The following is a 54898-nucleotide window of genomic DNA, read 5'->3' on the forward strand; positions in this document are numbered from 1 at the left end:
AGTTGGTAGAGCATCTGGCTTTTAACCAGAGGGTCGCAGGTTCGATTCCTGCACGGCTCACCACCTGTTCCATAATCAGCTCCAACACGCGCCGAACGAGGCGCGCCTCTGAGCAGTCCGTTGGTGTTGGCAAGCCCGACAAGCAGCCCGTCGGCGTTGCTATGATTCACTGAGTTGTCTCGGTAAAGCTGTGCTATGTCTGATTTCAGTTGCAGTCAAGCAATCGGTGCACGTCGCCAGATGTTTTATGGTTGGTGGATTGTGGTGGTCGCCGCCATCGGCATGTTCCTTGGCTATGGCGCCGTGTTCAATTTCACGTTCAGCGTGTTTGCACGCGCCATCGGCCAAGAATTTCAGTGGAGTCGTTCAGCCTTGTCGGTGGCTTACTCGCTTTCGCTGATTACGTATGCCATCGCCATGCCACTGGTCGGGCGATGGGCCGATCGCTACGGTGCCCGCAAGGTGATCATTCCATCAGTCATTGGATTTGGGCTGTGTTTGATCTCATTGCATGAGCTTTCAGCGCGACTCTGGCATTTCTACGTTGTTTGCCTGCTCATGGGGGCTGTGGGCGCCGGTTCGACCGTGGTGACTTATTTCGGTGTGATTGCCCACTGGTTTAATCGGCGGCGCGGTCTGGCATTGGGATTGGCGATGATCGGCGTTGGCTTGAGCAACTTCACGATGCCTTCACTGGTGCAGGCTCTGATTGAGCACGTCGGATGGCGGCATACGTATTTGCTTGTTGGCCTGGCTGTGTTGCTGGTTCCGCTGCCGGTAGGACTTTTGTTGAAAGAAAAACCGGCGATGATGGGCACGTGGCCCGATGGCCAACCGCCGGTTGAGGGCAACACGAATACATCTGGTCTGGCGATTGGCGGCCTGAGCGGACGGGAGTCGCTCTCCACTGGCACCTTCTGGTTGATGTTCACAGCGGTTTTTCTCGTGGCCGTCAGTGTGATCGGTTGTTTGATTCATCTGGTGCCCATGCTGGTGGATCGTGGCATGACAGCCCAAGCGGCCGCATTTGCGACATCGTTGTTTGGCGGCGCGGTCATTCCCGGACGTGTCGGCAGTGGCTACTTGTTGGATCGTTATTTCGCTTCTCGTGTTGCGGTCGGTTTTTTCTCTGGCGCGGCGCTGGGTATTTTTCTGCTCTGGAGCGGCGCAAGCGGCGGGTTGGCTTATCTGGCGGCATTCCTGGTAGGCATGGGCATGGGCGCCGAAGGCGAGATCATGGCCTATCTGGTCAGCCGGTATTTTGGTCTACGCTCGTTCAGTGAGGTCTTCGGTTATATGATGATCAGTTTCACCGCCGGAGGCATCGTCGGTCCGCCGATCATGGGTCTGGGGTTTGACGTGACCGGCTCATATCGGTTGGTCTTAGGAATTTTCCTGATCGCCGTCGTGGTCGGCACATTCTTGATGACCCGGCTTGGACCATATCGCAATTGGGAATCGCCGAGCGAGGACGGATGATCAAACGAAGAGAATGCGTGATTGTGAGTGTAGCCTGTTACCGATCATCTATGAGTTCACGAGCATGTTGTCGTGAACGCGCTGGGATGAGAATATCACGGCGATGAGGACATCACGGGATGAGGACGTTGAATCACTTCAGCCGATCTGAAACGAACGCGCGTTTATGTTGACACTCTCATTTGACAGAGCGAATCGGTTTGGTCCATCCCGCTCGGCGGTGATGAGCACGCATGCTATGGTTGCCACCAGTCAACCATTGGCGACGCTGGTTGGCCTGGACATTTTGCGACAGGGTGGAAACGCCGTGGATGCCGCCATTGCCGCTGCTGCTATGCTGAGTGTGGTTGAACCCATGTCTACCGGCGTTGGCGGCGATGTGTTCGCGTTGATTTATCAAGCCAGCTCAGGCAAGGTTTTTGCTTTGAATGGAAGCGGACGTTCGCCTTCTGCGGCGACGCTCGACGAATATCAGCGGCGGCTAGGGACAGACGAGACAGGCCAGATTCCGCTCGATCATATTCTGGCCGTCACTGTGCCGGGCACAGTTGATGGATGGGCGAGCGCGTTGCAGCGATTTGGCCGTATGACGCTGGCCGATGTACTGAAGCCAGCGATTGAGGCGGCTGAAGATGGTTTCGCTGTCGCGCCACAGACGGCGCAGACGTGGGCGCTCATGCAAGAGGTGTTAGCCCGTCATCCTGATTCAGCCAGCACGTGGTTACGAGCCGATGGCCGCGCGCCGCGCGCCGGTGAGCGTTTCCGCAATCCGCGTTTGGCGCGCACGTTGCGCATGATCGCGGAAGGTGGCCCCGATGTGTTTTATCGAGGCGAGCTTGCTGATGCCATCGTTCGATTTTCTCAGGCGCATGGCGGATTGTTGACGTTAGCCGACTTCAAAGACCATCGCTCAACGTGGGTTGAGCCGTTGGCGATCACGTATCGTGGTTATGACATCCTGCAACTGCCGCCCAACACGCAAGGACTCGTTGTACTGGAAACGCTGTGCACGTTGCAGCAGGATGATTTGGCTGCGCTGGGACACAACACGCCGGATACGGTGCATCTTCAACTGGAAGCGCTGAAGCTGGCGTTTGCCGATCGCAATCGCTACATCACCGACCCTGAGTTTTACCATGCTCCCGTTGATAGCTTGCTGTCGCACGCGTATGCCCGGCAGCAACGCGCGCGGATTTCCATGACGCAGGCCGTCCGTCATCCAACGCCGGGCACGCCGGCTGGCGGTGATACTGTTTATCTATGCGTGGCCGATGCTGAGGGCAATGTTGTTTCGTTTATCAATAGCATCTTTCATCCGTTCGGTTCGGGGCTGACAGTAGGTGAGACGGGCATCGTGCTGCAAAATCGTGGAGCAAGTTTTTCGCTTGATCCGGCGCACGTCAACGTCATTGCGCCGCATAAGCGAACGCGCCACACGATCATTCCAGCCATGATCGTTTATCAAGGCCGCCCGCTCATCGCGTTTGGTGTGATGGGCGCGGATATGCAAGCGCAGGGGCAAGTCCAGTTTGTGTGCAACGTCATTGATTTCGGGATGAACGTGCAAGATGCGTTGGATGCGCCACGGTGGCAGTACCTGGGAGCGGGCGCGGACATCGCGTTAGAAGCTGGTATGCCGACGGCTGTCTGGCATGAGCTTGAGCGACGCGGCCACCAGCTCAAGGGCAGCGATGCGTTTTTTGGTGGTGGACAGGCTATCTTGATTCATCCCGAATATGGCACGCTCCAGGGTGGATCAGACCCGCGTCGCGATGGGTGCGCGATGGGGTATTGAGCAAATGCCCTGAGCTCAAATTGAAGGCAGGTTGCGTCAGATATACGCAGGTACTATGATGCACCGGCGTTGGTCGCAAGGTTCAAGTCGGTTGATGGTATGAAGCGCCTTTGGGAAAAATCAGATGAGGCCTCTCTCAGTTCGATCATGTGGGCGCAGGCAGGTGTGGAGCCGGTGGCTCACCTGCTGAGCGCTGTGGCGGGTCGGTGTGCGCCGGGCCTCACGTTGTCAAACTCGTGCCTATGAGATTTCCTGTGATCAAAGCTGTCTCCTACGCGTTGGCTCATACGCCGAATCTGGTGCGCTATGGCTCGAAGCCGGAGCGTGAATTGCGGAAAGAGCCGAGCATGATTGAACAGATAGATCGGCATCTTCGCACGTATGAAGAAGCGGTTGCCTATCCGCCCAATCAAGTCTTCATCGGCAATATGCCGCCAGAGGCCCTCTGGGATACGGCGCGACCATGGTGGAAGCAAACAGGCGCCGCTCTGCGATTCGGGCCTTATGGTGAGATCATGCCTGAAGACGAGCTCCTGGGTTTGCTTCGTCTGGCTGACGAGTTCGATCTGATTTGGCTGGAGCAGTCGTTTGTCGAGCAGGTTGCTGAAAAGTTGGCCGGCCACCCGTTGTTTCACCCGGATGAGGTCAAGCGGCTGGGAGCTGGTCATGCGCCGGAGGCGATTCAAGCTCGTGTGACGCAGGAAGGGGCTTTGCCGTTTTATCTGGATGGGCAGATTGTGGGTTGTATTGCGCCGGGCCATGATGAAGACCCGTTTTTAACACCGACGATTTTGCTGGAGAATCTCGCCTGCAAAGCAACAGGGGTGCTAGCCATGCGCTGGTTGCTGCAAGCGTATCACTGTGATCAGATCAACCCGCTCACCATCGAGTATGTGATCAATACAGGCGAGGAAGCAGTTGGCGACCGCTATCAACGCGGCGCCGGCAATCTGGCCAAAGCGATGGCTGAGTTAGCCGGTTGCCGCAACAGCACGGGCAGCGATCTCAAGGCGTTTTGCTGTGGCCCGATTCACGGCGTAATCGTGGCCGGCGGATTAGTTCAATCGGGGATTTTTCAGCAGGTGTTAGTTGTTGGCGGCGGTGCGTTGGGCAAACTTGGGATGAAGTTTCGCGGCCACCTTGCCCATGACATGCCGATTTTGGAAGACGTTCTGGGTAGTTTCGCGATTTTGATCGGGCCGGATGACGGTTTCAATCCCGTCATCCGCTTGGACGCAATTGGCAAGCATGATATTCGGTATGGGGGCTCGGCACAGGCTATTGCTCAGGCGCTGGTTGTCGAGCCGTTGAGCAAGCTGGGGCGAACGATCCCTGAGGTCGAGCGGTATGCTGTCGAGCTGCACAATCCCGAAGTGACGGAACCCGCCGGCAGCGGGAATGTGCCGCAACACAATTACCGCGTCATTGCCGGTTTGGCTGCGTTGCGCAAGGAGCTGCCGCGAGACGCTGTCAACAGTTTTGAGCGGACGCATGGGCTGCCGGGCTTTTCGCCGACGCAAGGACATGTGCCATCGGCTGTGCCTTATCTAGGGCATGCGCGCGATGCGATGCTCAGTGGCTCGTTGCGCTCGGCGATGTTTATCGGCAAAGGCAGTTTGTTTCTCGGCAAGATGACCAATCTGGCCGATGGCATGTCGTTCATTCTGGAGGCGCAGGCGCCAGATACATCACACAGGCGGAGTGATCACGATGATTGATGTGACCAGAGAGACATTTGAGCAAGAAGTCAAACAGGCATCCAAGCCGGTCTTGGTTGACTTTTGGGGTCCCCGATGTGGTCCCTGTTTAGCCTTGATGCCACTGGTTGAAGAGCTGTCTACTCGTTTCTCGGAGCAATTGAAAGTGGTGAAAGTGAACGCTCAAGAGAACCGCAAGCTGTGTGTCGAGTTGAAAGTGTTGTCGCTCCCCACATTTCTGTTTTTCAATCGTGGTCAGGAGCAAGCCCGGCTCAGCGGCGATATTCACGCTGATGCGCTGCAACCGTGGGTCGAGGCGCAACTGGGCAATCTCATGGAGTGAATAACAGGAGGTCAAGGCACTATGCAACTGGCTGGAAAGAAAGTGATCGTGCTCGGTGAACGCGACGGCGTGCAAGGCACGGCCTTGAGTGAATGCGTTAAGGCGGCTGGCGGCGAAGTCGTGCTGGCGATCAACCAGTGCTTCGTCTGAACGGCCGCCGGCGCTATGGACCTTGAGGATCAAGGTGCGATCAAAGCTAAAATTGAAGAGATTGGCAGCGAAGATGTGGTAGTCATTCTCGGCTCGCCCGATCCTGATGCCGCCGAGATGTATGCCGAGACGGTGACGGTGGGTGATCCGACGTATGCTGGTCCGTTGGCCGGCGTTGCGTTGAGACTGCCCGTTTATTGCATCTTCGAGCCGGAGATCAAACAGCAGATTCCGCCAGACGTCTACAGCGAGCAGGTGGAGTTGATGGAAATGGTCTTGCCCAGTGAAGCCATCTCGGCGCGGGTCAAGGCCGTGCGCGAGCGAGCGCAACTCTGATGGTTGGAGGTGAGCATGTCCAAGCAAATTCGCGTTGTGCATTACCTGAATCAATTTTTCGGCGGTATCGGCGGTGAAGAGAAAGCCGATACACCGTTACAAGTGCGCGATGGGCCGGTCGGTCCCGGACTTGGGTTGCAGAAAGCGCTGGGCGACCGCGGCCAGGTCGTTGCCACGTTCATTTGTGGCGATAATTTTTTCAGCAGTCACACGGATGCTGTGCTTGCAGAGCTTGAGCAAGTTGTCCCAGCTTATCAGCCGGATGTGCTGGTGGCCGGGCCAGCGTTCAATGCCGGGCGATACGGATTTGCCTGCGGGCAGGTCGGCAAAGCACTGAGCGAACGATTGAACATTCGCGCAGTGACGGCGATGTATCCGGAGAATCCGGCCGTTGAGAATCATCGCAGAGTGAGCGGCTTGTGGATTCTGCCGACGAGCGACCGCGCTGGCGACATGCCAAAGGTCTTACCCAAGCTCGCCGATTGGGCTGTTCGGCTAGGTCGCGGTGAACCGATTGGCCCGGCCAAGCTCGAAGGCTATATCCCCACAGGCCAGCGACGATTGCAGATGACCGATACGCCGGGCTACGAGCGAGCGTTTCGCATGCTCATGGCCAAGCTCAATGGAGAACCATTCGAGACGGAAATTCCTATCGAGCAATTTGAAATGGTGCCGCCGGCGCCGCCGCTGAAAAACGTGAAGACAGCGCGATTGGCTCTGATCACCACCTCCGGTCTGGTGCCCAGGGGCAATCCGGACAAATTCAGAATGTTCAACGCGACTCAGTGGCGCCAGTATCGCTTGCCCGATGCGCCGACGCTTCGCGGCCAGGATTGGGAGGTCATTCATGGAGGGTTCAATACAGCCTATGCTCAGCAGAACCCGCATCTGGTTCTTCCGCTGGATGTGTTACGCGAGAAAGCAGGAGAGGAGTTTGGTCGCTTGCATGATGAGTTCTATTCGATCACAGGCGTGGGAACTAGTTTGAAAGTGGCTCGGCAAGCTGGCCAACAGATAGCCGCCTCGCTCCGCGAAGCCGGTGTTGACGCGGCGTTGTTGGTAGCGACCTGAGGGACCTGCACGCGCTGCGGCGCAGCGCTCTCCAAAGAATTGGACAGAATTGGTATGCCAGTGGTCATCATCTCAGCGATGGATCAACTTGCCCAGCAAGTCGGGGCTGCTCGCGTGGTTGTGGGACGAAAGATTCCGCATCCGTGCGGCGATCCGAACCTGCCGCCTCCATTCGATATTCAAGTTCGACGCGAGATCATCCAGACGGCGCTTCGGGCGCTGGAGACGCCGGTCACCGCGCCAACGATTTTCCGGCCTGAGCATGCCATCTGAGCGTCAGCAACTCTGTTAATCAATGGCGCGCGCTACCTGTGAGCAGTGAGCAGCGCGCGGAGAAAAACAATGAGCAAGACACCAGTGTTTACCAACAGACGCATGTATCGGTTGTTTGGCGAGGACGGCCGCAGCTTGGTGGTCGCTATGGATCATGGCGGTGGATTGAATGTCTATCCATCGCTGTCTGACCCTGGCCAGGTCATCGCCGCCGTGGTGGCGGGCGGCGCTGATGCGGTGTTAACAACGCCGGGGATACTCAAGCATTTCTATCACCAGTTGAAATCGGTTGGCGTCATTCTGCGTGTGGATGGCGGCAGTTCTGAGCTCGAAGGCAGCAGTGGAGACTACCGGCTGCTCTACTCAGTCGAAGATGCGCTGCGGTTGGGCGCCGATGCGGTGGCCTGCATGGGATTTCCTGGAAGCCCATTGGAAGCGCAAACATTGGGAAATATCGCAACGCTGGCGGCGCAGTGCCAGAGATGGGGCATGCCGTTGATGCCGGAGATGATCCCCGGTGGTTTCACCAACTGGAGCTTACGCACGGTGGAAGCCACACGCTTGGCTGTCAGGATTGGGATTGAGCTGGGCGCTGATTTCATCAAGACGGAGTTTGTCGGCTCCGTTGATGAGTTTCGTTCGGTGGTTGCGCATAGTTATCGTCCTGTGTTGGTGCTGGGTGGCAGCCGCAAGGATGATGATCGCGCGTTGCTGAGCATGGTCAAGCAGGCGATGGACGCAGGCGCCAGCGGCGTGGTGATCGGGCGAAACGTGTGGGGTCATCCGCGACCGCAAGCGATGGTGACAGCTTTGCATCGAATTATTCACGGTCAGGCTTCCGTCCAGCAGGCGCTTGAAGTGTTGGAGTCAAACAGATGAACCATCGGCACCTGTTGTTGGCGATTGATCTGGGCACGTCGGGCGTGAAAGCGGGCGTATTCGCCAGCGATGGCTCACTGGTAGCGCAATCGGGCGTCGGGTACGAGACGCTGACGCCACATCCGGGCTGGGCTGAGCAGGAGCCGCAGGCATGGTGGGACGCCACGTGTCGCGCGGTCAGTCAATGCGTTGCTCAGTGCGATGCCACGCGGATCGAAGGCATTGGCCTGACGGGGTTGTCGCCTTCACTGGTCTGTGTGGATGAGCGGGGCGAGCCGGTGCGCCCGGCGCTTATATGGTCGGACCGACGAGTCGCACAGGAGATCAGCGAGCTGACGGAGGCGCTCGGCGCGCACTTATCATTCACACCGCTGCCGCGCCTGCTGTGGCTCAAGCGACACGAACCAAATTCCTATGAACGGACGCGCTGGGTCTTCGACTCATTCGATTATCTGAGTTTCAAAATGACCGGGCAGGCGGCTAGCTTTTGCCCCGTCGGGGATCAACTGGCCTGGTCGCCATCTGATGCGCTCAGCGCCGGTCTTGCGTTAGATAAATTTCCGTCTCGCGTCTGTAAGCTCGGAGAGCATGTCGGCGGCGTGCTGCCGGCAGTGGCCGCTCAGGTAGGGCTGCCCAGCGGATTGCCGGTGATCGCCGGAACGATTGATTCATTCGCCGCCTGGATTGGCACGGCCACGACCCGTCCGGGTGTCGTCTGCAACACGGTCGGCACATCTGATGGCGTGGCGCTCGTCTGGGACCAAGCGCTGGTTGATCCGCAAAACCGACTGCAATGCATGCCGCATCTGACCGGCCGCCATTGGATCGTCGGCGGCGCAATGTCAACCGGCGGAATTTTGTTGGAGTGGTTTGTTCGCCATTTCTACAATCACGAGCCGGACTCATTTGGCACGGCCATTCGTGAAGCCGAGGACGTATCGGTCGGCGCTGACGGCTTGCTCGCTTTGCCATATCTGGTGGGTGAACGCTCGCCTATCTTCGACCATCATGCTCGCGCGGTCTTCTTCGGCATCAGTGAGACACATGGGCGGGCGCATTTTGCTCGTGCTGTGTTGGAATCGGTCGCGTTGGCCGTGCGTGATGTGTGCCACGTGATTGAAGAAGTCGGCGGCGCTATTGACGAAATCCGCGTCGCCGGTGGCGGCGCCAAAAGCGACTTGTGGAGTCAAATCAAGGCCGACGTGGTTGGCGTTCCTGTGCTCGTGCCGCAGATTGGCGATTCCGGCTTGCTGGGCGCCGCGATCATCGCCGGCTGGGGCGTTGGCCGCTTTACCGATTTGTCTGAAGCGGCTGAGGCAATGGTGAAGTTTCGCGCCGTCATGGAGCCACGTGTGTCTCACCATGAGATGTATACCAAGCTGTTTGAACTGTACCGCAGGTTGTATCAGCACTTGAAAGACGACTTTGTCACCGTGAGTCAACTGCTCAGACCAGAGGAGCGTCATTGATGGATGTGAAACGATACGATCATTTCATCAACGGAGCTTGGGTTGCGCCATCTTCAGGCGATTACTTTGCCGACATTGATCCATCCACAGGACAGGTGTGCGCGCACGTGGCGCGCGGCAGCGCCGACGATGTTGATCGGGCCGTTGAAGCTGCGCGCCGCGCGTTCCATGTGTGGCGCAAGGTTGAGCCGAGTGACCGTGGCCGCCTCCTGCATCGCGTGGCCGCTCGCCTGCGCAGCGAAGCGGATGAGCTGGCGTATCTGGAATGTATTGACACGGGATTTCCGCTGCGCGATTGTCAGATGATCGTTCACCATGTCGCGGCGCGTCGGTTCGAGTATTACGGCGGCTTAGCGGACAAACTTGGCGGAGAGACCATCCCTGTGCCTGGCAATCATCTGGATTACACGTTACGCGAGCCGCTCGGCGTCGTTGGCATCATCATCCCGTGGAACAGCCCGTTGTGGGCAGGCAGCGCGTGTGTGGCGCCGGCCTTGGCCGCCGGCAACACGATTGTGTTGAAACCGGCGGAAGAAGCGCAATTGAGCATGCTGCGACTGGCCGAGATACTGAAGCAGGAGGGCGCCCCCGACGGCGTGTTCAACGTGGTGACCGGATTAGGACCTGAAGCTGGCGCGGCGTTGGCTGGTCATCCCGGGCTTGACGCGATCTCGTTTACTGGCTCGATTGAAACAGGCCGCGAGGTGATGAAACAGGCCGCGCAGCATGTCATCCCTGTCAGTTTGGAGCTGGGCGGTAAATCAGCCAACATTGTTTTTGCTGATGCCAACCTGGAGACGGCGCTGATGTATGCCCTCATAGCGATTTTCACAGCGTCAGGCCAAGTCTGCACGGCCGGCTCACGCTTGTTGTTGCAGCGAGCGATCCATGATCAGTTCATGTCAAGGCTGATCGAGCGCACCGGTCAGCTTCGTGTGGGACGTGGATTGGATAATCCCGATATGGGGCCGGTCATTTCTGAACGCCAACTCAATCGCGTGTTGGGGTATATTGAAGTTGGCGTGGCAGAAGGCGCGGCCGTGGCCATCGGCGGCCAACGATTGACCGATGAGGCGCTGGCCGATGGTTACTTCCTTGCGCCGACTATTTTCGACGGCGTTACCCATCAGATGCGCATCGCTCAGGAAGAAATTTTCGGACCTGTCCTCTCTGTGCTGGTGTTTGACGATGCCGATGAAGCCTTGGCCATCGCTAACGGCACATCGTATGGGCTGGCCGCCGCCGTGTGGACCCGCGACCTGAAAACCGCTCATTACATGGCCGCCCACCTGCAAGCCGGCAGCATCTACGTCAACCGGTATTTCACCAGCGGCATCGAGGCGCCCACAGGCGGATACAAACGCAGCGGGTTTGGTCGCATTGACGGCGTTGAAGTCATGCGGCACTACACGCAATTGAAAAACGTCATCGTCAATTTAGATTGAAGTCTGAGTGACCGATCTTGATCTGTATGTCGCGCTCGCCAGATGTGAAATTCGACAATGTATTGGTGACAGGCGCAACCGGTTTCGTCGGCGGACGACTGATTGAACGTTTGGCCATGAATTCAGGAGTGCGTCTGCGAGCCTTGGTCAGGCATCTGGAGAAAGCTCGGTCTTTGATCGCTGGCAATGTTGATCTCGTTCAGGGCGACATCACCGATCGCCGTTCGCTTGACGCCGCTCTGAGCGATTGCGATCTCGTTTTTCATTGCGCCGCATTGATGCACGATGCGACAACTGACGCTCAAGTATTTCACCGCGTCAATGTGGAAGGAACGCGAAACATGCTGGAAGCTGCTCTGCAAGCCGGCGTCCGCCGGTTTGTGCATGTCAGCAGCATTGCTGTGTATGGAACCAGTCCGCGCGAAGGGGCCGATGAGACCGATGAGTATCAGTTCGGTCGCGAGGGCTATGCTAACTCAAAGATCGAATCTGAACAGCTTGCCCTGGCGTATCATCGGCAACGAGGCTTGCCTGTCGTTGTCATTCGCCCAGCCAATGTCTACGGGCCGCGCTCTTCGTTCTGGACAGTCTGGATGATTGCGATGATCAAATCGGGGCAGTTGAGCTTGATTGACGATGGACAAGGCATGGCCAATCCGGTCTACATTGATAATCTCGTTGACGCCATGCAACTGGCTGCGCGCCATACAGCCGCCGTCGGCGAGGTGTTCGTTGTGAGTGACGGAACGAAGGTCACGTGGAAAGAATTTCTTGGCTATTATGCGCGCATGGTGGGACGCGATTCATTACCGAGCATGTCCAGAGCAGAGGCTTTATCCAAGCTCGATCCGGTCCAGGTGGAGTACTGGACGCAGACGGGTTGGTTCGATATTACCAAAGCAAGGCGGATGCTGGGATATGAGCCGCGCGTGTCGCTGGCCGAAGGCATGAAACAGACCGAGCAGTGGCTGCGCCGTTCAGGTTATATTTGAAGTGAAAGGAGAGCAGGCAAACGAACGGACGGCGAGGATGAAAAGATGAACTGCTGATCCGCCGCTCTGCCAGGCAGCGCAGATGAACGGACGGCGAGGATGAAAAAGATGAGCACAGTGAACCAGTCGGAAACGATTCGCGATTTGTTGGAGCGCGGCCAGCCGGCGAAGGTCGCCCTAGTCGTTGCCGGCGCTGGTGTCTCGATCACCTATGACCAGTTGCGCCGGCAGGTAGATGAGCTGAGCGCAATGTTCAATCGTCTGGGCCTTGGCCGTGATGATCGCATCGCCATGGCGCTGCCCAACGGATTGGAGGCGCTTATTGCTTTTCTGGCCGCAGCCCATGCAGCCACAGCCGCGCCGCTCAATCCTGCCTATAAGCGCGATGAGTTCGCGTTCTATCTTCAAGACACGCGGGCCAAGGCGCTGATTGTGCAGCCGCAGGGCGCTGATGAGGCGCTGGCCGCCGCCGATGAAGGCATCATCATTCTGCGTGCTCAGGTGGGCACTGAAGGGCGCCTCCAGGTCGTTTCATCGGGACGAATCGGAGTAGAACGAGAGCCGGCGCAACCGCATCCTGAAGAGACAGCGCTCGTGCTGCATACCAGCGGGACAACCAGCCGGCCCAAGTGCGTGCCGCTGTCGCATACGAACTTGATTGCGTCGGCGCGACAGATTGCACAGACTTACCAATTGTCGTCTGAGGATGTCTCCTTCTGTGTGATGCCGCTTTATCACGTGCACGGCCTGGTCGGTTCAACGCTCGCTGCGCTCTGGGCAGGGGGCACGGTGGTGATTGTGCCGCGATTTAATGCTTTGTCATTTTGGTCAACCGTTCGGCAGTATGGTGTGACGTGGTTCTCTGCTGTGCCGACCATTCATCAATTGCTACTATCGCGCGTCAAGCCAGGGACGCGGCCCGCCGGCGCCGAACAGTTGCGCTTCATTCGTTCATCCAGCGCGCCGTTACCGCCGGCGATGATGGCGCAGATGGAAGAGAGCTTCGGTGTGCCTGTGGTGGAGGCCTATGGGATGACCGAAGCGGCTCATCAGATGACCTCCAATCCGCTGCCGCCGGGCCGCCGCAAGCCTGGTTCCGTAGGGCCTGGAACAGGCGTCAGCATTGCTATTCTGGACGATCAAGGACATCATCTGCCGCTGGGGACCACAGGCGCTGTGGCCGTCAAAGGGCCAAATGTCTTCCGCGGCTATGAAAATAATCCAGAGGCAAATGCCGAATCATTCACCGACGGTTGGTTTCGCACAGGCGATGAAGGTTGGTTGGACAGCGACGGGTATCTGACGTTAGTTGGGCGCACCAAAGAAATGATCAACCGTGGCGGAGAAAAGATTTCGCCCCGCGAGATTGATGAAGTGCTCCTGATGCATCCGGCGGTCGCCGAGGCGGTGACGTTCGCCGTGCCGGATCAGGTCTACGGCGAGGAAGTGGCTGCCGCCGTCGTGCTCAAAGCGTCAGCGACGCCAGCCCAGTTGCTGGCGCATTGCCGGTCGGTGCTGGCCGATTTCAAATGTCCGAAAGTGATCCATCTGGTTGATGCCATTCCGCGCACAGCCGCTACCGGCAAGGTGCAGCGGCGCGTGGTTGCCGCCGAGATTGCTCGACGGATGCAACAACAAGGAGGCTCATGAAATTCGCTGTTGTCGGCGCTGGCGCCATTGGCGCATTTGTTGGCGCAATGTTGTCTCGGTCTGGTGAGGAAGTGACGCTGATTGCGCGTGGCGCGCATCTGCGCGCGATGCAGGCGCATGGTGTGCGTGTGCGCGGCTCGTTAGGCGAGTTTCAGGCCCATCCGCAGGCGACCGATGATCCGGCAGCCGTTGGTCCGGTGGACGTGGTCTTGTTGACGTTGAAAGCGCCCAGCTTGACTGAGGTGGCGCCTCGGCTGCACCCGCTGTTGCAGTCGCACACCAGCGTTGTGACCATGCAGAACGGGATTCCATGGTGGTACTTCTACCGTCATGGCGGGCCGCTAGACGGGCTGGTGCTGCAAAGCGTTGATCCGGGCGGCGTGATCAGCCAGCATCTAGATGTCGAACGCATCATTGGCGCTGTCGTCTATTGTTCGACGATCCTTGTTGAACCGGGCGTCATCGAGCACGTGGAAGGGACGCGCTTCTCCATCGGCGAGCTGGATGGCACACGCAGCGAGCGGTGTCAACGGATTGCCGAGGCGTTTCATCGCGCTGGATTGCGCTGCCCAATCCGCAGCGATATTCGCCGCGAAATTTGGGTCAAGCTGCTGGGCAACCTTGTCTTCAATCCGATAAGCGCGTTGACGCGGGCGACGTTGGTCGAGATTGCCCAATTTCCCGAAACGCGCTCATTGGCCATCCAGATGATGCGAGAAGTTGAACAAGTGACTGAGCGGCTGGGCCTAGATTTGGGCATCTCCATTGAACAGCGACTGGCGGGCGCTGAGAAAGTCGGGTTTCATAAAACCTCCATGCTTCAGGACGTGGAAGCCGGACGACCCCTGGAGCTGGAAGCGATCGTTGGCGCTGTGGTTGAATTGGCAGGCAAACTGGGCGTGACCATGCCAGCGACACAGGCTGTGTATGCTTGCGCCAAACTCCTTTCAGCGATGATAGAAAAAGGCAAAAAACTATGACGATCAATCCAACGCCACATCGGTTATTGCTTGGGCCGGGACCAAGCCCCGTTGAGCAGCGTGTGCTAGACGCGCTGGCTCAGCCATTGCTCGGACATTTGGACCCGGCCTTCCTGAGCATCATGGACGAGATTCAAGAGTTGTTGCGGTATGTCTTCGAAACGGGCAACCGATTGACGATCCCGATTTCGGGCACAGGCAGCGCCGGCATGGAGGCCGCGTTGGTCAACCTGCTGGAGCCCGGCGATACGGCCATTGTGTGTATCCACGGCGTATTTGGTGAACGCATGTTTGATATTGTCGGTCGCGCCGGCGCCCGACCTGTGGCGATTCGCGCCGAGTGGGGCGAACCGATTGATGTCAACCAAGTCGAAGAGGTCCTCAAGCAAACGTCAGCTCGATTGGTCGCGATTGTTCATGCTGAGACGTCCACCGGCGTGCGACAATGTTTGGACGGATTAGCTGAACTGGCTCACCGTCATGGCGCGTTGCTCGTGGTTGACGCAGTGACATCGCTTGGAGGCCTGCCCGTCGGTGTTGACGCGCAGCAAATTGATGTGTGTTATTCGGGCACGCAAAAGTGTTTGAGCTGCCCGCCCGGCTTGGCGCCGATTACATTTTCCGAGCGCGCGCGAGAACGCATTCGGTCGCGTCAACACAAGGTTCAGAGTTGGTATCTGGACATGACGATGGTGGAACGGTATTGGGGAGCTGAGCGAACCTATCATCACACAGCTCCGATTTCCATGAACTATGCGCTGCGGGAGGCGCTACGCGTGGTGCGCGAAGAGGGATTACAAGCGCGATGGCGACGTCACGAGTTAAACCATCGCGCGTTTGTCGCCGGCATTGAGGCGATGGGCTTGCAGATGCTCGTTGCTGAGCAACATCGCCTGTGGAGTTTGAATACTGTGCGCGTGCCTGATGGTGTCGAGGATGAGCTGGTGCGGTCGCGATTATTGCAGCACCACAACATTGAAATTGGCGGCGGACTAGGCCCGCTTAAGGGTCGTATCTGGCGGTTTGGGTTGATGGGCGCCGGCAGCACGCGGGCGAATGTATTGCGCGCGCTGGATGCGCTTCATGAGTCGCTTCAGGCCGTTGGGTATGATTGTCCCTCCGGCGTGGCGGCAGCCGAGCGCATTTATCAGGAATGATGGATACTCGCGCCAGCGGCTCAGGCTGTGTGAAATCATCAGTTATAGGAATTTGTGTAGCTAGCCGATTTCGGTTCTCAGAAAAACGTTGCCTTGCTCTTGTTTGTGTTTTCGCGCTCGGCAAATTTCTGCGCTCGGTCAATGAGCGCATCAGCACCTCAAAGGCATAGAAAACTTTGTCTTGCTCTGGCTTCTGTTTTTGTATTACTATAGTGGCCAGCAAATGGAGAAGTTAAGCGGGTATCAACAACAGCGATACCAGAACAGTTGCGCCGGTGGTTTGCCACGTTGCGCGTGGTTCAAGCCTATGTGGAGCCTGAACAATCCATCAACAGTTCATAAGGAGGAATAGAATGGAACAACCGGTGATGGCCTCACTCAGAGAACATCTGCTAGCGACCGATGATGAATATCGTGAGTTAGCTCGGCAGCACCATGAATTTGAAGTGCGGCTCAGTCAACTGACCCAATTAGCCTATCCGACTGAAGAGGAGATTCTCGAAGAAAGCCTGCTGAAAAAGAAGAAACTGCTGCTCAAAGATAAGATGGAAGCGATTTTGCATCGTTATAAGCGGCAGGCCGTCGGAGGGAAATAGTCACGTTTCATCAGTCGTGAACCGGTTCGGCGGGGACGCCGCTGGCGTGGTGTCCCCGCTTCTGTTTTGTTGGAGTGAAGATGGCGCGCGATGCGATTCCATACGTGGTGATTCCGCTCAGTGGAGCAGCGGTGTGCCTGGCGCTGGGATGGACGATCGCGGCGATTCTATTGCTATTGGTCGCCGGTTTCATGGCCTATTTCTTCCGTGATCCTGAGCGGCAGGTGCCATCCGGCGAGAACCTGATCATCTCGCCTGCTGATGGGAAGGTGGTCCGCGTCGCCAAGCTGGATGCGACGGACCCGACTTCGCCAACGCGTGTTTCAATCTTTCTCTCTGTCTTCGACGTGCACATCAACCGCGCGCCCATCACCGGACAGATCACGGATGTGGCATATCATCCGGGAACCTTCAAAGCTGCATTTGCTGACGACGCGTCGGTGGTCAACGAGCAGTCGGTCATCACCATTCAAGGCGCGAAAACACGGGTCGTGTTCAAGCAGATCGCCGGATTGCTGGCTCGGCGGATTGTCTTTCGCAAGCAGGTCGGTGATTGGGTGGCTGCTGGTGAGCGAGTTGGATTGATTAAATTCGGCTCGCGCGTGGATGTGCTGTTGCCGCCGGAGGTGGAAATCAGCGTTCAGGAAGGCGATCATGTGACTGGCGGCAATTCCATCTTGGGGAGAATTTGCCTATGACGCAAGCGCCGATCACACCACCGACCGAGCCCAGTCATCGCCGCAATTTGATTGTGCCGGCGATGTTCACCACAGCCAATCTGTTTGCCGGATTCTTTTCCATTGTCGCTTCGTTGAAGGGCTATCAGACGGTTCAGGAGAATTGGGTTGAGGCAGCTCGCTGGTTTGATAATGCGGCGCGCGCCATCGGCTGGGCCGTGTTGTTTGATATGCTGGATGGCCGCATCGCGCGCATGACGAAAGGCACAAGTGAGTTCGGCATCGAGCTGGACAGTTTGGCTGATTTGGTCTCGTTTGGCGTCGCGCCAGCGGTGTTGGCGTTTGCGTGGGGCTATGGCTCAGCCCCTCCGATGTATGATGGCCGCTTCGTCGAATTGGCATGGGCTGTCTCCTTTGTTTACCTGATGTGTGCCGCCTTTCGCTTAGCGCGATTCAATGTGCAGGCTCGCCGGCCAGTGCCAGACCCCAAGAAGGATCGCAAACAGTTTGTCGGCATGCCCAGCCCAGCAGCCGCCGGATTGATCGCAGCGATTGTCCATTTTGTGCGAACTCCTATCCTGGCGTCGGATCATCAAGCCGAGTTCGCTTGGTTCGGCCATGCCGTTACAATGGATCGTTCATTGGCCAGTCTTGGATTATTGGTATTGGTGTTGCTGCTGGGATTGCTCATGATCAGCACAGTCCGATATACCAGCTTCAAGACGCTGGGATTCGGTCGGCTCAGCCCGCGTTCCACCTTCCTGCTGTTGTCACTGCTCGTCTCAGCCATTTACTTTTACTCCCAATGGGTTCTGCTGGTGCTGGCCAGCGTGTATGCCGCGTCTGGCCCAGTCTCACGGCTGGCAACTCGCATCTTCAAGTCCCACCGCTCAGAAGAGTCATTGCACAGCGCGGCGACCAAACAGCCGCTATGACGCCGGTCGTTCATCCTGTTTCAAATTGTTTGACCGGTTCGGCGGAATCGTCCATAAGCGACAGCCCGCCACGACCGATGAAAAAGAAACTCTTTCGCGTGGTTCGTATGTTTCGCGGGCTTCTTTTTCGGGGGGAGACGTTACGCTCGCGTGTTCGCTGCGCTCGGACGTCGCCTTCCCGGTCAATCTCGATGCGGGTCGCTTCAGTTGCTGATCAAACGAGCGGCAATAATGCCTCGATCCGTTGTCATCACCAGGATCGTGTCAGTCATCACTGGCGCCGCCACTAGCTCAATGCCTTTACCTAATTCTAATGAGCCGATGAGTTGACCATCGCTCACGCGAAGCATCATGACGTTGCTGGCCCGCAAGGCCGCCACGAGCACGCTGTCGCCGTGCCGGATCGGCTCGGCTATCAATCGCCCGGAGAGTTTTGTTTTCCACTGGATTGCTCCAGATTTGCTATCCAACGCGTAGGCGAAATTATCGTAAGAACAAACAATCAGCCGATGCGCAATGAGCAACGGTTGAGCGGCGATGGCTGCGCCGGTTCGTGTGCGCCATCGTTGACGACCGCTGCCGCGCTCAAGGCAATAAAGCGAGCCATCAAAGGAGCCGACAAAAATTCTATCAGGGCTGATTTCCACACGGGCTCGCACAGGCCCGTGTGTGGAGAACCGCCATCGCTCAGCGCCGGTTCTAGCATCCAGTGCGTAGAGGCGACCGTCGTCACTGCCGGTATAAACAATGCCCTCGTGCTCTCGCGCCGAGGCCGAGACGGCTTGCTCGGTCTTCACCTGCCATATCACTTGTTGCGATGATGGATCAATAGCAGTAAAGAATCCGCCGGCATCGCCTAGATAGAGCCGAGAAGAGACTGAGTCGGCCGTTGCCGGCTGAACGCTCACTGCAGTGATTTGTTGAGGCCAAGACTTTTCCCAACGAATACGGCCCGTTTGCTTATCAACAGCGAGCAGGGAATAGTGCTGAGCAGAATCAGATGCCGATGAAGCTGAACCAAGATAAAGCGTCTGCTCGTCCATCGAGATGCCGGTTGTCCATTGGCGAGCATATTGGACCGCCCACGCTTGTTCACCGGCGCTCCGTTCAAAGGCCATCAATTGGCCGTCTCGAAGTGGAGCGAACACCTGTCGGCTATCGGCCACAGCGCCGTTGTACCGAAGCGTATCCGTCGTCAGATAGCTCCACGCCTTGACAAATGGAGTGGTGAGCAAACCACTCGGCGCTGGCGATTGATGGAATGCGAGCGCCAGCGTGATCCACACAGTCCAATGATCGAACCAGCTCATGAGTTTGTCTCTCCGGCAAACTGAAGAACAACCTCTGGCGCGTCACCCAGTGGTTCGATCTCGATTCGACGTGTGGAGTCGTCAATCCACTGAAAGCAGACTCGGTAGCCGGCTTCACAGGTGAACCCTGCGAGCCGCTCCGCCCATTCAATAACAATGACGGCCGTCTCCAGCATGGCTTCATCCAGACCAATGTGATCCAGCGCATGTTGAGGATCGTCGAGCCGGTACAGATCAACATGATAGAGCTTCATCCGGCCGTCATAATCCGACATCAAGGTAAACGTCGGACTGTTGACGTCGTTTGGGTCAATGCCTAGTCCGGCGGCAATGCCTTTGGCGAAAGTGGTTTTGCCAGTTCCTAGATCACCTTCCAGAAAAAAAACGGTTGCCGCCTCGATGGCCTCGCCCAGTTGTCGGCCCAGCTCAAATGTTTCTTCGGCGGAGTGGGTTGTGAACGTTTGCATCGTTCAGGCTTTGTTGGCTGTTTGAGAGATCGCCTGGCTCAAATAGCGGATCACATCAGAGGCCACCAGTGTGCGCATATCCAGGGCCTCAGCCGCCAGATCAGCCGCCAACCCATGTAGGTAGACCGCTGCCTGTGTGGCTTCCAGCGGCGCGTCCGGCGTTTGCGCCAGAAAGCCGGCGATGATGCCTGTCAACACATCGCCTGATCCGGCCGTGGCCAAGCCCGCATTGCCGGTAGGATTGACGTAGATTTGTCCATCCGGCGCGGCAATCAAACTGCGATTCCCTTTGAGCACCAGAATGAGCGAATGCTTAACAGCAAAATCGCGCGCCACGGCGACGCGGTTGTCCAACACATGCCGGGTTGACGCGTTCGCCAAACGAGCCATCTCGCCCGGATGCGGCGTGAGGATCAAGGGAATTTCTTTCCCCGATAGATTGCTGGGCCAGGGCGATAAACAATTAAGTCCGTCGGCGTCAATGACCGTTGGACGGTTTCTCTGTCGGACGACCGCCTCGGTGAAACGGCGCGTCCCGTCACTCGTCGTGATGCCGGGGCCTATGGCTACGACCGTGCGTTCCAGCGCCAGACCTAACGCGCGATCCTGAGCTGTCTCAGCAATCGCGCCGTCCGGTGTTTCGCTCAACAACTCGGTCATGGCTTCCGCCACACGCGAGATAATGGCCGTCTGGGCGCTGGAGACAGTTGCCACCGTGACCAGCCCGGCTCCAGCACGCAAAGCAGCTTCAGCGGCCAGACAAGCAGCGCCAGGCTTGCCGCGCGACCCGGCAATCAGTAGCGCATGCCCATACGTGCCTTTGTGACTGAGTGGAGTTCGCCGCGTGCGATCAAGCCAGTGAGCAATATGACGCGGTTCCAGCAGATTCAACGCAGCGCCTGATTGGCTGATCAATGAATCAGGAGAACCGATAGGAACAACGACTAATTCGCCGCCTCGATAGCATGCTGGCGGCAGCACATTGGCAGGCTTTGGAGCTGTGAATGTCACCGTCAGGTCAGCTTGAATCGTCGGGCCGATGATTTGATCGTTGTTGGCGGCAAGCCCCGACGGGATGTCAATAGCCACGATCGGCACAGCATGTTCAGCCGAGATGCGATTCAAATGGGCAATGACGCTGGCATACAGGCCGCTGGCCGGTCGTTGTAAGCCCGTGCCGAGCAGAGCGTCAACAATGAGATCGTACGCCGGAAAGAGTTGCGCTAACTCTTGCCAGTTTTCGCTGGTGCGCAGCTCGCCGAACGTTATGCTGTCATCGTCAGCGGCCAGTTGCTTGACGATCTGAAAATTGACGCGTGCGTCACCTGCGGTTGCATCCAGCTCGCCGAGCAACAACACATCCACCACTGCGCCGCGCATCCACAACTGGCGGGCTACGGCGGCGCCGTCACCGCCGTTGTTGCCTTTGCCGCAGGTGATAAGAATTCGCTTGCCGCGCACCGCCCCGTATTTTCGCTCGATGGCCAGCGTCGTTTGCGTTGCCGCATTTTCCATGAGCAGCAAGCTGGGAATGCCGTACAAATCGGTTGAGAGCCGGTCCACCTGCTGCATTTGTTCGGCAGTGAGTATCTTCATGCTGAACCTGCTTTCGAGGTGACGCTATGCCCGACGGATGACGATCTCGACACGCTGATTTCTTCGCTGCGCCTGAGCCGATTGGCCGGGCAATAGTGGCGCCTCAGCGCCGCGACCAACAGCCCGCAGGGCTTCGCTGGGCACGCCGCGTGCCAGCAAGTGCGCCACCACCGCCGCTGCATTGGCTTGCGAGAGCGCTTGCAAGCGTTCGGGAGCGCCTGGGCCGGCCAGATGGCCTTCCACCGAATAGGTTCCCATCGGGTAGGTCGTCAGGATGCCCGCGATGCGATCGAGCTTGGCTGCCGCTTCCGGCTTCAGTCGTGGGACGCCAGCCGTCGAGCGAGGCGACGAGACGAACAGTTGATCGTTGGGAAGCACAACGATGAATTGATCGCCGTCCTCGCGAATTTCGCCCAGTCGCGCCAGCGCCAGCTTGCCACGATGTTCGGTCAACGGGATGCTGGTTTGGCGAAGCCGATAGATTTCCGTTTCCAGCGCCTGTATTCTGGCTTGTTCAGCCGATGTGTTCAATTGCTCGCGTAAGGCTTGTTCGGTCTCTGTCAACTGTCGAATTTGCTCGTCGCGTTGTTCAATGGCGACGTGAGCTTGGCGCAGCTCGGTGGCTAAGCGTGCGATCTGCTGGTTTGCTTCACGCAGTTCGAGGTCTTTTTGATCGAGCGCGCGGTTGAGTTGAACAATGTCGGTTCTGGCTCTGCCCAGCTCTTTTTCTGCTTGATTGGCCCTGTCTTCCAGATCAGCGATCAACGCTTCCTTGCGTCGTTGGTCTTCAGCCTCACGGCGTTCGCGGGCCAGTCGCCGCGCCACCTCAGCCATCACGACCGCGCGCCGTGCCCAGATGGCCGCGCGTTCATCAGCGCCTCTGTCAAACGCCATCTCCGCATCGGCCAGCCATGACTCCGCTTGCTTGAATTCTTTGCTGGCATAGACATCAACCTGAAAATAGCGGGCGATGTCAATGGCGCGTCGCGCCTCAAACAGCTCGACCGGTGTTTCGCGGTCCCGCTGCGTGCTGACACGGTCTTCCTGCCAGGGCACGCTTTCCAACCCAATGTCGCCGCGAAAGTGAACTTCGACAGGTTCCGTTTCATAACCTTCTCGTTCATCAGGCGGCAGGCTGGCCAATACGACTTCGCGGCTGGGCGATTCGACCAGGAAATGCGGCTCGGCTGTCATCACAATGCAGAACGTGCGATGTCGCGTAGAGGTCTCAACCGTGCCACCCCATGTTTTGCGAATGATGCCGCGTTTTCTTGGACGCAGCTCGCCAATATTATCCACAAACCCTTCCGGCGTCACTGCCCAGAACACGTAGGTTGTGTACTGACGTTCGCTTGGTGGGTCTACTTCTCTCACATTGAGCGTCAGGCGAGCATTGCCGTCCTTATACTCGATGATGGCTTTGCCCTCTGTCTGGCGATAACGGGTTGTGCCGCGCAATCTCAACTCGACTTTTTTGTCCACAGGAAAAGTGACGGCTGTCGCCGTGAACTTGAAATCGCTTCGTCCCTGCGCCGCCGCGGGGACGACCGTGGCAGAGAGCATGATCGAGCTGGATAGAACAATCAAAAGGAATCTTCTCATGATTCTCCTCAGAAAAAGTGGCACAGGCATTCCTGCCTGTGGCGTTTTTCATCGTTTCTGGGCGTTGTCCAGACGGCATGAACAACTCCTCAGAAAAAGTGGCACAGGCATTCCTGCCTGTGGCGTTTTTCATCGTTTCTGGGCGTCGTCCAGACGACATGAACAACTCCTCAACGAAACACTAGCGTTTCGGCGCGTAATAACCGGCGCGATGGGACGTCGTCACGTTTGGGCGTCCTTTGACGCTGATTTGGATTTTCCGCCACGCGCCGTCTCGCGCCGTGTTGGTTGGGTAGTAAGCGACGATGTATTGACTGCTCAACTCATCAGCAATCTGTTTGAAGGCCACTCGCAATTGTTCAGCCGCTTTCGGATAGAAAGCTTGACCGCCGCTGGCCTCAGCCATTTGATCAAGTATCGTCGCATTGACATCAGCAAAGCGGAACGAATCGCTGAGACCGATTGGAAAGATCATCACGTTGGCGCGTTGAGCCTGTTCGATCACGTCAGAAAGTTTCATCACGCTGGAGGTATCATGGCCATCAGTAATGAGAATCAGCGCGCGACGCACACGCCGATCATAGCGTTGCAAGATGCGTTGAGCGGTCGTGCCGTCCAACACTTCACGGATAGCGATATAGGCTGCATCGTAGATCGAAGAACCTTGACTGGCATAGCCTTCGTCCGTTCTGACCAGCATTCTGAGTCCTGAGGTGAGTCGTTGTTCACTGCTGGTCAGCCCACGCGCTAGCCTGACTGTGCCACGAAATGTGAGGATGGCCGCATAATCAGTGCCCCAACGGAAAAATTCTTGGAAGAATTTCTCTGCTGCTTCGCGTTCTTTCGGCCAGTTGAATTCCTGACTACCGCTGAAATCAATGACGAGCGCCAACACCATCGGGACTTCATTGTTGCGAGCAAAGAATTCAATTGGTTGGAGGACGCCATCTTCAAACACTTCGATGGCGTCTTGCGTCAGGTCAGTAATGAATCGGTTGTTGGCATCGGTCGCTGTGAACACGATGTCCACCAAGTCGCTCTGTAATGCGATCGGTTCGTCCGGCAGTTGGACCTGAGTCTGTGGACGATCCTGATTGGCAAACAATGGCCGGCCCGATTGTGCCGTCAGGTTTGGCAGCCCCGTTGCCATCATCAGAGCGAACGTGATCAGCGCATAAATGAATCGTTGTATCGCCATTGCCATTCCCTTTTTCGCGGCTGATTTTAGCACATCTGCACGTGTCAGCGTAGAGCTTAACGCGGATGCGAAGCCGCGCAATCAGCGTGGGGAAGTGGTGCCCCCGGCTGGACTCGAACCAGCGGCCTACAACTTAGGAGGCTGTCGCTCTATCCACCTGAGCTACGGGAGCACATGATTCACGAAGCGTATTTTAACAAGGAAACGACCTCATAACCAGCCAGTCGCTCACGCCCTTTGAGGAATTCCAGTTCAACGACGAAGCCAAATCCGACGACGTGACCGCCAAGTTGCTCAATCAATTGAGCCGCCGCCCGCGCCGTTCCCCCCGTTGCCAGCAGATCGTCCACAACCAACACCGATTCACCCCGTTCAATGGCATCGGTGTGAATCTCGAGCGTGTCCTGACCATACTCCAGATCATAGGTGGCTCGCGTGGTATGCGCGGGCAGTTTGTTTGGCTTGCGCACAGGCACAAATCCAGCGCCCAACCGATAGGCCAGCGCCGGGGCGAAAATGAATCCACGCGCTTCGACACCAACAACTTTCTGCACCGACTTACCGGCAAACGCCTCGCCCAGCCGGTCAATGACGGCTTTGAATCCTTGGGGGTTCTTGAGCAACGTGGTGATGTCGTAAAAGAGAATGCCCGGCTTGGGAAAGTCAGGCACTTCTCGGATCAGCTTCTTGAGGTCTTCCATACTCACCCCGCATTAGGGCACATCCACCGTGAATCTGAAGAAACGGCCCGTTGGCGTTAGTTCAAACTCTTCGACCTGTCGCACCCGCGCGTGCGGTGGCCCTTGTTCCAGTTCAGCTTTGAATGCCGCCATCGCCGCCGGTTCAGCTTCGGCGATCACTTCGACGCGACCGTCGGGCAGATTCCGAACCGTGCCGACAACATCGTGTCGTTGGGCAGCTCGAATAGCGAAATAACGATAGCCAACCCCTTGAACCATCCCGCTGATGAGAAACCGACGCGCGATCATCACAAACATCGAAAGGCAAATAACAGAAGGCTGCCTCTCTATGGCCTCCTCTGTCGCCTTCTTGGTGGTGTTGTGTGCGTTTGATCGTGGTCGGGGCGAGAGGATTTGAACCTCCGACCTCTCGGTCCCGAACCGAGCGCTCTACCAGGCTGAGCCACGCCCCGACAAAGGCCGCTATGATACGGGCACAGGGTAGAGAAGTCAAGACAGATGACCGATGTGCGCGGACGAGCGCTTCAGAACAGCGAAAAACCAGGCATACAGCAAGAGAGCTTACCGACCCGCTTTTGGATTGCTTATTATGGTAATCATGGAGAAAAAGAGCACGTTCTTTTTAGTGGCCTCCCTGTGTGAACATTCGTTCGGAGTGGCGTCCCTGTGTGGACGCCCGCTCTCAACGACTGCCGCTTGGGCCGTTCTGCTCTTGCTCTCTATTGCGCTTCATCAGTCATGGCCTTTCTCCAGACTATTGGTATTATGACTCTGGCTTCTGGCTCTTGGACTATTGGCATTATTCTCGCCAACCATGCTCGCCAATGAGCTTGACAAACACGCAGGGACCGGCATCTTCGATTAGATTCTCCGTTTCTCGCTTGGTCACACGGAGCAATTCTTGTTGCTTATCATCGCCAACGGGAATGACCAATCGTCCGCCAATGACTAATTGATCGAGCAATGGATTGGGAATCTCCGGGCTGCCAGCAGCCACCAGGATGCCGTCATAAGGGGCATATTCGGCCCAGCCGAGCGTGCCATCGGCGACCTTGATCAGGACATGATCGAACCCCAATTGCTCCATTCGCTGTTGCGCTTTTCGCGCCAGTTCAGGAATGCGCTCGATGGCATAGACAGCTTTAGCCAGATAGGCGAGGATGGCCGTTTGGTAACCTGAACCGGCGCCAATTTCCAGGACGCGATGGTGTTGCTCCACGCCCAGAAGTTGCGTCATCCAGGCGACCATGAAGGGTTGCGAGATGGTCTGACCGAATCCAATCGGCAACGGATGATCGTCATAAGCGCGCGTCTGGAGCGCCTCTTCGACGAACAGATGTCGCGGGATGGCCATCATGGCTTCAAGGGTACGCGCATCGTTGATCCCTTTGCTGCGCAGCCGTTCTACCATCTGTTGACGGGCGCGCGTCAACGGGTCAATCCGTTGCTTGCCGTTCTGTGGTTGGGTCGCCATAAGGCAGGGAGTCCCACGATTTGATCAATGACAAAGCGTTGGCGCTCGTCAAGTCGTTTTGCAGCGGCGTGATCGAGATATAGCCGTCGAGAATGGCTTGATAGTCTGTGCCGGCCTCAGGATTCCACGTGGATTTATCTTCGCCGATCCAATAATACTTGCGGCCACGTGGGTCGAGTCCTTCGGTAATCCGCGTCTGAATGACTTTGTTGCCTTGTCGGGTGACGCGAACGCCGCGGATAGCCTTTCGAGGTATATTCACATTCAACATGGTGCGCTCAGGCAGTCCTTGTTCTAGCACCTTTCGCACCAGGATCGTGGCGAACGCTGCAGCCGGCGTAAAATCCAGCTCGCCTCGTCCTTGTAGAGAAAATGCCACTCCGGGCAAGCCGTAGACAATCGCTTCGGCAGCGCCGGCAACCGTGCCTGAATACAGCACGTCGTCACCCAGGTTAGCGCCTTGATTGATGCCTGAAACAATCAGATCAGGCAATGAATCCAGGATCACATTGATGGCCAGTGTCACGCAATCAACCGGTGTGCCGTCAACCGCGAAGTGATGGGCGTCTATGCGGTCAATGCGCAGCGGTCGTCCGAGGGTGATTGCGCGAGACGCTGCGCTCATTTCATGCGAGGGAGCGACCACGTAGATGTCACCGAGCGGCCTGAGCGCCTCTTCCAGCGCGCGGATGCCTTGATAATGGATACCATCGTCATTGGTGATGAGAATTCGCGGCATGAGGAAAACAAAAAGCTAAGAACCCGAGGCGACGGCTTTCGTGATACTCCCGGTCGCGCTGCGGTGTCCTTAGCTCCCGATTTAACATTGGTCGGGACGACTGGATTTGAACCAGCGACCTCTTGCACCCCAAGCAAGCGCGCTCAACCAGGCTGCGCCACGTCCCGATAAGCTCTGAGTACACTCAGGGGGTGTTTATATCACTCTGCTTGAGCATTGTCAACAAATGCTCCAGTTCGCGTCGAATCCGAGCGATAGCTTGAAGCGCCTCAGCCGAGAGCGGCGCCGTTTCAGCCGACGAGGCCTCTGCTCTGGCTGATTCGTGATCGAGCTGAGTCGTCTCATTGGTAATCACGGTCAGCCGTGTTCCTGCGCGCATTCCCTGCGACAATTTTTTCTTAGCGCCAGCAATGGTGTAGCCTTCTTCTTTAAGGAGCCGCTTGATGTATAACACCAGCTCCACATCACGCCGGCGATAGACGCGCTGTCCGGCGCGATTCTTTTGTGGCGCTAATTGAGGAAATTCGGTTTCCCAGTACCGGAGCACATGGGGTTGCACATCGGCCAATTCGCAGACCTCACCGATCTTGAAGAACAATTTGTCAGGAATCACATTCGCGTTGACTGCCTGCATAAGCCCTCCCGATAGCCCACACAATCAGTCCGAGCGCTCCGAGCGAACCGCTCGCGTTGGGTGATACTGCAATACACGCGCTGGGACCTTGCCATTAGCCGGGGGACGACCCCGGCGCGTCGCACGTGGGACTACCTCCATCATTCCAATATCACCAAGATACACTTGGTCTCCTGCCGCCAAACGTTGCTTGATCACCTCTAACAAAACATCAATGATTTCGCTGGCCTCGCGGGTGCTTATGCCACCGTGGCGTTCATAAACTGCGCGGGCCAAATCTGCTTTTGTCACTACCACATTGACCTCCGCCACGACCCTTATGGTACGGTTTTTCCAAAGGGGTGTCAACCATTGGCTTGACAAGGCGATAGGCCTGCGGCTACCCAAAACCGACTGGCCGGACGGCCATACGCGCCGCCACGCAAGCCGGCCTCTCCGCTCATAAGCCAATTAACGGTTTATCCAGAAAGAAGCCGAGTAGCGCGGGGAATAAGAACGTCAACAGAGCCAGTTTCACCAACGTCCCTGGCAAAAGGCTCGATGGACCTGAAAAAAACAGTAGAACCAGCAACACACCGGCTACACAAGGAACCGTCCAGATCAATGCAGCCAACAGCGCTGGCGTGAGCGCGACAAGCAATGCAATCAAGAGTTTTTTCATAATTGATGTCTCCGCCCTGTTAGATGCTCGCTCACGCCTTGGTGGCAGACGCTCCCGGCCCGATTGAAGAGTATCTGAGTGACCATGCGGGAATCCATTGACCGAGCTCGGCGTGTGTCTACCACCTCCATGTATGTTTGACGCCACTGCTGATCACTGGCAGCATCGGCCTGTTCTCCGGTAAGCGTGCTCCACTTCGGTCTGTTTGACATTGATTAGCAGTGAAAGAATAATCGTCAGCTCGGACGAGCGCTTGTGGCAGTGCGACGGACGGCCGCAACGTTTTCCCAAGGGCAGCTACGAGCTGTAGGGAGAGCGTTCTGAGTTGAGATGAAAACGTCCGGTGCGGGTTAGCATCAGGAGCCGTCTTCCGACCAGCCAAAGAGCGTTCTGAGTTCAGATGAAGACGTTCGCTGCGGGAGACCTCCTGATCCAGGTATCTCACCGGTTGCGGCCGTAGTAACAGAACGTGCCGGCGCTGCTGCAACACCCAGCAGCTCTGTATGAGGAACCGTTATGCTGACGGCTGATCTGGCGATGAGTTGGCGGCGTGGCCGACGGACCGGACCGCGCTACATCAATCCACGTGACCCCAATATGCTTCAGGTCGCTGATGATCTGATCACGCTCTTCCACCAACATGAGGGGCAGCGGCGTGGCCAGTTGGAACAAGCGTTGCATGAATATATCGGCGTCGCTACCGATTATCAAATTCTGCGTGGAGTGATTAAACTGCTGATGGATCAGTGCCTGTTTGATACCACGAGTCCGCTCGATCCGGTGATGGTCCGGCAATCGGTTTTTCTCAAGGCACGCCGGTATCATCCGGTGGCTGATTCAGAGGCGCTTCGTCAACGCGTGCTGGCCGAGGTCGCTGCCGAGCTGAATCATTCAGCCGCTGCTGTCGAGCAGAGCCTCTTTGCCGATTTGCCGGAACATCAACGTCTGGTCCAGTTCAGCGCAATCACAGCGGCGGAGCTGCTCGATCAGTACAACCTGGCGCAGGCCCAGGCGTTGCTCTATCGCTGCATCGCGATGGACATCTGGCTGGCGCCGCAGGAGCCAACTGGCTATCGCCGGTTATTTGACGCCATCAAATGTTATCGGTTGATGCATGCCATTCGTGGCACGCCGCAATCGGGCTATGAAATTCGCCTCGATGGTCCTGTCTCGCTGTTTCATCGGTCGCAGAAGTATGGTGTGCAAATGGCTGTATTCCTGCCGGCGTTGTTGCGTTGTCGTCACTGGCGCATGAAAGCCGAAATTGAACAAAAGCGGGGCAGCGCGTTTTTTGAACTGACCAGCGATCAACACGGGTTGCGCCCACCTGAACCAGACGAACCGATCGCTCAACCAACTGTCAGCGAAAAACTGATCGCCAATTTGAACAAGTCGGGATATGGTTGGCGGGCAGAGCCAAGCTGCGCGGTGATCACCGTGGGACAGAGCGTCTTCATTCCTGATGTTGTGTTTCGGCGCGCGGAGCACCAAGAGCAGCAGGCAGGCCATCCCCAGGTGGTCTATTTGGAGATCGTAGGATTTTGGACACCACGATGGATCAAGGAGCGATTGCGACAACTGGAACGCGCAGGACTGAGCAACTTCTTGTTGGCGGCTTCAACGGAATTTTTGGCTAGCCGCGACGCACTGCCTGCTTTGCCGCCTAACGTGATTGTTTTCCAAACATCGCTCGACGTGCGAGCTGTCCGGGAGGCGCTGGAAGCTATCCGAGTTGGGCCTTGAGGAGGTCTGCTACCAAAACGTCTGATCTGATTTAATACCAGTTGCAAAGGGGAAGGCCACATCAATGGAGCCAAAAAGCGGGGCGGAACCTGAACTGGCTGAGCGGCAATCTGTGATCTTCACTCGGCATTTACTTGGGCGGCAGCAGCCGCCCACACGAGGGTGCCAGATGTGAAACGTCGGACATCACCCCCCAATTTCCAAGGCGCCTTGCAGAGGCGCCAGCAGTTCTCCCATGGGTCGTTCATGCAGGTGAACCGCTTGCTGCGAACACCCATGTCTTGACGCGCCGCAGACGTGCCACGCTGGTTCGATCGGCTGTTCCAGACGTTGCACGTCTGGCTACCTGCTGTTTGCGCCTCCGGCGCAAGCTGAGCTTGAACGTTTTCCGAGCAATCGCCCTTATGCTCCGCGCACGCCACGAAGGGAAATGGCGCACAGGGGGGAACGCCTGCGCCACTTTTTCTGAGGAGAAAGCGCCGTCGATGAAGTTAGGAGCGTATGAGGATGCGTTTTGGAGTGCGGCGGCAAGCCCGCAGGGCGCGACGCCGCTTTGGCCTGGTGGGTAGTGTTGGGACAGAAAGCGCCGTCGGCGCTTGGCTCTGCCGGCGCACTCCAAAAAGTCAGGAATCGCGCCTATGCAACAGCCCGCCACGAATGATGAAAAGATAATTCTTTCGTGAGGTTCGTGTGTTTTGTGGGCTATTTTCTGAGGAGCATGAAAATGGTTATTGTCAAGAGAGAGGACGCAAGATGTAATTGCTCTGCGTTGCAAATCGCGTTACAGTATGCCGCTGATGGAGGAAACGACAAACCCGTACTGGCTTGACAAAGACAGTGTAGATGCACTTCGCGCTGCGCTGGAGACGCTGGAAGCCGGCTTCAGATCATTGCCGCCGTTGACGCCGCCGGATACGCAGGGCATGGAGCATGTGCTCTTCGAAGTCGCCGAACGCCTGCGGGACAATTATCCGTATTTCCACCCACTCTATGCTGGACAGATGTTGAAGCCGCCGCATCCGGTGGCGCGGCTTGCCTATGCGCTGGCCATGTGGATCAATCCCAATAATCATGCGCTGGACGGTGGACGCGCCAGCTCGCAGATGGAGAAAGAAGCGGTTGCCCAATTGGCGCACATGCTTGGATGGGACTCGCATCTTGGGCATCTGTGCGGCGGGGGCACGATGGCCAATCTGGAAGCTCTCTGGATCGCCGGACAGTTGCGTCCCGCGACCACCGTTGTCGCCTCAGCGCAAGCGCACTACACGCATCAACGCATCAGCCGTGTGCTCGGTTTGCCATTTGAATCCATCCCGTGTGATCGCCGAGGACGACTGGATGTGGAGGCGTTAAAACGGCGTCTGGATCAGGGCGGCGTCGGGACTGTCGTCGCCACCATTGGAACCACCGCCATGGGCATGGTTGATCCGTTGCCGCCGTTACTCGACCTGCGTCAGCGATATGATTTCCGGTTACACGCTGATGCAGCCTACGGCGGCTATTTCCTATTAACGGATAATCTCTCGCCGGAGACGCGACAGACGTTTGACCGATTAGGCGAGGTGGATTCCATTGTGATTGATCCGCACAAGCACGGTCTTCAGCCGTATGGTTGCGGCTGTGTCCTATTCCGCGACCCATCGGTAGGCCGATTCTACAAACATGAGTCGCCGTACACCTACTTCACTTCGTCTGAATTACACCTGGGCGAAATCAGCCTGGAATGTTCGCGCGCTGGCGCGTCAGCCGTTGCACTGTGGGCAACGCAGAGGTTATTGCCGCTCGTTCGTGGCGGAGAGTTTGCTCGAATGTTAAACAGCACGCGCGCGGCGGCGCTGGCCTTGCATGAAAGGCTGCAAGCTGACGATCGCTTCATCACGCCCTGCGCGCCCGAATTGGATATTGTCGTGTGGTCGGTGCGTGCCCGGCGTGTGAGCGAAGCATCGGACATCGCGCGAGCGGTTTTCGCTGAGGCCGCGCGGCGGCACTTGCATCTGGCATTGGCCCAGTTGCCGGTCGAGTTCTTTGATCTCTCTGCTGCTGGCATGAGCCGCGATCGAGAGACGCTGACATGCTTGCGCTCCGTGCTGATGAAACCGGAACATGGCCAGTGGATAGATCGCATCTGGGAGATTCTGGATCAAGCCACACGTGCTGTCTTGTCGTCGCACTCATGCAAACCGGACACGCACTCATGAGAGCCTCTGGCATGAGGTTTTCGACGAGACGAGGAAAACAGCCATGAGAACAAAGACGCTCCTGCGCCAGATTCAATTGATCGCTCTGGCCGTGATATGCTTTTTCGCTGGGCAGCCGGTTCCGGCTCGGACGACTATGAACACAACACTTGATGTCACCAAGGACCCGCATTCGTTCGCCAATACGTCGGAGGTTGTGGTCACGCATCTGGAGCTTGACCTTGAGGTAGACTTCGCCAGCAAGCGGCTTACTGGAAAGGCCTCGCTCCGCATGAACAACAAAGCCGGCGCGCGTCGGCTGTATCTGGATACGCGTGATTTGACGATCCATCGCGTGACTGTAGGAAGTAGCGAATCGCCGGCGACCTATTCATTAGGTGATCCGGTGCCTTACCTCGGACGGTCGCTGATGATCAACATCACGCCGGAAGCCGACCGGGTCAACGTCTATTACACAACCAGCCCTGAGGCAGCCGCGTTGCAGTGGCTTGAGCCTTCACAAACCGCTGGCGGGAAACGGCCATTTTTGTTCACTCAGTCGCAGGCTATTTTGGCGCGGACTTGGATTCCGTGTCAGGATAGTCCTGGCGTGCGTATGACCTACACGGCGCGGGTGAAAGTCCCGCCCGATCTGATGGCCGTCATGAGCGCGAGCAACAGCACGAAAAAGAGTGCAGACGGTCTTTATCACTTCCAGATGACTCAGCCTGTGCCTTCATACCTGTTAGCCTTAGCGGTGGGCGATCTTGAATTCCGCGCGGTGGGAAAACGCAGCGGCGTGTATGCTGAACCCGGTGTGATCAAAAAAGCGGCATGGGAGCTGGCCGACATGGAACGGATGATCGCGGCAGCAGAATCGCTCTACGGCCCGTATCGGTGGGAACGGTATGATGTGATTGTGTTGCCGCCCAGCTTTCCCTTCGGCGGCATGGAGAATCCACGGCTGACCTTTGCGACGCCGACGATTCTGGCCGGAGACCGCTCACTGGTTGCGCTGATTGCTCATGAGCTGGCCCATTCGTGGTCGGGCAATTTGGTGACCAATGCCACCTGGAACGACTTCTGGTTGAACGAGGGGTTCACCACCTATTTTGAACGGCGCATCATGGAAGTCGTGTATGGCAAGAGCTATGCTGAGATGTTGGCACAGCTTGGTTATCAGGAACTGCAACGAGCGATTGCGGAGCTGGGCCCGACCCATCCTGATACGCGATTGCGGCTGGACCTCAGTGGACGCGATCCTGACGAAGGCCTCACGGAAATCCCGTATGAGAAGGGCGCACTCTTTTTACGCTGGCTCGAAGAGACGGTCGGTCGGGCTAAATGGGACGCCTTCTTACGCTCCTACTTTGATCGGTTTGCTTTCCAAAGTATGACGACCGATGGATTCCTCCAGTACCTGCGCCAACACCTCCTCAGTCACGATCCGGCACTGGAAGCCAGGTTGCGGATTGATCGGTGGATTGATCAGCCGGGCTTGCCACCCGATGCGCCTCAGCCGCGATCCAGAGAATTTGATCGAGTCGAAGCCCAAGTGAAACTGTGGCAGTCGGGCAAATCGGCGCGAACACTGAAAACCGCTGGCTGGACGACGCATCACTGGCTGCACTTTCTCAGGACGCTGCCTCAGCCGCTGACGCGGCAACAGATGGCCGATCTGGACAAGGCCTTCAAGTTTACTCAATCAGGTAACTCAGAAATCTTGTTTGCTTGGCTCATGCTCGCTGTTGCCACTCAGTATGAGCCGGCTTATCCGGCGCTGGAAAAATTCTTGACCGGCATGGGCCGTCGCAAATTCCTACGACCGCTTTATACCGAGCTCGCCAAAACGCCCAATGGCGCCCAGATGGCTCGTCGCATATATGAACGCGCCCGCCCGACCTATCACGCTATCTCGCGTCAGACGATTGATGCCATTTTGAAGTGGGGGCACTAAGAACCTATCCCCAAAGGAGGAGACCACTGCGAGCAATGGCATTAAGGTGGTTGAATAGAACGCCGATGAGGCGGATGCGGCGGATTTTTCACGGATTGATCCGCGTTGATCAGCCCAGTCCGCGTCATCCGTGTTCCATGAGTTTTTTAACTTAATGCCATTGACCACTGCCAGTGGCCGATGGCTCGTCATCCGGGGACTGCTCCGATGATTTTGGAACAGAGCCTAAGTCCCTGGTCGCGCGCGAAGCCCTATGCGGCCGTGTCTATGCGGCCGTGTTACTGGTCGCGCGCCGGCATGGTTGAGCCAAGAGCGCCGGGGTTGTTTTTGATCGTGTATTGACCAGCCTCTATTGCGTGACTACACTTGGCCAGGAGTTTGGTATGAAAATGAATGCGTTTAAGCAGTCTTTCCTGTTCCTCCTATTGCTGAGTTGGCATATTCTGTTTGCGCCAGATGTGGAGGCTCATTTGGCTGAGCAGCCTCTTGTGCTCCGAGGACAGGTGGTCTGCTTCCAATGCTGGTTTGAAGCGGATCGGAAGACCGTTCCTTACGGCACGGCTGAAGATATTGCGTGCGCCGAAGTGTGTGGCAAGCAGGGCATTCCTAAAGCGCTGGCCGTGGCTGAACAAGACAAGACAACGCTCTATTTGTTGGAGTATGGCCGACTGAAGAAGCGGCGTGATGGTTGGCAGTCTTATGTCACCAAATATGTTGAAGTGACCGGACGGATACGCAAAGATGGTGATAAGCACTGGCTGAAGGTTGATTCATTGACGGTTGTCTCTTCGCCGTCTGCTGAATCTTCGGCGGCATTACCGACAGAAGCGCCCGAACTCACGCTCACCGACATGGGCGGCGCACAGCAACGATTGAGCGCAGCACGCGGCAAAATCATCGTCTTGAATTTTTGGGCGACGTGGTGCTTGCCGTGCCAAAAAGAGATGCCTGTGCTCGTCAAGTTGCAAAATGCTTATGCCGCCTGGAACGTGCAGGTGATTGGCGCATCGGCTGACGAGGTGGCGCGCCGCGCGCTGGTGATTGAGTTTACCCGCAAGCATAAGATCAATTTTCCAGTGTGGCTCGGCGCAACCACCGATGACATGCAGCGATTCGGCCTCAAGCCTGAGTTGCCCGGAACGGTCGTCATTGATCGAGATGGCAAGATCGTAGATCGCATCAACGGGGTCGTCACAGAAAAGGCGCTGGAAAAGATTCTCAACGAGCTGCTTGCTCGGTCTACATCGGAAACTGATCATCCACCGCACCATCAACACAGGGCGGATGCCGGTCGAAGTTCCAGTGTTCCTTCCTGACCGGTCTGACCGGGTGAAGGTCGCGCGGTCCGGGGGATCGCTTCCGCTGAGCAGCATCGTTGGACACTTGGCGCACGTTTCATCAGTGGCCAGATTCCCCGCGCCAGTGTGCGCACCACGCTCACCTATCGTCTTTGGCCGCAATTATCGGTCGGCGTCGAGTATAACCCACGCGCCGATGATGTAGGATTGCTGGTGAATTGGATTGCGCTCAGTGAGACGGCGCGACGCCCTGCCTTGATATTCGGGACCAGTTCAGATCGCATCGGCACGCCGAGCGGCCGATCACTCTATCTCACCTTAAGCAAAGACCTATCTGAACAAGTGCGTTTGCCAATCGCGCCGTACGGCGGCGTCGCCTATAGTACCTATGAGGATCGCTTTTTGCCGATCGGCGGCCTCTTTGTTCGATTCCCATACAACATGTCATCACTGGTCATCTTCGATGGTGTCAAAGTTCATCCGACGTGGTCGTTCACGCTCAAGCAGCGACATATCTTTACGTTTGTCCTGGCGCAGGGACGCAATCCCGGATTCAGCTACAGCATCTCGTTCTAAGTAACGCGACAAAAGTTCGGAGCGTTTTTAGAGTGCTGCGACGTGTCGCAGCTTTGGCCGGAAAGCGGTGAGACGTCACCACACGCCAAAACGTCCCGTCCCCCATAATGTCCCAGAACGTTTGTCCACCCTTTTAGGACAATTTGCATGTGTGAGGTCAGCCGCTTTGCAGGCTGCTCTGACGCGGTAGGTTCAATAATGCTTCAATCGGTTTGAGCAAGCTTTGAGGCCCGGCCACCAAACCGGGTAGCCTGGGAGTCGCCGAGTTGAAGCGGATCACCGCATTGTTCATATCACGAACGAATCCCCCGGCCGCATGCACCAACGCGACGCCAGCAGCCACGTCCCACTCATGCTTTGGGACGAACGTCCATGTGGCATCGGCCAGCCCGGCGGCCACCAACGCCAGCTTGTAGGCGACCGAACCAACCGGCTTGATCTGTAACCCGATTCCCTGAAACCGCTGCCATTGGCCTCGTTTCATCTCACTGCGACTGGCCAGCACCGTAGCTCCTTCGAGCGTACACCGGCTGCTCGGATGCGCCGGTTGGCCGTTATAGCTGAGGCCCGTCTCCAATGAGCCGAGGAACATTTCTCCGGTGGCTGGATTACAAATGCCTCCGGCAATGGCAACGCCATCCTCGACCAGCCCGATCGAGATGCACCATTCTGGAATCCCGCTGACGAACTCACGTGTGCCGTCAATTGGATCAACAATCCACACGCGCCGGCACTCTAGCCGATGCAGATCATCGCTGGTTTCCTCCGAGAGCCAGCCTTCACCATTGCGCGGTAGGATTTTTCTCAAAACCTCATTGATTGCCGTGTCAGCCAACGTCACCGGGTCTTGGCCGCGTTTGTACTCGACTTTCAATACTTTAGCACATAACTGACTGACGACCGCCGACGCCGCTTCAAGCGCGCGCTTGATTCGTTCCAGGTGATCTATTGTCATGAGTCTTGTTGGCAGGTGAATTGGCGAGCAGCCACAAAGGCCCACTCCAGGAAGCGCGCGTTGGCGCCTTGCATTGGCCAGGAGGGGCCTTTGCGCTCATTCGAGTCGTTCAGTCAGCTACGGCTGCAACTCCGAGGTTACGATAGCGCCGCCCATTTGGGGAATCGTGGCGCGTGTTTTGACAACCTTACGGTCTTCTTTGGCGACCCACAGGAGCGTTTCACCCGGCTCGCCTTCAGCCGACGTGACTTCAACTTTGAACGTGTCGAAGCGACCAGCCGGTAGGTTCGCGCTTTCCGTGCCCACGACTCTGAGTTGCATGAGTTTGACCTTCTGCGTTTGAAGATCAAAGTTGCGGAACGTCGTGCTGTAGCCTTCCGCGAGTGGTAGCGCAGCCATCACATCGTATGCGCCCGCGCCATCAGCAAACAACGCGCCGCCCAGCTCGGCATCAATCGGTCGCGCTTGACCGCCCATGGACATCGAGCCGCTGACCTTGTTGTCTTTGACTTCCATCTCAATCGCAACCGGGCCTTGCTTCACCGAGCGACGCTTCAGCCGCAGGCTGCCTTTTTCCAGTGTTGTCTGATCGCTGATTTCGCCCATCGGCAGCGTCGCTTTCTCGATGACGACCCAGTCGCCGTTCTCCTGTTTGATTTCTCGTGTGACGCTCATTGGAATGGACTGACCGGCCACTTCGATCTGGCCTTTATAGCGGGCTGTGCCCGGCCGCAAGTCCATGATCGGTTTTGGCACGCCGACGGTTGCTGCTTCAATCTTTTTGGGCAAGGTGACCGTGGCCACATCCACCGTGATTTCTTTCAATCGGGCGGCGACTTCCGGCTTCATGTCGGGTTGATAGCGTCCGCCCAGATGTTTAGCAAGGAACTTCTCAGCCAGCGCGATCCATGCCATGTTATTCACTGGACGAGCGAATCCATGCCCTTCATCTGGCGCGACCAGGTATTCAACTGGAAATCCGCGGTCGCGCAACGCCACGACGATCTGATCCGATTCCGCTTTTTTCACGCGCGGGTCATTCGCGCCTTGAACCACCAATAGCGGCGCTTTGATCTTGTGAGCAGAGTTCAACGGCGATTGTCGTTCCAGTTGCGCTTTGCCTTCAGGCGTGCTGGGATCGCCCATGCGCACATGAAAGAGTTTGCGTGCCGCTTCCCAGTAGGGCGGAATTGATTCCAGCAGTGTGATCAAATTCGATGGACCGACAATCGAAACGCCGGCAGCGTAAACATCGGGCGTGAACGCCAACCCTGCTAGTGTCGCATAACCGCCGTAAGAGCCGCCCATGATGCCGACGCGCTTGGGATCAACGATGCCTTGCGCCACCAGGTATTTCACGCCCCAGGTCAGATCGTCCTGCATCTTCTCTCCCCATTGCTTGTTTCCGGCATTGAGGAATTTTTTCCCGTAGCCGGTTGAGCCACGAAAATTCGGCTGCAATACAGCATAGCCACGATTGGCCCAGAATTGCGCGTCGCGATCGTATCCCCATCCGTCACGCGCCCACGGCCCGCCATGCGGGAAGACGATGAGCGGCAAATTTTTTGCTGGGACGCCCTTGGGCAACGTTAGGAATGCAGGGATTTCCAATCCGTCGGATGAACGATACCGGATGGCTTGCATCGGCGCCAGATGCTCGCGCGGAAGTTTATCGAAGACGCGATATTGGAACGTCAACTTCTTCTTTTGACGATCGAACAGATACCGCTGGCCAGGCTCTCGGTCACTGGTCGCTGTGACCAACATGAGCCGCTCATCTTTCGTGCCGGCGCCCATGCTGAGCTCCTTACCGGGCAGCTTCTTCTGCAGCCATTTGTAGTCCGCTTCGAAGGATTTATCCTTCCAGTAAATCCGCGTCCGTTCATCTTCGTAGATGGTGGCGATCAGCTCATCGCTGACTTCTGAGAAGGCGACATTGCTCAAATCCACACGGTTCATCGGGTCTGATTCAACCACCTGTTCGCGGCCTGTTTCAGGATCAAACAACACCAGTCGGACCAAATCCACATCATCGCCCTTGTTGCTGATCATGTAGACACGCTTGTTATCTTTGTGGAAACGCACAGGACCGCAGGATTCAAACACGCTACAGGAATAGACTTTGGTGAAGCCGTCTTGGTCAACACGCAACACCTCAGTGTCCCCATTATCAGCAATCCGCGTGGCCAGTCGTAGACGACCGTTCAGGTCGAATATCCAACCAACAATCCGTTCGGTGTTGCGCCGAAGCAGAGTGCGTTCGCCGGTGGAAATCTGCACTTTGTAAAGATCGTGCCATGAGGCATCACGGTCGTTCAGTCCAACATAGATGATGTCGGGTTGATTCTTTGGCACATCATAGATGACGGCGCGCGCGCCCTTGACGTCCGTCAGATTGCGCGCGGTAGGAACCTCTTGTCCAGCCGCCGGCGCTTCTGAGGGGTTGACGGCATAGACGTTGTAGTTTTCGTCTCCCTCTTTGTCCTGCACGAACAGGATGTATCGGCTATCGCGACTCCAAAAGTATGCCGGAATGGGGCGCTTGGTCTCGTTGGTGATCAACTTAGCCGCGCTATACGGTTCGTTGATGCGCTTGACCCAGATATTGCGTGTGTCTTTGTAGGGCTTGATAAACGCGATGTACTGTCCATCGGGTGAGAGCTGAGCGCCGGTGATTTCAGGATTGCCGTAGAACAGCTCACGATCAATGATGGGCGGCATGCCGCCTTTCTGTGCAAACACAGGCGTGATCAGCGGAGTCAAAAATAACGCTGCTGCAATGGCCAGTGCGACAGCAGGTAGGAGCCGCCACAACCGATTCGTCAGGTGATATGGCGTGAGCCCCTGAGCCATCCGGCATGTCCACACAAGCGCCTGGCTTTGATGATGAGTTTTCATAGAGCCTCCTCGTTCAGATGTTAAGCTTTGGTATCATTCGTGGTTTTGCATGGCTAAAAGTGACTTTCAGCTTACCACTCTCCTGTTGTTCTGGCAACATGCTGCTTACTCGTGCTGTGAGTGAAAGTCGGTCGCTCGTACCATCAGCCACAAAGCGACGTGATACCAATTGTGGAGAGAAAGACCTTGTTCTTTGTAAGGGCGTCGCTGTGTGCTCCATGGCATTAAGTTAGTGGAGTTGGATAGAACGCGGATGAGGCGGATGCGGCGGATTTTCGCCGATTGATCCGCGTTGATCAGCCGAATCCGCTTCATCTGTGTTCCATGAATGACATTAAGTTAGTGGTGCTGGGTAGAACGCGGATGAGGCGGATGCGGCGGATTTTCGCCGATTGATCCGTGTTGATCAGTCCAATCCGCGTCATCCGCGTTCCATGAGCTTCTTATTAATGCCATTGCCCTCTGTGGTTCGGCACGTCTCCAACGCGCCGGGACTTTCTTAAACGGTTCCAGCAAGCGGTTGCTGTGCTCACGCATTCACCGTGTTTGTCTTCAGCGCGTCGGGGCTTTCTTGGAGAGTTCCACAGTTTGCACATCTGGCTGCCTTCTCACGAGCCGCTGGCACAGCTTGGACGAAATTGTGTAACACCATCAATCAGCAACCATACGAATTCTCACAAGCAAGCGAGCGTGTTCGGTTGTTGAGCTTGAACCACTTTGGAGCGGACGAACACGACGCCAATAGAGCGGAGAGTTTGATTGCGGCCTTTGGGCTATCGCCGAACCAAACCTTGGAGCGGATGAACGCGACCCCGACGGAGCGGAGAATGTGTTCATCTGTTGGGTTTGAGCTACCCCGATCAGCGTTCATACGACTTCCCACGCGCGGACGCTAACGGATCAACCGGAACACCGGACGAATGATCGCCACGTGCTCAGGCGGATTCGGTTCTTCATCGGGCAAAATGCTGGCCAACTCAAATGTTCTCCCACGATCAGCCGAGACATAGGTTCGCTGGCCATACACGTTTTTGGCGATACTCAACAAGACGCCGGTTGTTGCTGCATCCTCGGCAATTTCAACACCGAGATAAACGTTACCTCCGGTGACTCGGATGGGCGGATTGAAAGTAATTCTCACTCGGCCATGAACGCTCGCGCCGACACGAGCGATTGTTTCGCGACGATCAATGGTGAACGTGGGATTGGTCGGCGGCGCGTCAACGCCGGTCGGGTCAATGAACCCAATCAACCGAGCCTGTTTATTAACCGGACTGGGCGTGTCATGCCCTTTGAGAAATTCATACGTCACCGATTCCAACTCTGCCGGAAAGTGCGTCGGCTTGAATCGGACGATGAAAATTTTTCCCGCGTCTTCAAACCCGTCGCCGTGACAGAAGTAATCCTCCAATTGGTGTAGCTCGGTCGGACTTTTGCCTGCATTGATCGTGAGCGTGTAGGGACTGTTTGGTATGCGGGGAAATTGCGGCGCATTGACGGCTACATAGTAAGTGCCGGCTTCCAACGCGCGCGGCGTGATGGTCTCGCTTACCCCGCGCGACGTCACGGCTGAACCGGTCACCAGTTTGACGACGGCATCGTTCGGCCCAGGATCGGCTTTATGGTAAAACAGCCAGAGATCGAAGTCAGCCGTTCGGTCGAACGTCAAACTCAGACCAACGTCCATTGCCTGCGATAACGTGAACGTGTAAAAGTCCTGCAACGGAGCTAGCTCCTTGCAATCCTCCACGATTTCCTCTATCTGTGTGCCCGGATCAGTTGTGGCAGCAGTGCCGGTGATGATCAGCGTTGTGCCGCGTTCCAACGAGCCGAGTGATTGAGCCGTTTCGGGCGCATTGTTTGGTTCGGCTTCGGTGATCGTCAAAGTGCCTTGTTGCATTTGTGCAGTGCTCGAAAAGAGCGCAGCGAAGATGGCCACGCTCGCCAAGAGTGTGAAGCGATAGACGCTCCGGTAGTTCATAGGGTCCCTCCGTCAGAAATGAATTTTCATCCTGCCAACATACTGGCGCGGCGGAATGACATGAGTCCCGCCAAAATGGGATAGGAAGTTGTAAAGACCTTTTTCGTTAGTCAGGTTGAGTATGTCAAATTGGAATTCGGTTCTGTAGCGCCGTTCGCCAAACAGGCGGAGACCGAACGACCAGTTCCAGACCGTGCGTGGTTTGACGCGGAATGGGTCTTTGTTGAAATCCACGAAGGCTAGACCAAAGGCCAAATCAGGATTGGTTTCGACCTCGTCAGGAGATTCGACCTCGGTGACCAGACCGCTGTCATAACGACCCATGAGACTTGTCCACCAGCCGCGCTGCCGGTCGTTGAACATGATGCCCCATTGCGCGGCGATCTCTTGATCGTGGTCAATGCGGAACGGCCCGTCGTCCAGATGTTCGACGATGTGCGCATCCACAAACAGGCCGCCGGTGAACGGCGGGCTAACAATGGCCGACGCGCTTCCCAAACTGCAATAGCCGCTGAATCCACGATGCTCCGGCACGTCCACGCGCACGTCGAATCCTTTGATCTTGCCGCTGTCAATGGCCACGGGGAAGACAATCAGCGTTTGTGAGAACTGAAGATTATCGTGAACGTTTCGCGCGTCTTTGGTATAGTAGGCCGCATCCACGCGAAACCAATCCTTGACCTGCTGCTGAAGGCCGACCTCATAAGCGTGCTGGCGCTCTGATGGGACAAGAATCACACCAGAGCCGAGCGCAGCGATTACATCAGGTCCGGACAACTCAGCAGCCTCCGCCGAGCTGGAGAACAAGAGGTTTTCGTTCTGTGGCGTGAAAAACAGCCGGTTGTAAGAGCCGCGCAGCACTGTGCCTGTCAGCCCGATCCGATATGACAACCCGATGCGAGGTTGCCAGGCATCTTCACGAAGCAGGAAGCGATAATTGTCATAGCGCAGGCCGGCATTGAGTGTCAGGTTGCCATAGTGAACTTCATCTTGCACGAAGAATGAATACTGGCGACCTGTCTCTTTGCGCGAGAAATGAAAAATCTCTCCGCCGCGCGTGAGATCATAGGGACGCAATCCGACGTTGTAGAAATGAGGATCGCCGCCTTCTTTTGGCGGCACGTTAAAGTTCGGGTCGGTGATGGCGAACGAGAAATTCTCGCTCACCGGGAACCCCAGCAGTTGCACACCGGCTTTGACCCGATGGGTCTCGTTAGTGAAACTGAAGTGGACGTTGCCGCCGACATTGGTCAGATGACGCGCTTGCGAGGCCAGCAGCGGCGTGTCAAACGGGCTTTCCAGGAGCTGACCGATGCTGGTGCGATAGTAAGGTGTGACTTCGATCGTCATCCGATTGTTCAGAATGTGCAACCAGTTGAAACTCAAACTCAGGTCGCGCGGCTTCTGAACTTGGTTCTGACCGGCCAGATGCTGCGAGAACAAATTCGGCACCTGGTAACGCGACCGTCCTAGCGCCACATTCAGCCGCAGAAAGTCGCTCGTGTGATTAGGCGTGTAGTCCAACCGCGTGAACAGTCGTTGCGTGTTACCGCCATTGTGCAGATTCTCAAAGTTAGGCGGATCAAGAAAGCGATTGCTCTTGGAAGCAGCCAGACTCACGAAGTAGCCGAATCGGTTTGATTGCCCGCCAAACTGCGCGCCGAGTTCGCCGGTATCAAAACTGGCTGCGCCGAGTTCGACGTTACCAAACAAGGCGCGACCCGATCCCATGCCCGACCGCATCGTTGCATTGACCACCGCCGCATTGCGATAGCCAAATTCGGCAGGCATCAAGCCGGTGAATACTTCCATTGTCTCTATGTTTCGCGCGTCCAGGCTATTGGCATAGGAAATGTGAATCAGGTCGCTGATCGGCTGACCGTCTACGATGTAGGTGATTTGTCCATGCGAGCCACGAAAATGGAATCGTCCGTTTTCATCAGCGATGAAGCCAGGAACTGTCAGGAGAATGGATTCAATACTGCGATTGGAGGTGGTCGCCGGAAACCGTTGGATGAACGATTTGTCAATATGGTAATGAGCGCCGGTGTCATCTTCCAAGATGACGCGCTCTGGGCCGGCTGTGACTTCAGCCACTTCAACCGGACCGGTGGCTTGAAGCGTGATCGGAATCTCGAGCGGCACGTTGGAGTGAACTTCGACTTCCATTGTCACTGCGAGGAAGCCCGCATGTTCGACTTTCAAAAAGTAGTGATTCTGAGGGACATTAAAGAATGTGTAGGCTCCATCTCCGTCCGTTTGTGTGCGACTCAGATAGCCGGTCAGAGGGTTGGATAGAGACACCGTCGCGCCAACAATGGCGGCCCCTTGTTGATCCAGCACGCGACCGCGCACAATCGCGCCGCCGGATGAGGCGCTGACATTGGCGACCGTCAACCAACTGACGAGGATGAGAGCCAAACCGATATGATGAGATTTCATAACTCCTCCGAAAATGCCTGGGGCACACGCCCTGCCCCTGCGGGGAAATTCGAAGCACGAAATCCCAAATCCGAAACGTTTCGGATTTCGATCTTCGGATTTCGGATTTCCTGTTGTAAGCGCGTTCCCAGATTTTCATCGTTTCTGGGCGTCGTGGCTAGCGACATGAATAACTGCTCCGAAAAGTAGCACAGGCGTTCCCGCCTGTGGCGTTTTTCATCGTTTCTCTCGCGTCGTCTGGACGACATGAATAACTCCTCCGAAAATTCCTGGGGCGCACGCCTCTGGCATGCTTGCTGAGCCTCTTACAACCACGTGCTCCGAAGTTCATCCTTCGTAGTAGCCCCCGACTCATGAGCAACGGCTTGGAGCTAGCGTTTGGCGACTGGCCAGGACGTTCACCTGATGGCTCATGTTAACGCCGACCGCTATAGCTCTCTGGATTCGTGCTTGGGAACGGGACTGCTGCGTCCGCCGCTTCTTTCACAAGGGGGCGGCAGGCGTCAGCCCTCACGCTTCGCAATCGTGAACGGCTGTTTGCATTCAGAACCAACCTGCAACTGCGCCGATCAAGTCGCCAGCATGGTGGACAGTGGATAGGCTGCGCCACCGACGAGACAAGAAGCGCAGTTGCTGGTCTAACCCGGAGAGATTTTTTAGAGGAGGAAGGGAGGAGCGCGGATTGAGCGGACAGCAGCGATGGAGTGAGAATATGCTGCTTGTTGCGCCCATTCGCTCAGCGATAGCACACTAGCGCCGATGCGCAGGTCAATGGCGCTCAGAAGAGCCACAACGTGACTGTGATGCCCTAACCCGCAGCAATGACCCGGCGTCCCACATGGTTGATGATCGTGGGAATGGGAGCTATGGCTTGGCTCATCGAACGCGATGCTTTGTTGGCAAGTGTGTTGGTCGTGATGAATCGGCAAGCTCAACGTATGGCTGCCCATGTCCACGGCAAGCAGCAACAACCAGCAAAGAGCCAGCGTGCGTTGGACTGTTAAGGCAACATCAATGTTGAGCATGCGATTTAACATGGTTGAAATGGGAGGCTCATTGTAGCATGGTCATTTCCAGTTGAGAAGTACAAAAAAATAATCAGCGGGCCGGCGGACTGGCTCACGGCATGAGCTGCACTTCCAGGTGCGATGGGAACCGCGCCGAATGATAGACACGGTGCGTTGCCTTCTGAAAATCGGTTTCGCGTGCGTTGTAAATGTCCACGAATCGTTGCGGGTTGCGATCCACCAAGGGGAACCAACTGCTTTGCACCTGCACCATGATACGATGTCCTTTCTTGAATGTGTGGGCGATGTCTTGCAGATTGAAGCTAACCCGAGTGATTCGACCGGGCGTGAGCGGGCGGGGTCGTTCAAAGCTGTCGCGGAATTTAGCGCGCATCACTTCTGCTCGCACCAGCATCTGGTAGCCGCTCATCTGAACCTGACACGGGTTCGGGTCATTGTTGAGGGCGTTGTCGGGGTACACGTCAATCAGTTTGACGACGAAATCGGCGTCGGTGCCAGTCGTCGAGACGAAGAGGTTGGCGCGAATTGGGCCAACCAATGTGACATCTTCTGTCAGCACGTCGCTTTGATACACAAGCACGTCAGGGCGTCGGGCAGCGAATCGTTGGTCTTCGATCATGTATTCGGTGCCGCGACTAATACTGATGCGATTGGTGTAGGGAACTGGATGAGCCGGATCGCTCAGGTACTCATCGTAGCTCAACCCGGAACGGGCCGCTGGCGGTTCAAATGAAAGTCGGCTGCGCCCGTGCAAGTAGAGCGTCTTGCCGACCGCCGAGCGCGGCGGCCACTCGGTGAATGATTGCCATCGGTTTGCGCCGGTGATGAAGATGTAGGCTTCGGGCAGATTCGGGTTGGCGCCGTCTTTGAGGTAATGTGCGAAGAACGGAAACTCAATCGTGTCCTGATAGAACGTGGAGGTGGCTGAGCCAAACTGGATGTCGCCAAGCCGGTCGCCGTTGCTGCGTGCCCAGCCGCCGTGCACCCACGGCCCCATGACCAGGATGTTGTGAATGCCTGGATTCTGGCGCTCAATGCTCTGATAAATCTGCAACGGGCCGTAGAGGTCTTCGGCGTCAAACCAGCCGCCGACGGTCATCACAGCCGTTTGAATGTTTTTCAGATGGGGAAGCAAGTTGCGTGCTTTCCAGAACTCATCGTAGGTCCCATGCCGCATCAGATCGTTCCAAAAGGCGATCTCGTGTTTGAAGTACTTTTCGTTGACATTGCGCAGCGGCCCCAGTTCCAGGAAGAACCGATAGGCATCTTGCATGCCATAGTCGAATGGCGGCGGGAAGGTCTGAACCGGCCCCGGACGCGCCCGGCCGAAAACCGAGAAGAAGTGGAAAGCGTCAACCAGGAAGAAAGCGCCGTTGTGATGAAAGTCGTCCCCAATGAACCAGTCAGCAATCGGTGCTTGTGGCGACGCGGCTTTGAGCGCCGGATGCGTATTGATGATGCCGGCAGCCGTATAGAAGCCCGGATAGGAGATGCCCCACATGCCGACGCGGCCATTGTGGTTGGTGAGATTCTTGATTAGCCAGTCAATGGTATCGTAGGTGTCGGTGCTTTCATCAATGTCCTGCGGCGACCTTTTTTCGGCCCGATGCGGTCTCACGTTGACAAACTCGCCTTCTGACATCATTCGTCCGCGCACGTCTTGCAGAACAAAGATGAATTTATCGCGGACAAACCGCATGCTTGGACCGATGGGGGCGTCGGGGAACTGATCCTCGCCGTAGGGTCGGACGCTATAGGGCGTCCGGCGCAACATGATCGGGTACGTCCGCGATGTGTCCTTTGGCGAGTAAACCGCCGTGAACAACCTGACGCCGTCGCGCATAGGAATTTGATATTCGCGTTTGGTGTAGTGCTCGCGCAGATACTGCTGGATGTCCGAGCCAGCCTGAGGGGATAGAGCGCCGGCCATCGCCCATGCGATGACCACCAAAGAGACGAGCAGAGAGCAGAGTGATTGCATAGAATTCACCATGATTCAGGTCAGTTTATCAGTTGCTGCGTGCCCGGTTTGAAGCGGAACAAGGCCGCCGATAGCGTGACTTCAGTCGCGTTGACGAAGTGCATAAAAACGGGCACAACCAGTCCATTGCGCGCCGCAATGCCCGTGTAATCGCCAAAGAAGATATTGGGGCTGCACGAAAAAGCCGGCTGATTGATCGGATGATTGACAAAGGTTTGGCCGCCATCAATGCTGCGCGCAAGTGTCAAGCGTGTGAGCGTGTCTGTTGTGTCGCGTCGGTCGTAAAAGACCACGTTAATGGAGCCATCCGCTGGATCAACAGCCATCCAGGTGAAGAATTGTTCTTTGCGATTTCCGATGGGATCATCGTTGACGCGAACAGGTTTCGACCATGTCGCGCCGCCGTCGCGGGAATACATGATGAACACATCTGGGTCGCCGTGACGTTGATCAATCCAATTGACGTAGAGTGAACCGCGATAGGGGCCGCCGCTGTGATCCACGCCGGTCACCGGCATGCCATTATGTCGGTTGATGCCAGCTATGCTGATGTCCCAGCCGCCGGGGTGCGGGCTGATCGTGGTGTCTTTGCCGAAGGTGAGCCCACCGTCCAGCGATTTATCAAAGACCAACCCCAACGGGCCTGACCATACGACATAAACTTCACCGTTCAGGCCAACCGCCGGCACAGCGCCCTCAACGGTATTATCGCTATCCAAGCAATCGCCGCCCGTATCGGAAATGCGGATGGGCACAGCAAATGTCTTACCGCCATCGGTTGATCGTGAGAAATAGATGTGCGATTTATGTTCCGGGTCGGCGCTGCCATACACGTCAAACCGCGTCCAGGCAATGTAGACGTTATGTTTGTGCGGCGATGTTGGCGCATTGTCTACGACCAGGTACGGCTTATCCTCGAATGGGCTCACCGTGTTTTTGTGATCCACTACCGTCACCGGCTCTTTCCATGTCAGTCCACCGTCGGTTGATGCGCATACGAAGATGCCGTTGAGCGCCCGCGCCGGGCGTTGCACGTAGAGACCATCGAATGAGATGTATGAGCGATAGGCGACGCCTTCACTGTTAAACGTGATGGCATCGTCGCCTTGCACACGTAGTTCGGGATTGGGGTTGGCCACCGTCTTCCATGTGTGGCCGCCGTCGGTTGTGACGTAAGCGTAGTTCGTCACCCGTGGCGTCCCTCCAGGCGGCTTAGCCATAGAGACGACCACGATGTTGTCTGGATTCGTCGGGTTGATCGCCACCGAGGCTTCCACAGCGCCACTGAGATCGGTCAATCTGACAACACGCGGGCGTGAAGTCGTTAGCTCGCTCCCCAACACCAACACACAAGCCAGCAAAACGGTGATGCCGTTATTCATGTCTCAATCACTCCTTGGACGGCATTCAGCCAGGGAATGCGTCGTCGTAGATGTGGATAGATGTATGGTGACCGCTGTTGCATCTGTATTGATCCCAATCGAACTGGTTACGAAGGCACACTAAGCTACTGTTGATGGCCGGCTAGTGTCAATGCAGGGTTGTAGTAGGTTCTAGGCTTTGACGTTTTTTCGGAGGGAATCACCCTTATGCTCCGCGCGCCACGAAGCATGAAAGCGGTTATTTTCAGAGTAGTGAGGAGTCGGCCACAGATTGCACCGATTGTCACTGAGAGAACTATCGGTGTGAGCCTGTAAAATCTGTGGCTATTTTCAAAGGAGGAGCATGCGTTTTGGAGTGCGGCGGCAAGCCCGCAGGCGCGACGCCGCTTTGGCCTGCTGCGGAGTGTCGGGACAGAAAGCGCCGTCGCCGCTTCGCTCTGCCGGCGCACTCCAAGATGAAGTCAGGAATCGCCCATGAACTTACGTTCGCCACGAAGCATGAAAATGGTTATTCTCAGAGAAATCAGGAGAACGCCGGACTTGTTCGGCCCTAGCCCAAAGCTTGCGGCTGCTGAGTGTCTTGACGTCCGTTCCGGCGCAATCAGCCAGCGAGGCGTTGTCGGTTTATCGTTTGACCGAGCCGTAGAGTTCAACGTTGTTGGCAACAAGCCTGAATTGACAGCCAAGGAACTCAGTAGCCGTGCGACACATGATGAGTCGCTGAGTGAAAATCTCAAAAAACTCCATCACACTGGCAATGGAGGTATCAACATCAATCTCCAGCGTGATTACTTTCTGCGTCGAATCAACATTGAGGGCGCTGCGCGTGGCGGCATAATTGACTCGATCATGAATATCCCACTGAGTCGGGTCCATCACGCGCACACGTGAGCGATGCAGGTCTGTCTTATCGGCAAGAATCACTGCTGCGCTGACTACGCTGACAGGCCCGCCATCCAACTCATCGTGATGACCAATGGCTGACAGGACGATGGCTAATTCCTTTGGACTGATCCCCAAATCGGTGAGTATTTGCATGGCCATGAGCGCACTGGAATGGGCATGATCCGTTCGATTGATGACATTGCCAACGTCATGAAAAAATCCGGCCAGGGCTGCCAGCTCAGGCAGCCGATCATTGAATCCCAATTCGCGTAGAATCTGACGCGCGACTTTACCGACGCGTTTGGCGTGACGCAAGCCGTGTTCTGTATAGCCGATAACTTCCATGACTGCATCGGCCGCTTCCACATACACGACGCCACGACGATCGGCTATCACGTCTTCCATCGTGACCGGCTTGAACATCAACTCGTCCAGCACAGCCACTTCATTCGCCTCATTTTCCTTCACTCTCATCGTGTTTCCTCAGGCACGTTTTCATCCATGATTCATCAAGACCTTTATTGTAGCGGCTCCTATCGAGCCGGAACAACCCTTGGCCAAGAGACTATGGAGTTGGCTGAGCTGAGCCGGCAGGCTGAGCTGAGCCAGCAGGCCGAGCCGGCGCGGGCAGCGAGATCGGTCGCAAATTGCCAAAATTCGTCGGGTTCTCCAGCATGCGTTGTGCCATCGCGTTTTTCACCACGACGTTTTCAAGAGCTATCTGCGTGACCACCGTGCGCAGCACTTCCTCACGTTGTTTCTGTAGCTCTTTCACGATCTGTGGCCGCACTTCCTCCAGTGTCAATTCTCGGTCGCGGGACACACGACTATTGAGCTTAAAAATGTACCAGCGATTGCCGGCTGCAATAGGCTCGGTAAAATCGCCTTCGCGCATACTGGCCAACCGTCGAAGAAATGCAGGAGGCAAATCCGGCGACTGTTCGGGAACGAACGTCGGCCCGCCGCCACGAGGTCCGGTGAGCGGGTCTTCCGACCGGCTCGTGGCCACAGTGGCAAAATCGGCGCCACGTCGCAGTTGCTCATAAATCTCTTGAATTTTCTGCCGAGCAGCTTCGGCGCCAATGGCATCTTGCGGCACGTTATCGTTGTCCGCGCTCACCATGATTTGGCTCAATTGAAACCCGCGTTGTTCAACAAACTGAGCTTTGTGGGCTGCGTAGAACTCTTCGACTTCGCGGTTGGTGACGGTGACTCGTGGCGTCACCTCCTTATCGTAGAGTTTTTGCACGATCAGTTGTCGTCGGACTTCTTCACGAAACTGGGCCTGCGTTTGATTGGCGTCCTGCAACATGCGCTCGAAGGCTTCCTCGCTCAAGCCACGATCCTGTTTGATCTTTTGGATGCTCTGAGCCACTTCATCCTCAGTGACCGTCACGCCTTGCCGCACCGCCCACTGGTAAAGCGCCTCTTGCGTGATCAGCCCATCGAGCACTTGCAACCGAGCCATTGCCAATTCTGCCGGTGTTGGCGTCGGTGTTGCTGGGTCCCGAGTGCGCAATTGTTGCTCAAGCAGGCGGTCCACTTCGGATATTCGGATGACGGCATCCCCCACCTGCGCAGCCACATCCTCGGCTGTGCTGCCACGCTCGTTTTGCTTACAACCCATCACGCTGATGACGATGAACCAAACCACTAGAGCCACTTTTTTCATAGAACCATTCTTGACCTCAATTTGACGTAGCTCACATTCGTCTGCTATAAGTGAGGATTTCAAATTGAGACTATACAGGAGAATGTTCAGCATGGCAAATCGTTGTCACGTCTGCGGCAAAGGAGCACTTTCGGGTAACCGCGTCAGTCACGCGAATAACCGAACCAAGCGACGATTTCATCCGAATTTGCAACGCATCCGCGCGCTTGTGGCCGGAACGGTTCGCTACATCCGGGTGTGCACGCAGTGTATTAAAGCCGGTAAAATCGCCAAGGCTGCCTAATGCCATGGCACTATTTCTTCTACTGACGTTGCGGAGAGCGTTGACAAAAGGGTTTCTGAAGGCAGGAGCAGAAGAGCTATTGGTTGCCAACGCATACCCTGCGTTCATCGCTCAAGGGGCGGTGATCCGTCATGATTGAACTTCAGAGCCGCGTTCGCCCACAGCAACCGCCTCAATCTCCACCTTGGCTCCCAGCGGCAATCGCGATACTTGCACCGTCGCTCGCGCTGGCTTCCATGTCGAGAAATAACGAGCATAGACCTCGTTCATTTGGGCAAATTCATCAAGGTCAGTGAGGTAAACCGTTGTCTTGACGACATGCTCCAAGGAAAGGTTGGCCGCTTGCAAAATGGCCATTAGATTGCTCAAGACTCGCTCGGTTTGAGCTTGAATATCGCCCTCAATGAGCCGTCCCGTTGCTGGATCAATAGCAACCTGGCCGGAAATGAAAAGGAATGCGCCAGCGCGAACTGCCTGAACATACGGCCCAATCGCGCTGGGGGCATGCTCTGTATGAATCGCTTGCATAAGTGCTCCTTGGACACTTTCTTCGATCTTTCAATCAATCCGCTCAACGTCAATCACGCCGGCGATGGCTTGAATCGCCTTGATCACCCGCTGCAAATGTTTCAAATCGGTGATTTCAACCGTAAACCTCAACTCGCCGCGGCCATCGGAATTGACACCGGCATGCGCATCACGAATGTTGGTTTTGATCGCGGCGATGGCCTGTGTCACATCCGCTAGCGCGCCCTGACGGTCGTCAATCAAGATTTTGAGCGAGACCGGATAGGCCAAGCCATTTTCACCTTTGATCCAATCCACATCAATGATGCGCTCACGGTCAACCGTCAGGCTGGGCACATTGGTACATCGCCTGGCATGCACGGCGACGCCTTTGCCACGAGTGATGTAACCAATCACAGGCTCGCCACGAATCGGGTTGCAGCATTGAGCGCGATACACCATCAGGTCATCAGCCCCTTTGACGCGAATCGGCTCGTCACCAAGACGAAGCGCTTTCTTGACCACTTGGGCAACCTGATCGAGTTTGGAAGCAGCCTTTTCCTCGGCCAGGGGCGCCATCTCTGAAGGAACAAATCGTGTGATGATAGTCCGGGCTGGCGTCTTGCCATATCCGACGGAGGCAAAGAGATCGTCTACTCTCCCGTAACCATGCTCGGAAGCAATTTTCTGTAACAGCTCGTTGGCCAGCAGTATTTTCTTCAAACTCAGCTTGTATCGGCTTGCTTCCTTTTCGACGATCTTCTTGCCCAGCTCAATAGCCTCCACACGCTCCTGTTCACGCAACCACTTGCGTATGCGATTAGCCGCGCGATTGGTGGTGACAAACTTGAGCCAGTCTCGGCTGGGCGTATGACCTGGTGTGGTGATAATCTCAACCACGTCTCCATTGCGTATTTGGTAGCGCAGCGGCACCAATCGCCCATTGACCTTAGCGCCGGTACAGGTATGACCGACTTCTGAGTGAATGGCATAGGCGAAGTCAACCGGCGTCGCGCCACGCGGCAATTCAATGACTTTGCCCTTGGGCGTGAAGGCGAACACCTCTTTGGGATAAAGGTCGAGCTTCAAACTATCGAGGAATTCACCGGGGTCCTTGACATCTTGCTGCCACTCGACCAACTGGCGGAGCCACTTGTAAGTCGCGTCGTCCTGATGATAGCCACGCTTGCCTTCTTTATACTTCCAATGCGCCGCGATACCCTCTTCAGCGATCTGGTGCATCTCCTCCGTGCGAATTTGCACCTCGAATGCCTGCCCTCCTTCAGCAATCACCGAGGTATGAATGGACTGATACATGTTCTCTCGCGGCGTGGCGACCCAATCCTTGAAGCGCCCCGGAACCGGCGTCCAGTGTGTATGAATCACACCCAACGCAGCATAGCAATCGCGCACAGTGGAGGTAATAATCCGGATGGCAATCAGATCATAGATCTGTTCGAGCGTGATTTTCTGGCGCTTCATCTTCAGGTAGATGCTATACAACCGTTTGACTCGGCCTTGCACATCCACGTAGGGAACACTATTTTCCGTCAGTTGAGTGGATATCTTCTTCTTGATTGTGTCTAACGCTGACTCCAGCCCTTGACGGCGCTTGCTCAGTGCATCACGAATACGCTGATAATCTTCGGGGTGAAGATACCTGAACGCGAGGTCCTCCAACTCCCCTCGAATGCGCCCCATGCCCAGCCGGTGAGCGATGGGCGCATATACTTCCAGCGTCTCTTGAGCGATCCGAACCTGCTTTTCCCGTGACAAATGCGTCAGCGTCCGCATGTTGTTGAGCCGGTCAGCCAGCTTGACCAGAATGATGCGGATGTCATCGGTCATGGCCAGTAGCATCTTGCGCATGCTCTCAGCCTGCCGCTGCTGTTTGGTTTCGTAATTCAGTTGACCGAGCTTTGTCAGTCCGTCCACCAAATGCGCAATATCCGGGCCAAAATAGCGCTCAATCTCCTCCACCGTCGTGTTCGTATCTTCGACCACATCATGCAGCAGGCCGGTTGCCACACAGACGACGTCCAGTTTCATCTCGGCCAACATATAGGCCACTTCAAGTGGATGAACCAGGTAAGGTTCGCCGGATTTGCGGGTCTGTCCTCGATGCCGTATCGCGGAGAAAAGATAGGCTCTTCGTAATAACTCCTCGTCGGCTGACGGGTGGTATTGCCTGACTTTCTCAACGATGTCATCGAAGCGGATCATAGCCCCACCATAGATAGCTCAAGCATCGAGCCAGCGCGGTCACCCAGGAGTTCGCCGAGCCTTCACTCAACTCACAGCGCTTCTCATCGGTCTTGACTAGCAACTGCTGCCTAACTCACGCTCATTTCAAATCGGCACGTTTGAAATCAGCCAACTCATTTGCCGCTGCAGTAACTTACTAGCCCCTTCGCTACTGCTCGGGTCTAACCAAACCGCTGCTGTGAGAAAGTGATTCTATAAAAAAAAGCCAGAGAATGCCAGACTGTGAGCCGTGCAGACTTGATGTGCCAAAAACACGAAAGCCCTCTCGGTTGACCGAGAGCCGCCGGCCAAAGGTTTTCGTCTTCGTCTTCAGGGTATTTTCGAGAAGAAATCATCCTGATCGCGGATTGCAGACTGCCGATTGCGGATTGATAAAACACATATTGCGGGCTGCGGATTGATAAAACTCATGCCAGTGGTCTGGAGAAAGGCCATGACTGAGTCAGGAGTCGGAAGTCAGAAGTCAGGAGCCAGAAGTCAGAGTCAGGGGCATAATTCCAATAGTCTGGAGAAAGGTCGTGTTTGATGAAGCGACATGAGGAGCAGCAGCAGAACGTCCTAA

At 56.3% G+C, this 54898-nt stretch carries 43 protein-coding genes and 3 tRNA genes; 22 read left to right on the forward strand and 24 right to left on the reverse strand.

Going from position 1 to position 54898, the window contains the following annotated elements:
• Window positions 1–195: 195 nt before the first annotated feature.
• The 16 genes from NZ823_06125 (at window position 196) to NZ823_06200 (ending at window position 17924) form a co-directional block, all read left to right on the forward strand.
• Window positions 196–1479, forward strand: a complete 1284-nt coding sequence (locus NZ823_06125; GenBank protein MCS6804711.1) for an MFS transporter — start codon at window positions 196–198, stop codon at window positions 1477–1479.
• 238 nt (window positions 1480–1717) lie between these two features.
• The gene (gene ggt, locus NZ823_06130; protein MCS6804712.1) at window positions 1718–3274 is read left to right on the forward strand and encodes a gamma-glutamyltransferase; all 1557 of its coding nucleotides are present in this window, start codon (window positions 1718–1720) and stop codon (window positions 3272–3274) included.
• A 254-nt stretch (window positions 3275–3528) separates the two neighbouring features.
• Window positions 3529–4992 (forward strand): glycine/sarcosine/betaine reductase complex component C subunit beta, encoded by a 1464-nt coding sequence (grdC, locus tag NZ823_06135; protein MCS6804713.1) that lies wholly within the window; start codon window positions 3529–3531, stop codon window positions 4990–4992.
• The gene (locus NZ823_06140; protein MCS6804714.1) at window positions 4985–5314 is read left to right on the forward strand and encodes a thioredoxin; all 330 of its coding nucleotides are present in this window, start codon (window positions 4985–4987) and stop codon (window positions 5312–5314) included. Before grdC ends, NZ823_06140 begins: the two co-directional genes overlap by 8 nt.
• A gap of 21 nt (window positions 5315–5335) precedes the next feature.
• Window positions 5336–5800, forward strand: a complete 465-nt coding sequence (gene grdA, locus NZ823_06145; protein MCS6804715.1) for a glycine/sarcosine/betaine reductase complex selenoprotein A — start codon at window positions 5336–5338, stop codon at window positions 5798–5800.
• 15 nt (window positions 5801–5815) lie between these two features.
• Window positions 5816–7144 (forward strand): glycine/betaine/sarcosine/D-proline family reductase selenoprotein B, encoded by a 1329-nt coding sequence (locus NZ823_06150; GenBank protein MCS6804716.1) that lies wholly within the window; start codon window positions 5816–5818, stop codon window positions 7142–7144.
• Window positions 7145–7213: 69 nt separating this feature from the next.
• Complete coding sequence (locus NZ823_06155) at window positions 7214–8023, forward strand: fructose-bisphosphate aldolase (protein ID MCS6804717.1); 810 nt, start codon at window positions 7214–7216, stop codon at window positions 8021–8023.
• Window positions 8020–9492 carry an FGGY family carbohydrate kinase gene (locus tag NZ823_06160; protein ID MCS6804718.1) on the forward strand — a complete coding sequence of 491 codons (1473 nt, stop codon included), beginning with the start codon at window positions 8020–8022 and terminating at the stop codon, window positions 9490–9492. The genes NZ823_06155 and NZ823_06160 overlap by 4 nt, the downstream gene beginning before the upstream one ends.
• Window positions 9492–10937 carry an aldehyde dehydrogenase family protein gene (locus NZ823_06165; protein ID MCS6804719.1) on the forward strand — a complete coding sequence of 482 codons (1446 nt, stop codon included), beginning with the start codon at window positions 9492–9494 and terminating at the stop codon, window positions 10935–10937. The genes NZ823_06160 and NZ823_06165 overlap by 1 nt, the downstream gene beginning before the upstream one ends.
• 26 nt (window positions 10938–10963) lie before the next feature.
• Complete coding sequence (locus tag NZ823_06170) at window positions 10964–11929, forward strand: NAD-dependent epimerase/dehydratase family protein (protein ID MCS6804720.1); 966 nt, start codon at window positions 10964–10966, stop codon at window positions 11927–11929.
• A gap of 108 nt (window positions 11930–12037) precedes the next feature.
• Entirely contained in the window at window positions 12038–13579 is a 1542-nt protein-coding gene (locus NZ823_06175) for an acyl--CoA ligase (GenBank protein ID MCS6804721.1), read from the forward strand.
• Window positions 13576–14559: a 2-dehydropantoate 2-reductase gene (locus NZ823_06180; protein ID MCS6804722.1), complete on the forward strand. Its 984-nt coding sequence runs from the start codon at window positions 13576–13578 to the stop codon at window positions 14557–14559. Before NZ823_06175 ends, NZ823_06180 begins: the two co-directional genes overlap by 4 nt.
• On the forward strand, window positions 14556–15716 hold the full coding sequence (locus NZ823_06185) for an alanine--glyoxylate aminotransferase family protein (protein ID MCS6804723.1): 1161 nt from the start codon (window positions 14556–14558) through the stop codon (window positions 15714–15716). Before NZ823_06180 ends, NZ823_06185 begins: the two co-directional genes overlap by 4 nt.
• Window positions 15717–16069: 353 nt before the next feature.
• Window positions 16070–16312 (forward strand): hypothetical protein, encoded by a 243-nt coding sequence (locus NZ823_06190; GenBank protein MCS6804724.1) that lies wholly within the window; start codon window positions 16070–16072, stop codon window positions 16310–16312.
• An 80-nt stretch (window positions 16313–16392) separates the two neighbouring features.
• The gene (locus tag NZ823_06195) at window positions 16393–17010 is read left to right on the forward strand and encodes a phosphatidylserine decarboxylase family protein (GenBank protein ID MCS6804725.1); all 618 of its coding nucleotides are present in this window, start codon (window positions 16393–16395) and stop codon (window positions 17008–17010) included.
• On the forward strand, window positions 17007–17924 hold the full coding sequence (locus NZ823_06200) for a phosphatidylcholine/phosphatidylserine synthase (GenBank protein MCS6804726.1): 918 nt from the start codon (window positions 17007–17009) through the stop codon (window positions 17922–17924). The genes NZ823_06195 and NZ823_06200 overlap by 4 nt, the downstream gene beginning before the upstream one ends.
• 203 nt (window positions 17925–18127) lie before the next feature.
• Here NZ823_06200 and NZ823_06205 read toward each other — a convergent pair whose 3' ends face one another.
• From NZ823_06205 to NZ823_06270, 14 genes are all read right to left on the reverse strand, one after another.
• The gene (locus NZ823_06205; protein ID MCS6804727.1) at window positions 18128–19234 is read right to left on the reverse strand and encodes a PQQ-binding-like beta-propeller repeat protein; all 1107 of its coding nucleotides are present in this window, start codon (window positions 19232–19234) and stop codon (window positions 18128–18130) included.
• Window positions 19231–19701 carry a tRNA (adenosine(37)-N6)-threonylcarbamoyltransferase complex ATPase subunit type 1 TsaE gene (gene tsaE, locus NZ823_06210; protein ID MCS6804728.1) on the reverse strand — a complete coding sequence of 157 codons (471 nt, stop codon included), beginning with the start codon at window positions 19699–19701 and terminating at the stop codon, window positions 19231–19233. Before tsaE ends, NZ823_06205 begins: the two co-directional genes overlap by 4 nt.
• Before the next feature lie 3 nt (window positions 19702–19704).
• Window positions 19705–21297, reverse strand: a complete 1593-nt coding sequence (locus NZ823_06215) for an NAD(P)H-hydrate dehydratase (GenBank protein ID MCS6804729.1) — start codon at window positions 21295–21297, stop codon at window positions 19705–19707.
• A 24-nt stretch (window positions 21298–21321) separates the two neighbouring features.
• On the reverse strand, window positions 21322–22899 hold the full coding sequence (locus tag NZ823_06220; GenBank protein ID MCS6804730.1) for an OmpA family protein: 1578 nt from the start codon (window positions 22897–22899) through the stop codon (window positions 21322–21324).
• Between the two features lie 181 nt (window positions 22900–23080).
• Window positions 23081–24097 carry a VWA domain-containing protein gene (locus NZ823_06225; GenBank protein MCS6804731.1) on the reverse strand — a complete coding sequence of 339 codons (1017 nt, stop codon included), beginning with the start codon at window positions 24095–24097 and terminating at the stop codon, window positions 23081–23083.
• Window positions 24098–24192: 95 nt separating this feature from the next.
• Window positions 24193–24269 (reverse strand) — tRNA-Arg (locus NZ823_06230).
• Window positions 24270–24276: 7 nt separating this feature from the next.
• Complete coding sequence (locus tag NZ823_06235; protein MCS6804732.1) at window positions 24277–24798, reverse strand: adenine phosphoribosyltransferase; 522 nt, start codon at window positions 24796–24798, stop codon at window positions 24277–24279.
• Window positions 24799–24810: 12 nt separating this feature from the next.
• Entirely contained in the window at window positions 24811–25086 is a 276-nt protein-coding gene (locus NZ823_06240) for an acylphosphatase (protein MCS6804733.1), read from the reverse strand.
• 87 nt (window positions 25087–25173) lie between these two features.
• Window positions 25174–25250, reverse strand: a tRNA-Pro gene (locus tag NZ823_06245).
• A 347-nt stretch (window positions 25251–25597) separates the two neighbouring features.
• On the reverse strand, window positions 25598–26272 hold the full coding sequence (locus NZ823_06250; GenBank protein MCS6804734.1) for a protein-L-isoaspartate(D-aspartate) O-methyltransferase: 675 nt from the start codon (window positions 26270–26272) through the stop codon (window positions 25598–25600).
• Complete coding sequence (surE, locus tag NZ823_06255; protein ID MCS6804735.1) at window positions 26235–27011, reverse strand: 5'/3'-nucleotidase SurE; 777 nt, start codon at window positions 27009–27011, stop codon at window positions 26235–26237. Before surE ends, NZ823_06250 begins: the two co-directional genes overlap by 38 nt.
• Before the next feature lie 88 nt (window positions 27012–27099).
• A tRNA-Pro gene (locus tag NZ823_06260) sits at window positions 27100–27178 on the reverse strand.
• Window positions 27179–27195: 17 nt separating this feature from the next.
• Window positions 27196–27645: a MerR family transcriptional regulator gene (locus NZ823_06265; GenBank protein ID MCS6804736.1), complete on the reverse strand. Its 450-nt coding sequence runs from the start codon at window positions 27643–27645 to the stop codon at window positions 27196–27198.
• A gap of 439 nt (window positions 27646–28084) precedes the next feature.
• Window positions 28085–28306 (reverse strand): hypothetical protein, encoded by a 222-nt coding sequence (locus tag NZ823_06270; protein ID MCS6804737.1) that lies wholly within the window; start codon window positions 28304–28306, stop codon window positions 28085–28087.
• Between the two features lie 516 nt (window positions 28307–28822).
• Between NZ823_06270 and NZ823_06275 the strand changes: the two genes are divergently transcribed.
• From NZ823_06275 to NZ823_06295, 5 genes are all read left to right on the forward strand, one after another.
• Window positions 28823–30049: a DUF790 family protein gene (locus NZ823_06275; GenBank protein MCS6804738.1), complete on the forward strand. Its 1227-nt coding sequence runs from the start codon at window positions 28823–28825 to the stop codon at window positions 30047–30049.
• A gap of 797 nt (window positions 30050–30846) precedes the next feature.
• Entirely contained in the window at window positions 30847–32247 is a 1401-nt protein-coding gene (locus tag NZ823_06280; protein MCS6804739.1) for an aminotransferase class I/II-fold pyridoxal phosphate-dependent enzyme, read from the forward strand.
• 43 nt (window positions 32248–32290) lie between these two features.
• Window positions 32291–34183 carry a M1 family metallopeptidase gene (locus NZ823_06285; protein MCS6804740.1) on the forward strand — a complete coding sequence of 631 codons (1893 nt, stop codon included), beginning with the start codon at window positions 32291–32293 and terminating at the stop codon, window positions 34181–34183.
• A 383-nt stretch (window positions 34184–34566) separates the two neighbouring features.
• Window positions 34567–35499, forward strand: coding sequence for a TlpA family protein disulfide reductase (locus NZ823_06290; GenBank protein MCS6804741.1), 933 nt, complete (start codon window positions 34567–34569; stop codon window positions 35497–35499).
• A 108-nt stretch (window positions 35500–35607) separates the two neighbouring features.
• Window positions 35608–36057, forward strand: a complete 450-nt coding sequence (locus tag NZ823_06295) for a hypothetical protein (GenBank protein ID MCS6804742.1) — start codon at window positions 35608–35610, stop codon at window positions 36055–36057.
• A 157-nt stretch (window positions 36058–36214) separates the two neighbouring features.
• Here NZ823_06295 and NZ823_06300 read toward each other — a convergent pair whose 3' ends face one another.
• The 8 genes from NZ823_06300 to NZ823_06335 form a co-directional block, all read right to left on the reverse strand.
• The gene (locus NZ823_06300) at window positions 36215–37012 is read right to left on the reverse strand and encodes a 3'(2'),5'-bisphosphate nucleotidase CysQ (protein ID MCS6804743.1); all 798 of its coding nucleotides are present in this window, start codon (window positions 37010–37012) and stop codon (window positions 36215–36217) included.
• Window positions 37013–37129: 117 nt separating this feature from the next.
• Window positions 37130–39910, reverse strand: a complete 2781-nt coding sequence (locus NZ823_06305; GenBank protein MCS6804744.1) for a prolyl oligopeptidase family serine peptidase — start codon at window positions 39908–39910, stop codon at window positions 37130–37132.
• Window positions 39911–40802: 892 nt separating this feature from the next.
• Complete coding sequence (locus NZ823_06310; protein MCS6804745.1) at window positions 40803–41891, reverse strand: PPC domain-containing protein; 1089 nt, start codon at window positions 41889–41891, stop codon at window positions 40803–40805.
• A 12-nt stretch (window positions 41892–41903) separates the two neighbouring features.
• The gene (locus NZ823_06315) at window positions 41904–44333 is read right to left on the reverse strand and encodes a TonB-dependent receptor (GenBank protein MCS6804746.1); all 2430 of its coding nucleotides are present in this window, start codon (window positions 44331–44333) and stop codon (window positions 41904–41906) included.
• Window positions 44334–45452: 1119 nt separating this feature from the next.
• Window positions 45453–47342, reverse strand: coding sequence for a CocE/NonD family hydrolase (locus tag NZ823_06320; GenBank protein MCS6804747.1), 1890 nt, complete (start codon window positions 47340–47342; stop codon window positions 45453–45455).
• A 20-nt stretch (window positions 47343–47362) separates the two neighbouring features.
• Window positions 47363–48724, reverse strand: coding sequence for a glycoside hydrolase (locus NZ823_06325; GenBank protein MCS6804748.1), 1362 nt, complete (start codon window positions 48722–48724; stop codon window positions 47363–47365).
• A 624-nt stretch (window positions 48725–49348) separates the two neighbouring features.
• Window positions 49349–50083 (reverse strand): HD domain-containing protein, encoded by a 735-nt coding sequence (locus NZ823_06330; protein ID MCS6804749.1) that lies wholly within the window; start codon window positions 50081–50083, stop codon window positions 49349–49351.
• A 91-nt stretch (window positions 50084–50174) separates the two neighbouring features.
• A complete protein-coding gene (locus tag NZ823_06335; GenBank protein ID MCS6804750.1) occupies window positions 50175–51281 on the reverse strand; it encodes a SurA N-terminal domain-containing protein in 1107 nt (368 codons plus the stop codon).
• 91 nt (window positions 51282–51372) lie between these two features.
• On the opposite strand from NZ823_06335, the gene rpmB reads away from it, so the two are divergent.
• Window positions 51373–51564, forward strand: coding sequence for a 50S ribosomal protein L28 (gene rpmB / locus NZ823_06340; protein ID MCS6804751.1), 192 nt, complete (start codon window positions 51373–51375; stop codon window positions 51562–51564).
• A 129-nt stretch (window positions 51565–51693) separates the two neighbouring features.
• Here the strand turns inward: rpmB and NZ823_06345 are convergent, their stop codons facing one another.
• Window positions 51694–52092 carry a RidA family protein gene (locus tag NZ823_06345; GenBank protein ID MCS6804752.1) on the reverse strand — a complete coding sequence of 133 codons (399 nt, stop codon included), beginning with the start codon at window positions 52090–52092 and terminating at the stop codon, window positions 51694–51696.
• Window positions 52093–52122: 30 nt separating this feature from the next.
• Window positions 52123–54294, reverse strand: coding sequence for a bifunctional (p)ppGpp synthetase/guanosine-3',5'-bis(diphosphate) 3'-pyrophosphohydrolase (locus NZ823_06350; protein MCS6804753.1), 2172 nt, complete (start codon window positions 54292–54294; stop codon window positions 52123–52125).
• Window positions 54295–54898: the final 604 nt, after the last annotated feature.

It is taken from the genome of Blastocatellia bacterium (genome assembly GCA_025054955.1).
Classification (GTDB): domain Bacteria; phylum Acidobacteriota; class Blastocatellia; order HR10; family J050; genus JANWZE01.

Excerpts from the sequence above, each read along its gene's own strand:
- NZ823_06315 (MCS6804746.1), bottom strand. The coding sequence starts at position 44,333 with ATGAAATCTCATCATATCGGTTTGGCTCTCATCCTCGTCAGTTGGTTG.
- NZ823_06310 (MCS6804745.1), bottom strand. The coding sequence starts at position 41,891 with ATGAACTACCGGAGCGTCTATCGCTTCACACTCTTGGCGAGCGTGGCC.
- NZ823_06345 (MCS6804752.1), bottom strand. The coding sequence starts at position 52,092 with ATGCAAGCGATTCATACAGAGCATGCCCCCAGCGCGATTGGGCCGTAT.
- NZ823_06335 (MCS6804750.1), bottom strand. The coding sequence starts at position 51,281 with ATGAAAAAAGTGGCTCTAGTGGTTTGGTTCATCGTCATCAGCGTGATG.
- NZ823_06305 (MCS6804744.1), bottom strand. The coding sequence starts at position 39,910 with ATGAAAACTCATCATCAAAGCCAGGCGCTTGTGTGGACATGCCGGATG.
- NZ823_06290 (MCS6804741.1), top strand. The coding sequence starts at position 34,567 with ATGAAAATGAATGCGTTTAAGCAGTCTTTCCTGTTCCTCCTATTGCTG.
- NZ823_06270 (MCS6804737.1), bottom strand. The coding sequence starts at position 28,306 with ATGAAAAAACTCTTGATTGCATTGCTTGTCGCGCTCACGCCAGCGCTG.
- NZ823_06160 (MCS6804718.1), top strand. The coding sequence starts at position 8,020 with ATGAACCATCGGCACCTGTTGTTGGCGATTGATCTGGGCACGTCGGGC.
- NZ823_06225 (MCS6804731.1), bottom strand. The coding sequence starts at position 24,097 with ATGGCGATACAACGATTCATTTATGCGCTGATCACGTTCGCTCTGATG.
- NZ823_06200 (MCS6804726.1), top strand. The coding sequence starts at position 17,007 with ATGACGCAAGCGCCGATCACACCACCGACCGAGCCCAGTCATCGCCGC.
- NZ823_06170 (MCS6804720.1), top strand. The coding sequence starts at position 10,964 with ATGTCGCGCTCGCCAGATGTGAAATTCGACAATGTATTGGTGACAGGC.
- NZ823_06175 (MCS6804721.1), top strand. The coding sequence starts at position 12,038 with ATGAGCACAGTGAACCAGTCGGAAACGATTCGCGATTTGTTGGAGCGC.
- NZ823_06235 (MCS6804732.1), bottom strand. The coding sequence starts at position 24,798 with ATGGAAGACCTCAAGAAGCTGATCCGAGAAGTGCCTGACTTTCCCAAG.
- NZ823_06165 (MCS6804719.1), top strand. The coding sequence starts at position 9,492 with ATGGATGTGAAACGATACGATCATTTCATCAACGGAGCTTGGGTTGCG.
- surE (MCS6804735.1), bottom strand. The coding sequence starts at position 27,011 with ATGCCGCGAATTCTCATCACCAATGACGATGGTATCCATTATCAAGGC.
- NZ823_06325 (MCS6804748.1), bottom strand. The coding sequence starts at position 48,724 with ATGAATAACGGCATCACCGTTTTGCTGGCTTGTGTGTTGGTGTTGGGG.
- NZ823_06205 (MCS6804727.1), bottom strand. The coding sequence starts at position 19,234 with ATGAGCTGGTTCGATCATTGGACTGTGTGGATCACGCTGGCGCTCGCA.
- NZ823_06320 (MCS6804747.1), bottom strand. The coding sequence starts at position 47,342 with ATGCAATCACTCTGCTCTCTGCTCGTCTCTTTGGTGGTCATCGCATGG.
- tsaE (MCS6804728.1), bottom strand. The coding sequence starts at position 19,701 with ATGCAAACGTTCACAACCCACTCCGCCGAAGAAACATTTGAGCTGGGC.
- NZ823_06280 (MCS6804739.1), top strand. The coding sequence starts at position 30,847 with ATGGAGGAAACGACAAACCCGTACTGGCTTGACAAAGACAGTGTAGAT.
- NZ823_06215 (MCS6804729.1), bottom strand. The coding sequence starts at position 21,297 with ATGAAGATACTCACTGCCGAACAAATGCAGCAGGTGGACCGGCTCTCA.
- NZ823_06155 (MCS6804717.1), top strand. The coding sequence starts at position 7,214 with ATGAGCAAGACACCAGTGTTTACCAACAGACGCATGTATCGGTTGTTT.
- NZ823_06240 (MCS6804733.1), bottom strand. The coding sequence starts at position 25,086 with ATGATCGCGCGTCGGTTTCTCATCAGCGGGATGGTTCAAGGGGTTGGC.
- NZ823_06300 (MCS6804743.1), bottom strand. The coding sequence starts at position 37,012 with ATGACAATAGATCACCTGGAACGAATCAAGCGCGCGCTTGAAGCGGCG.
- NZ823_06275 (MCS6804738.1), top strand. The coding sequence starts at position 28,823 with ATGCTGACGGCTGATCTGGCGATGAGTTGGCGGCGTGGCCGACGGACC.
- NZ823_06285 (MCS6804740.1), top strand. The coding sequence starts at position 32,291 with ATGAGAACAAAGACGCTCCTGCGCCAGATTCAATTGATCGCTCTGGCC.
- NZ823_06140 (MCS6804714.1), top strand. The coding sequence starts at position 4,985 with ATGATTGATGTGACCAGAGAGACATTTGAGCAAGAAGTCAAACAGGCA.
- NZ823_06250 (MCS6804734.1), bottom strand. The coding sequence starts at position 26,272 with ATGGCGACCCAACCACAGAACGGCAAGCAACGGATTGACCCGTTGACG.
- NZ823_06185 (MCS6804723.1), top strand. The coding sequence starts at position 14,556 with ATGACGATCAATCCAACGCCACATCGGTTATTGCTTGGGCCGGGACCA.
- NZ823_06350 (MCS6804753.1), bottom strand. The coding sequence starts at position 54,294 with ATGATCCGCTTCGATGACATCGTTGAGAAAGTCAGGCAATACCACCCG.
- NZ823_06195 (MCS6804725.1), top strand. The coding sequence starts at position 16,393 with ATGGCGCGCGATGCGATTCCATACGTGGTGATTCCGCTCAGTGGAGCA.
- ggt (MCS6804712.1), top strand. The coding sequence starts at position 1,718 with ATGGTTGCCACCAGTCAACCATTGGCGACGCTGGTTGGCCTGGACATT.
- NZ823_06330 (MCS6804749.1), bottom strand. The coding sequence starts at position 50,083 with ATGAGAGTGAAGGAAAATGAGGCGAATGAAGTGGCTGTGCTGGACGAG.
- NZ823_06125 (MCS6804711.1), top strand. The coding sequence starts at position 196 with ATGTCTGATTTCAGTTGCAGTCAAGCAATCGGTGCACGTCGCCAGATG.
- rpmB (MCS6804751.1), top strand. The coding sequence starts at position 51,373 with ATGGCAAATCGTTGTCACGTCTGCGGCAAAGGAGCACTTTCGGGTAAC.
- NZ823_06180 (MCS6804722.1), top strand. The coding sequence starts at position 13,576 with ATGAAATTCGCTGTTGTCGGCGCTGGCGCCATTGGCGCATTTGTTGGC.
- NZ823_06265 (MCS6804736.1), bottom strand. The coding sequence starts at position 27,645 with ATGCAGGCAGTCAACGCGAATGTGATTCCTGACAAATTGTTCTTCAAG.
- NZ823_06220 (MCS6804730.1), bottom strand. The coding sequence starts at position 22,899 with ATGAGAAGATTCCTTTTGATTGTTCTATCCAGCTCGATCATGCTCTCT.
- NZ823_06190 (MCS6804724.1), top strand. The coding sequence starts at position 16,070 with ATGGAACAACCGGTGATGGCCTCACTCAGAGAACATCTGCTAGCGACC.